Below are 57,671 nucleotides of genomic sequence, written 5' to 3' on the forward strand. Positions count from 1 at the left end.
TAGGCACGCCGCCAGCGTTCGTCCTGAGCCAGGATCAAACTCTCCAATAAAGTTTGAAGATGAATCTGACTTCAAGTAAAACACAAGCTTTTATTCACAGATTAATTCTATTCCGGTTTTCAAGGAGCATTTCATTCCATCTGTGCCTCAAGCAGAGGCGACGTTTTTTAATATAGCATAGACTAAAACCTAATGCAATAGGGAAAACTAAATAAGTTAAAAAATAACGTCAAAACAAAGGAAGTGAACGAGGGTGCGTGTAGTCAGCTACAACATTCATAGCGGCCGTGACCTCTGGTGGCGAAAACGTCTGAACGAAATGACTCTGACTTTAAAGGACTTGCAACCAGACATCATCGGTCTTCAGGAAGTCCATCAAAACGGGAAGTATGGGTATCAAGCAAGCTACATCGCTGATCAATTACAGTATCACTTGGCCTTCTCCCCTTCGATAGCGATAGGAGATGGATATTACGGCAATGCACTGCTATCGAAGTACGCGCTTGAAAATGTCGACGCCATCGTTTTGCCAGCCCGCAAAGAGCAACGAACCCTCCTGTATGCATCCTTCCAAGGATTCGGCCGTACGATTACGCTTTGCGTTACACACTGCAGCTTAAATCAAGAAAGCAGACTGGCCCAACTGCAGCTCATATCCACGTTGATACAGCAACACGCAAAAGCCCCATTACTCCTAATGGGGGATTTCAACGCAAGTAATGTGTCATTTTCACCACACCTGATGGACTGTGCTCTTGTCTCAGGTCAGGAAAAAAGACCAACGCTTCCAGCCTTCCGCCGTCGTCTGGACTATATTTTTGCTTCTCATCACTGGAATATTGAGAACTACGAGCTGCTACCTGTCAATTGGTCGGATCATGTCCCGGTCATTGTGGATTTGAGGCTGACGGAATCCCCAACTCTCGAAGAACAAAATCTTTGACATCTACCAGTCTTGCTGGTAGCGGAAACATCTCCGAAGCACCTGCGATCACTAACGGAATCAGCGAATCTTGCTTATGCAGTGATCCGTGACTACCACCACCTAAATGCGTCGGTGCACTTTCCGATAAAAATTCATAGCTCTTGGCAGCAGTAACTACTACCACGTCAACGGTCTGCGAGAACAGCGACCCGTATAGTCGAGAAAAAGCATCCGGGTATGTATCAAAAGAAAGACACTCTCCATCATATTGCACATCCAGCACGGAAACGTCCCCTTCAACGGACCAAGAAGAACCGTACGCATCTTGATACTCCCCATTACGCCAAAAACACATTTCCTGTTGTGTTCCACCCCGACGCACCTTTACCTTCTCGCCCTCTTTCCAAGCAATCAAATCAATTCTTTCTTCCACACTAACCGCTTCCACAATAGCAAACGGATCCGTTCCATTCACTGGGTACAAAAAAGTCATACGCTCATTATTGCAAATGACCACTTCCACTTCTGGTGTCACGTCAGTACCAAGCGCATGAATCGAAAAATTCGTCAGAAGATGATCCAACGGAATATTGTGGTCTTCACTTTCTCCGATGACAGTCTGTCCATGATCACTAATCAAAATGCATACATTTCTCTCCAGCATTTGCTCCCATGAAGCGAAGCTATCCAGCAAACGGGCCAATTGCTTGTCTACATCTGCCAAGTGCTGTACGGCATCCTCCGGGGAATTGTGGAGCTTATGATCATTCTCTGGCAGATAGACCAGTGTAAAATGTGGCTGCCGACCGCTGCGTATCACCTCAATCATAACATCGATTGCATACGCATCATTAATTCCGTAGCCTTCCAAAGCGGATTGAGAGAAATCCCACGGGACGGTACGAAATAACGCCGGGCGCACGAGCGTCCCCATACTCATGATCGTTGGACCACTCACCTTTTCTCGCAGGGAGAAAGATGTAATTGTATCAAGCAAGGTCGGCATTTTCACCTTATGCTGCTTATGTCCGCGATGGGCGATCACATTGATGGAACCGGATACGAGATTGTTTTCTTCCAGTACCTCATGAATGGTTTTAACATCCTTGCTAAGATGACGTTCATTCAAATCAAAAAGGACATTTTCTGCACAGCTCGAAACCCCTATTTTTCGAACGGGATTGGCGCCATTAATATAATTCACCATCTTTTTCTGCTCTGCATCATACCAAACTAACCCCGGTACTTTGTGCTGGTCGGGGTAAACTCCCGTAATGAGGGAGCAATCTATCGAAGCCGTCATCGTAGGGAAAACGGTCACACAATCTGGTATGTATTGGCTATGCTCCATGAAAAACCGAAGTGCCGGTGCTTTATTGGCAGCAATGCATCGCTCCAGAACATCAGGCATCATGGAGTCGATCAGGAAAAGTATGACCTTTTTCATCCGGCTGCCACCCTTCTTGTCGTAGTAGTCGTAATAGTCATAGTCGCACCTGATAGTGTTCGATTTTCCATTACCGAGTATACGCCTGAAAAAGAAAAATCCCCTGCTCGCCAAAAGCGACAGGGGAACTTGCTTACGAAGTAAATGTGAGGGTGTTGACACCATTTTTCGTTTGCAGTTTTAGTGCAGGGTACTTCTTCAAATACGGAGCAAGTACCACATAATCTTTTTCGCCAATGGACGGATCGCCCAGTAGATGCGAAAGTACAGCAGCCCGGATTTGCAGCCCTTGAGGCGTCTGTTTAAAGAGAGGATCCACTGTTGGGAAAGGAATTCCATTGATGACTGTATCGCCTTCTGCGTCACTCAGTTCCCATGTATTGACGTTCAATGAATGGAGAGCTTCTACTACTTGTGCTCCATAATCCTCCACAACCATATCCGGTTGAAGGCCTACGTGATTCACCACTGTATGCTTAGGTGTAAAATATTCATTCAGCGTAAGCTTGAGTGCGTCACCGTCCGTCAACGGAATAACTTGTTGGGCACTCCCTTTTCCAAATGTTTTGGTACCCACAAGTTTGGCAATGCCATGATCACGCAGCGCACCTGACAACAGCTCAGATGCAGAAGCTGTTCCGCCATTTACCAAAATTCGCACAGGCATGCCGATATCCTGTCCATTTCGTACCCACGTCTCTACCTCTACCCCATTGCGATTCGTGGTGTACATGAGCAAGCCTTCTTCCATGAAAAGGCTCGCGATGTCCCGCGCTGTGGACAAGTATCCCCCGCCATTATCCCGCAGGTCTAACACCAATCCGGACAACGGTTTTTGCACACGAGAAAGTTCTGCAAGCTTATCCCTTACCTGGATAGCTCCTTCTGATCCGAATGTTTCAAGACTGATATAGCCAACCGCGCCTTTCGTAAACATCTGTCCTTCCGCTTCCGGCAAGGTCATGAAAGCACGCTTCAGCTTTACCTGATGCTCCCGTTTGTCGGATGGACGATAAACAGTAAGAACGGCTTCGGTCCCTTCGTTGCCCTTCAAATAAGCATACGCTTCTTCAAAAGTCTTTCCGACCAACGAGGTCTCATTGACTTTGATCAATTGATCGCCTCGTTGCAAAGAAGATGATGCTGCTGGAGAATTCGGAACGATTTCACGGATGATAATATGATCTTTTTGAAGCCGCAGACGAAAGCCAAATCCAACGAATTGATTTTCAACGTCAGATTGGAACAGTCGCAAATCATCTTGGGTGAAAAATACGCTGTGCGGGTCATTGAGCGTGGAGAGCATTCCATCAATCGCCCAAGTGTTCATCGTCAGCGTATCAAACCCGCCTTTCTTCTGCCATTCTGCAAGCCTCAATTCCAACTCGTCCCAAGTATCATCTTCTTCAGAAACGTTGAACTGAAGCTTTTTTTTCTGTTCAGCCTGCTCACTAACCCCCTCTAGAGCCCCTTTTACCAATTGTTTGGCTGCCGGCTTGCTCAAGTGGCTCTCCATGACGTGAAGGAACACTTCTTCTGTTTCTTCGTAAGGATACTCTGCCGCTTGAACAGGAAGAACAGTTGTGAGTAGCAGGACAGTCGCTACTGCCCATTGACTAATTCGCTTCATGGTGCCACCCCTTTTCGAACATCATCAGGTATTGAGAATGCAACATTGCTTGTAAAGTCGTAATTGTCGGTACCCGAATAAGCTACATATTCGTCGCCCTCATAAATCTCTTCATAACGCCACGTATGTTTAACAATTTGGTCGCTAGCCCGATCAATATAATACTTGTTCATGAACAAGGGAACGTCTTTGACTTTTCCTTGTCCGAGCGAAACCTTCTTGGATTTCTCTATCAGCATAGAGCCCGGAATCCACTCCGTAATGACATCGTACTTCCCGTACGATTGCTTGTAGTAGCGAGCATGAAGCTCCTTGGCACGATCGGCTACCTTAACAGCACCAACCCACTCGTGCAAAAAGTCAACTTTGTCCGTTCTATTCTTGTCCCATGTCTGCCGATCCGTATCATACGAGTATTGCGTGTTTGTTTTCCCGTCTGTATAGGAGAGCAGCTTGTCTGATATTAGTTTTTGCGGAGATTGATAAAAGCCGGATATTCTGCTTATTTGTTTTTCCTTGTTAATATCCTGCGTGTATGAGAACGTCAATCCACTCAACACCGCTTCACCCTTCACTTGGTAGGTGTCGGCATTGTCCAACTGGCGCAAAGAATATCCCAAATCAGAAATAATAGCTGGCTGATCTTTTAACGACGCAAACTCTTGACGCAACATTTTGTGCAGCTGATTCATTCTGCTGTCTGATGCTTTCGGTTTCATTGCATTAAGAATTTCTTCTGCTTCCTGCATACGTCCTTCCTGCAAATAATAATAGGAAGTATTCAACAATGCCTCCGGGCTCCTATCGGCAAATCGCTGGTAACGTGTCAACGCCAGGTCTACCTGACCACTCCTGATTTCCAGTGCCCCCACATACATGGCGAGCGATTCCCATTCTTTGGAATCTTGCTTCACTTTTTGTTCATAAGCATTGAGTCGGTCGAGCACTTTTTTGTATTGGCTTTGATCCTTGTTCCCTAGCTGCAAGGCAATATCATACACATTCGCACTCAATAGCCCAAGTGTGTCCGGGAGAATGATTTTGTCTTCGAAGTAAGCGTCGATAGCAAGAAAAGCTTCCTCCAAATTGGTTTCAATCGGTGTCTCAGGATTCCAGCTCAATAAATAGTGCACACCGACTTGATTCGGGAAAGAGGAATCTGCCAGTTTGCGTAACTGTTCAAATGTCTCCTCACTATCATTTCTACTGCGAATAGCGGCAGCCGCATCTACATAAATCTGTTCTTCTGTTGTTTTGGGATCTGTATAGGTTGCGAATAACGGCAATACCTCTTCGACATCCGGGACCATTGGGAACTTTTTCCCATCGTAATCCAACAGAGGCATGATTCCATCCTGAAGGAGATAATTCACCATACGATCAGCTGCGACGGCAGCATCTCCCCGCTTCACCCGATCCGTTTTTTCTCCTTCTAGCCATCCCCAGGAACGCACTTCTTCCCAAGCATTTTTACTATCTGGAGACATCGTGAACATTTGCAATATCTTCGCAGCTTCTTCGTTGGTGATCGGCTGATTCGGCTTCATCATTTCACCAGGAAAAATGTACTGAATCGCATTTGGACCGTACAGTCTTTCCAAGATCGTGGAAATGCGCAGCGTTGGTTTGTACATCCACGTTAGGCGATCGACATCTTTATACGGCAAATACGGTTCCTGAAAACCTTCTGCTCGCGCCCACTCCGAATGCTCGGATAAGAAAGTAAGCGGATAGATCTGATACTGCCCACCGTAATAAAGACGATCGATCATGACGAGAAATTCCGCACGTGTCATGTCACGATTTGGGTAAAACTTCGGAACATTTGGACCAGCTTCAAACAAACCGAGCTGCACACCTTGAATGATTGCGTTTCTCGCCCAGTGCTTGTTGATGTCATTGTATGGCAATAAGCCCCCAGCCGCTGATGCGACGCCGGGGGTGAGTAAGCTTATCGTTAATAATCCACAAGAAATCGTCCGGATTAGTTTTTGCACATAAAATCCTCCTACACTTCATCTGGCAGGCAACATAAAGTTGATCCTGCTACGTCTTATACAAACTGGAACGGATCTGTGTGCATGCGCGAAGGAATAACCTCTGTTTCGTAACCATTTGCCTGCAATTGTTCAAGCAAGATGGTCGCCAGCTTTTCCTTCATGATTTTTTCGATATTGTGACCAGCATCTACGATCGACAAGCCCTCTGCTTGTGCATCGTGTGCGGTGTGATAACCAATGTCTCCGGTTAAATAAACATCCGCGCCTTTAAAAATGGCTTTCGAAACAAAAGAGCTACCGTCTCCACCTACTACGGCTACTTTTTTGACTGTCGCATCCAAGTCCCCAACTACGCGAAGGCCATGGAGGGAAAACCGTTCTTTGACGAGCAAAGCAAACTCACCCAGCGTCAGTGGTGCTGGCAAAGTACCGATTCGCCCAATTCCGTATGTAGTTCCGGACTGCTCCAAAGGAATGATGTCATAGGCGACTTCTTCGTAGGGATGGGCAGCAAGCATTGCTTTGACCACTGCCGATTGCCTGGAGGCGGGAACAATCATCTCGATGCGAACTTCCTCTGCTTTTTCCAGTTGGCCTGTCGAACCGATATGGGGATTCGTTCCTTCCCCTGGTAAAAAGGTTCCAATGCCTTCTGTCTGAAAAGAACAGTGACTATAGTTGCCTACATGCCCTGCACCCGCTTCAGCAAGTGCGGAAAATACTGCTTCTTTATGGGTAGCGGGTACGAATACGACGAGCTTCTTCCAAGCCTCTCGTGAAAGAACATCCAGTACATCTACATCAGTGAGTCCAACCGCTTCTGCAAGCCAATCGTTCATTCCCCCATACGCAACATCCAAATTGGTATGAGCTGTGTATACCGCAATGTCGTGCTTTATCAGCTTTTCGAACACGCGTCCTGCGGCGAGATCCGTCCGGAGGTTCTTGAGTGGTCGATAAATGACCGCATGGTGAGCAACAATCAGGTCTACACCCTCTGCAATTGCTTCATCCACTACAGATTCCAACACGTCTAGTGCGATCATCACTTTTTTCACTTTTTTTTGCAAGGTGCCTACATGAAGGCCAATCTTGTCGCCTTCCATCGCCAACGATTTTGGCGCCAGACGTTCTACATATTGGATTACTGTTTGTCCGTGCGCAAGCATGTGATCACCTCATCGATCCATTTTACTTCTACTTCGATTTCTTTAATTCGTTCTGCTGCTTCTGGCTTGTCCGAACGCTTTAATTGAACGATGACCTTTTGCCATTTTTCTTGCTCATGCAGCCACTTCTCTTGTAAAATCTCTGATTTTACCTCCCAAAGAAATGGACCAATGCGCAGGAGCTCTTGCTGTGTACGATCTTTTCCCTCATAAGGCAAGGTAGGATTGCCTCGTTCTGCGACGAGAATCTCATAAATCACGCCGTCCTCCTGCAAAATGGACTCCGCGATTAACTGCCAACCATTCTCTATCATCCACAGGCGAACCGCTTCTTCTCCTACGTTTGGTTGCAGAATCAGGCGTTGCACACCTTCCAGGTTGTCTTTTCCTGCTTCCAAAATGGAAACGATCAATTGTCCGCCCATCCCAGCAATGCAGATCACATCTGCTTCGCCAGGCTGTAATACCGCGAGTCCGTTTCCTTTACGCACTGAAGCGCGATCTTTTACCTGCAATGTATGTATTTGTTTTTGTGCCGCTTGAAAAGGCCCTTCATTCAATTCGCCTGCGATCACGAAAGAAGCAATTCCTTTTACAAGCAAATAAGAAGCCAACAACGCATGATCCGACCCGATGTCGGCGACGCGGGCTCCTTCTGGACAGTAGCGGGCAATCGTTTGTAGCCGCTTGGATATTGATACTGATTTCATCTGTATATTCACCTTCCGTTGCCTCTATTCTACCCTATTTGGCAGCAATTGCGAAATGCTAATTCCCTAACAGATGCTCAGCAAAGAACGACAAAATCCTCGTTGTTGCACCCAGCAGGGACAAGGCAACTAACGGGGTCCTTGGGTAGTAGTCGGGAAGCTTACGGGTAACCATTACGTTGGATGTAATGTTCGGAATTACAAGCAAAATTTTTAAATATGATATTGTTTTATGGTATTTTATGTAATTTAACTTAATTTTTACTAAACTGTGAACTTTATTTTAATAAATAAATATTTACAAATTTTTTACAAATATGTATATTAACGCCATGCACATCATGAACTACACAAACTAAATATCTTTAAGGAGGAGAATAGTTTGAAGAAAAGAACCGGCAAGTGGTGGGCAATGGGATTACTCTCTTCGGCGCTAGTGATGAGTGTCTTCACAGGTGTGGGGGCAGCCAGTAATGAGTCAACCAATGAATTCAGTGGATTAGGTACAGCAAGGGTATTAATTCAGTCAGATTCGGATGTGAGAACCGGTTATTTTGCTGGACCTTTGGAAGTCCGCCATGATTTTGGAGAAGATGGCTTTTCCCTCGATGTAAATAGCGATCAACTTAACCAATTGAAAAGCGATCCCAACGTAAAAATTACCGTGTTGAAAAAATTAAAGATCGCTGAGTATATAGAAGAAGATCAGGCAAGTGAGCCAGAGTTCTCTCCTGCAGCAGTCGTTCCGTGGGGAATTAAAGCAATCTATAAGAACCAGTCCCTCTCTGCTGCGACTGGCGGTGCAGATGTTCGTGTTGCAGTCCTGGATACTGGCGTGTATACGCAGCACCCAGACCTAACCGCTAACGCAGAGCAGTGCAACGATTTCACGCAAGCTTCTTCTCCTGTTGTTACCGGTGCTTGCAATGATGCGCATGGTCATGGAACACACGTCGCTGGAACTGTTCTCGCTGACGGCGGCGGTGGCGCAGGTATTTATGGTGTAGCACCAGATGCTAAGCTATGGGCATATAAAGTATTGGATGACTCAGGCTCCGGCTATGAGGATGACATTGCCTATGCCATTCGTTACGCTGCTGACCAGTCCGCTCAATTAGGCGTGAAAACGATCGTCTCTATGTCCCTTGGCTCTAGCAGTAAGAGCACCCTTATGGCAAATGCCATCACTTATGCAAACCAAAAAGGTGTATTAGTCGTCGCTGCGGCTGGTAATTCTGGACCGACAGTGAATAGCATTGGCTACCCTGGAGCATTAGTGAATACAGTAGCCGTAGCAGCGTTAGAGAATGTTCAACAAAACGGAACCTACCGTGTGGCTGACTTCTCTTCTCGTGGCAAGAGCGGGCAAGCGGGAGACTACGTGATTCAAGAACGCGATGTGGAAGTATCAGCACCAGGACGCGCTATTCAGTCTACATGGAATAACGGAGGCTATAACTCCATCAGCGGAACTTCCATGGCAACACCACACATTTCAGGTTTGGCTGCAAAAATTTGGGCATCTAATCCATCTTGGAGCTCTCAAGATGTTCGCGTAGAATTGCAAAAACGTGCGACAGGAAATGACATCAAAGGTGGCTCAAACGCTGCTGTAGGTGACGATATCTCTAGTGGATTTGGATTCCCAACTGTACAATCTGGCGATCAATAAAAAATAAGAAACAAAAAAAGAGCCATGGCTGTCAGTTTACGCTGGCAGTCATGCTCTTTCATTTGTCAAACAAGGAAAGGCTAGCACCCGATTTCTCTTGCGATGACATTACGTAAAATCTCTGAAGTCCCCTCGCCGATCTCTAACAGCCGGGCATCGCGGAAAAATCGTTCCACCTGATACTCCCGCATATAACCATAGCCACCGTGAATCTGAATGGCCTGATGAGTAGCGGACATGGCAATCTCCGAGGCATACAATTTTGCCATTGCTGCTTCTTTCGTAAATTTGCGACCATGATCCTTTAGCCACGCTGCTTTATAGACCATTGTTCTCGCCAGCTCAATTTGCATCGCCATATCCGCCAGCTTGTGCTGAATCGCTTGAAAATGACTCAAGGAATTACCAAAAGCCGTTCTTTGTTTGGAGTATTGCAGTGCCTTGTCGTAGGCAGCCTGTGCAATTCCTACAGCCATAGCGCCGATCCCGATTCGTCCACCATCAAGTGTAATGAGGAACTGCTTGAATCCTTCGCCCCTCTTCCCAAGGACGTTTTCCTCTGGCACCCGGACATTTTCGAGAACGAGCTCGGTCGTATTGGAGCTGTGCAAGCCGAGCTTATCATAGTTTGCCAGCACTTGAAAACCAGGTGCATCAGTCGGAACGATAAAAGCAGTAATACCGCGTGAGCCCTGGTCTTTGTCAGTTACAGCTGTCAGGGCGAGAAACGAAGCATAGGAGGCATTGGTAATGAAGCATTTGGAGCCGTTAATCGTCCACTCTCTGTCAGCCAAGACCGCATTCGTCCTCGTACCACCTGCGTCAGACCCTGCATTCGGTTCCGTCAAGCCAAACGCACCAAAGCTTTCGCCGGAACAGATTTTGCTTAAATAGCTCAGCTTCTGCTCTTCCGTTCCAAACAAAGCCAACGGTGCGCCACCTAACGAAATATGCGCCGAGTACGTGATTCCTGTAGAGCCGCATGCACGACTAAGCTCTTCTACAACGATCGCAAAACTCGTGGAATCGGCTCCCGCACCCCCGTATTTCTCAGAGAAAGGAAGACCCATCAAGTTCAGTTCGCTCATCTGCTTGAATATTTCGACAGGAAATTGTTTGGTTTGATCGCGTTCATCTGCTCCTGGTGCCACAACCTCATCAGCAAATTCGCGCATCATTTTTTTCAACATTTGTTGTTCTGAAGTCAAATCGAAGTTCATAATCGCTGCCCCCTTGAAAACGCTTTAGTAAAGAACCATCAAGAAATACACAATTTTGACTGAGCGTTTGTTCAGAATACTCTTACCATTATACACCACGATTTGAAACTCATGTGGTAATTTCACGAAAAAAAACACGCCTATGATCGGCGTGCTCCTAATAAAATCGCTCCCAAAAAAGATACTGCGGCTGCTATGAATCCGAGACTGTTTGTATTTACACCCATAAACTTGGCTACTGTTTCTCCACCCAGAAAAATAGCCGCCAGCAAAATACCGATTAATACTTTCCACTTGTTGTTCATCTATTCACCCCGTTTGCTCTCTTCTGAAATTGTAACAGATAAGCAGGGAGAGGAAAACGAGAAGTCACGCAGAGTCCTACAGTCGCAACCACGCATACCAATATCCACGCGTGAAGAAGAACAAAGTTGACGCGATGAATACCTTAATGAACAGCAGCAATTGAATCATATCCCGCTTCGCTTCTTGAATATACAGAGCCTGTATCTCTGCACCAAAGAAAAAGGCAAGTCCACATACAGCAAATACTCCCGCCCATTTCGCATTGGCCTTATTCATCAAGAAGCCCATACCTGTGAGCAAACACGCAAGCGGTACCCAGTACAACTCCGATGTCCACCATGTATAGTCCATCCCTACCCGATGAATGGTTGTAATACCATACAAGATCGCCAAACCCAGTAACCCTGCATAGAGCAAATAAGCATAGCCGAAAACAATTGCGCTGATGCACAGTAACATACAAACGAAGCCTAAATAGAACAGGACAAACGGCATGCTACCATCCAGTTTTTGGATACAATAAACGCCCCCTGCGATCAAGATCAGAAAAGACAAAGCCAGGAATAAATGCGTCAATGGCGGGGCCGACCTTCGATAAACGAGTCCCAGAATATAGAAAACAAGAGCGAAACAGGCAAAGATGGTAATTTGCATTGGGGTTTGAAAACGGTTAAAATGAAAAGCAAGTAAGATCAAACCAGCAATGACAAAGGCACCAAGGAGCCATGCCACTACCATTTTCCCCGTCACTGGAGAGACAGTTCTAGGTGCATATGTATTTGTGACAGATGATGTTGAATTGACTTTTCCTGACAGCACACCCGGTGCCGTTCCCATTCGCTCATTCCCGCCTGCGGACGCCGGTGTATTTGGCCGATCCCCTTCTGTATACAGATTTAACAAGAAGATGCAGTAATGTTCAGGCAGTAAATGGTTGCGCCGCCAGTTTTCAATTTCGGCGATGATCGTGCGCTTGCGCTGGTCGTCCAACGCGGCCCCTCCTAACTACGACAAAAAGTGTTTACTTTCATGAATAAGAAAAGCCTACGTCGGCTAACGTAGGCCACATACTTCTTATATCGGTTATTCCAAGAAATCTTTTAAGCGTTTACTTCTACTCGGATGACGCAATTTGCGAAGAGCTTTTGCTTCGATCTGACGAATCCGTTCACGGGTTACGCCAAACACTTTCCCTACCTCTTCTAACGTCCGTGTACGACCGTCATCTAATCCAAAACGCAGACGCAGTACATTTTCTTCCCGGTCCGTTAATGTATCCAAAACGTCTTCCAACTGTTCCTTCAAAAGTTCATAGGCAGCTGCATCAGATGGCTCCAATGCATCCTGATCCTCAATGAAATCACCTAAGTGGGAATCGTCTTCTTCCCCAATTGGAGTCTCCAGGGATACTGGTTCTTGAGCAATCTTCATGATTTCCCGAACTTTTTCCGGAGTGAGATCCATTTTTTCAGCGATTTCTTCTGGCATAGGTTCACGACCTAGCTCTTGCAGAAGCTGACGGGAAACGCGGATTAATTTATTGATCGTTTCCACCATATGAACCGGAATCCGGATCGTTCTAGCCTGGTCTGCAATGGCACGGGTAATCGCTTGGCGAATCCACCAGGTCGCATACGTACTGAACTTGTAGCCTTTGCGATAGTCAAACTTTTCCACCGCTTTAATCAGACCCATGTTTCCTTCTTGAATCAAGTCGAGGAATAGCATGCCACGTCCTACATAACGCTTCGCAATCGATACAACCAATCGCAAGTTCGCCTCAGCCAGACGTCTTTTGGCTTCCTCATCACCTTGTTCAATTCGCTGTGCCAGTTTAATCTCCTCTTCTGCGGAGAGCAGAGGAACTCGACCAATTTCCTTCAGATACATCCGTACAGGGTCATTGATCTTAATTCCAGGTGGAACGGAGAGATCGTCATAGTCGAATTCTTCGTTGTCCTCGTCCTTGATGATCATTTGATCGACTTCATCGTCGTCATCTTCATTCTCATTGTTGTTAATCTCAATGCCTTGATCACCAAGATATTCAAAAAACTCATCCATTTGATCAGAATCCTGCTCGAAACCTGCCAGGCGCGCAGTAATCTCCTTATACGACAGTGCGCCGCGTTTCTTGCCTAATTCGACCAACTGTTCCTTCACTTGTTCGATGGACGTTGCTTCCATGTCGGAAGTAATATTTTGCTTGTTCATCTACTTTCCCTCCTTCCCCGGGAATGATCTGAAGCTACCCTTCTTTTAAAGCATTTTCCAATTCAAGAATCTTCATCCCTGTAACGGCTGCTTGAAGTTCAAGTTGTTTGCGCGCATCCTCGCTGTCCGCTGCGGCCGCTTGGAGGTGTAAGCTCCGCTGCTCATCGCGCAATCGTTCCAACTCGGCACGCTTCGGGTAGTTATTCACTTGTTTGATGTAGTCACCGATCTCTAATTCAGATACGTCGTTGTTGCACTCCATCATGGCCAATCCCGAGGCTAATTGCTTTAACAAATCGTCTTGCACATAATGTATAAACTTTCCAGGGTCTTCCGAGTTTCCCTCTGCATAGTAGGCGTACAGGTAGGCAGCCAGCGCATCGTGTTCATCCACTTGAAAGTGGGCGCTGCATTCCTGTTGGACGCGGGCGGCTATTTCTTCGTTCCGCATCATGTAGTAAAGCAGCATGCGCTCAGCCGTGTGATAAGCGGGTGGCAGTGTTTTCGCGAGCGTAACTTTGCCATTATTTATACTATTATTCCATGCTGGCGTCACTTTATCCCTTTGGCGCTCACTTTTTTGCTGATTATAAGCGCGTTTGGACTCCCATTTGAGATCACCGAGAGTAAGGGAGTATTCTTCTGCCAATTGCCGCTGATACATGTCCCGTTCCACCGGGCTGTTGAGCTCATTGATGATCTCGACCGCCTTCGCGATTAAGCGAGCTTTGTCCGTCTCATCTTTTATTACGAACTGACTGCGTAAATGTTTCAGACGGAAAGCCGTAATTGGCATCGCCTGTAACAATACCTGCTGGGAAAATGCTTCAGCCCCATGCTGGCGGATGTAATCATCCGGGTCCACTCCTTGTGGAAGTGGAGCAACTCGAACGATCAAACCGGCTTGCTGCAAAACGTGAATCGCTTTGCTCGTTGCTTCTTGTCCTGCAGCATCTCCGTCATAACAGAGTACGACTGATTCTGTATTACGACGAAGAATTCTGGCCTGCTGCTCCGTCAAGGCTGTTCCCAAAGTGGCAATACCTTGCATAAAACCCGCCTGCCATGCCGATATGACATCGACATATCCTTCAAACAACAGCGCCTCTTTTCTCTTTCTAATAATGGGGCGCGCACGATGAAGATTAAACAGCGTAGCGCTTTTGTTGAACAAAAGGCTTTCCGGGCTATTCAGATACTTGGGTTGAGACTTTTGGTTGGAATTGGGGTTCGATCCTTGCAGTAAGCGCCCACCAAATCCGATGACGTTACCTTGGGAATCCTGGATCGGAAACATGATACGACCTCGAAAGCGATCAAAGATTTTTCCTGCTTCGCTCCTGGCCAAAAGCCCTGCTTCCACCATCAATTCCTGTGAAAATCCCCTCTTTGTCAACTGCTGCGTCACGAAATCCCAAGAATCCGGGGCAAATCCGATTTGATATTCGGCTATTGTCGCCTCAGACATTCCGCGCTTCGCGAGATACTTCATCGCTTCTGCGCCATAAGGGGTTTTCGTAAGCACATAGTGGTAGAGGCGTGAAACGAACGTATGCGCTTCCTGCATCGCATGTTTCATCCGTTTTTCAGGTGATTCCTCTACTTGCTGCGGCTGGGGCACAGCTATCCCGGCACGCTCCGCCAATTTGTGCAGTGCCTCTGGAAAAGTCAATTGCTCCAGTTTCATTAAAAAGGAAAAGATATCCCCACCTGCTCCACAGCCAAAGCAATGAAAAAACTGTCGCTCTGCATTTACGTTGAAGGAAGGGCTCTTTTCAGAGTGAAACGGACATAGACCGAGAAAGGCACGACCGCTTTTTCTCAGTTGAACGTACTCTCCTACAACGTCTACGATGTCGACAGCGGCACGCACTTGATTTACAAATTCATCTGAAGTGGGACCAGTCATGTCTTTCCACCTTTATAAGGAGAATCGCACGTGAGAATATTTAGTTCGTCAAAATTCGTCAATTTCCTTCTTTGCATCAAACTTCTTTTCTTCTTTTCTACTTTTCCACATTTCTAAGTGCAATAAACGCTGAGAAACTCACGTATGATAAGTACCTCAGCTAATTGATTTTCTACAAAAAACGTCAAAATCCTTCTTTCGGCCTATTTCCTTTCATTTCGGAGATTGTTTTTTCTAATCATCTCCAAAATGATGTTTGCCGTTTCTTCCACTGCCTTGTTGGATACATCGATAACGGTACATCCGAGGCGCTCAATAATGCGCTTGGAATAAGCCAGTTCTTCGGCAATCCGTTCGAGATTGGCGTAATTTGCTTGTGCAGTCAATCCCAGTGCCTTCAGACGCTCTGTCCGAATGCCGTTCAGTTGCTCCGGATTGATGGTAAGTCCAATACACCGTTCTATTGGCAGTTGGAACAATTCTTCTGGTGGCTCTACTTCCGGGACAAGCGGAACATTGGCAACCTTAAGTCGCTTGTTAGCCAAGTACATGGAAAGAGGCGTCTTGGAAGTACGCGAAACGCCGATTAAAACGACATCTGCGCGCAACAGGCCGCGTGGGTCCCGTCCATCATCGTACTTGACGGCAAACTCGATGGCGTCTACCTTGCGGAAATACTCTTCATCCAGTCGGCGTACCAAGCCCGGTTTTCCTGTTGGTGGCTCTTTCAACATGCCCTGCAATGTATTCATCAAAGGCCCCATAACATCAAGAGCCGGAATTCCGTGAAGAGCAGCTTGTTGTGTAATATACGCATTCAGCTCCGGAATGACCAGAGTGAACACGATCATTGCCCGCGATTCTTTTGCCGAAGCAATAATTTCGTCAATCGATTCCTTGTCTTCTATATACGGATACTTTTGTACATCAAACAAAAAACGATCAAACTGACTAGCTCCTGCGCGAACGACAAGTTCGGCCGTTTCGCCGATGGAGTCTGAGACTACATAGATGAGCTGTCCTTGCTGTTTACCTTGCATCGCTTCTCCTCCTACACTTTCGGTTCGCTACCCAATTCTACAAATGCTTTCGCGATCGTCGTCTTGGTGACGCGCCCCAACAGCTCCATTTGCTTCGGATCTTCCTCGCCAGGCCTTACGACAGGCAGAGAATCGATCTGAAAATCAATCAACTTTTTGGCGGCTGCGTACAAGGTCTCATCAGGTGCGCATGTAATGATATTCGGCATCCTAGACATGATAATGCTGACCGGCACATCCTCCAGCGTCTTATTGCCTAAAGAAGCCCGCAGGAGGTCTTTTCGTGAGATCACGCCAGCCAAATATCCTTTTTGATTGACGACGAATAACGTGCCAACATCCTCCAAAAAGAGGGTAACGATGGCGTCGTAAGCCGAGGCGGATTCGGAAACCACGATCGGTACCGCCTTGTAGTCATTGACGAGAAGCTTGTGAAGCCGTTCACTTATGACTGAGCTTGCGGGTCTGCCGGCATAAAAATACCCGACCCGAGGTCTGGCTTCTAAATATCCTGACATTGTGAGGATGGATAAATCAGGGCGTAGCGTCGCGCGAGTCAAATTCAGTCGCTCCGCGATATGCTCTCCTGTTATCGGTCCGTCATCCTTCACTATCTGTAAGATGTGCTCTTGTCGTTTGGTAAGCTCGATGACCAATCACCCCGGTTCTGTCTTTACCTCTTCCTAGTATTACTCTATTCGACGGGATATTCCTTCTTTCACGCGGAAAAAAGGTGCCCCCGCCTGATTTTCAGACGAAGGCACCAGTTTTATTTTGTTTACGCAAATACAACTTTGGAAAAGTCTGCGTAGCGATAAAGCACACGAGAAAGCTGCAAGAGAAGTCCCAGTCGATTCGCACGAACAGCCTGATCTTCGGCCATGACCATTACCTTATCAAAGAATGCGTTGATCGGCTGGCGCAAGGTTGACAAGGTAGCGAGCACCTTCTCTTGATCCTTCAGACCCTCTACATCCTTCTGAACAGCTTGGAATGCCTGATACAAGGCACGTTCCACATCTTCTGCGAACAGAGCTTCACTAACTTGGTCTGCTTCCGCTTTTTGTGCCAGATTGTTCACCCGGTTAAACTGCTCCACAATCAGCTTGAATTCTTCTGTTTGTACCGCTCCCATCAATGCTTTTGCTTTTGCCAGCACCTCTGGAACCAGTGTCAGGTCGGCAGCAAGAACGGCGTCGATGACATCGTAGCGAACGCCATGATCCTGCAAGACGTTTTTCAGACGGAGTGCGAAGAAGTCTACGAGGTCTTTTTTCACTTCTTCTGCTGCTCTCTTGTTTACGCCTTGCGCTACAAAGCCTTCCATCGCGGCATTCCACAGATCGGCAAGGGAAATTTGCCAGTCGCGCTCCACCAAAATCGTAACGATCCCCGCTGCCATACGGCGCAGGCCATACGGGTCCTGTGAGCCAGTGGGCACAATGCCAATCGAGAAGCAGCCTACGATCGTGTCCATCTTGTCAGCCAGACTGACGATAGCGCCTTGGGCGGAAGCAGGCATTTTGTCCCCTGCAAAACGCGGGAGGTAATGCTCGAATACGCCACTTGCGACGACGTCGGCCTCACCCGCTTTGCGCGCGTAATCTTCACCCATAATCCCTTGCAGTTCAGGGAATTCACCTACCATGTTGGTAACGAGGTCAAATTTTGCGATTTCTGCAATGCGGTCTACTTGTTTGGTTTCTTCCGTGCTCACACCCAGCTTGCTTGCAATTTGCGCAGCTGTTTTGCGTACACGGCGAACTTTATCACCGATTGTTCCGAGCTCTTCATGGTAAATGATTGTCTCCAAACGTTTCAGGCAGCTCTCAATGGACAGCTTTTGGTCTTCCACGTAGAAGAAACGAGCATCAGACAGGCGTGCGCGGAGAACTTTTTCATTCCCTTTCGCTACGTTTTCCAGAGCGCTGCTGTCTCCGTTACGTACTGTCACAAAATGATTCAGCAATTGACCCTGTGCGTTTTCAACAGGGAAATAACGCTGGTGCTCACGCATGGAGGTAACCAAAACCTCACGTGGAATGGAAAGGAATTCTTGCTCAAACGTACCGTAAAGAGCGGTAGGATATTCTACAAGATGGACTACCTCATCCAGAAGTCCTTCGTCCATTGGAATCGTCCAGCCATTTTCCTTCTCCAAGCGATGAATTTGTTCTACAATTGCTGCTCTGCGCTCATCAGGATTCACCATGACATATTGCTCAGCCAGTTTGCTCACGTATTCGCTTGGGTGATTCAACGTAACCTCTGTTCCCAAGAAGCGGTGTCCACGAGAAACACGTCCGCTTTTTACGCCTGCAATCTCCAAATCGATCAATTCATCGCCGAACAAAGCAACCAGCCAACGAATCGGACGAACGTATTTCAAATCGCGTGCGCCCCAACGCATATTTTTCGGGAAGCTCATGCCGGTGATCACTTCAGCCAGTTGTGGCAAAAGCTCGGTAGTTGGTTTTCCCGCTTCGGATTTGCGAGCATGAACATACTCGATCCCGTTTACTTCTTTATAATACAATTGGTCAGGCTCAACATTGTTGCTTCTTGCAAAGCCGAGTGCTGCCTTGGACCAGTTGCCCGCTTCATCTTGTGCGATTTTGCGTGCAGGGCCTTTCGCTTCATCATTGCGGTCAGGCTGCTTTTCTGCCAATCCATTAATCAACAGGGCAAAACGACGAGGTGACTCCAATGCCGTAATTTGATCAAACGGCACGCGCTCAGCAGTCAGCCACTTTTCTACTTTTTCCATGAATTGTGCAGCTGCTTGTGCGACAAAACGAGCAGGCATTTCTTCCAAACCAACCTCTACGAGTAGATCGCGCTTACTCATTTGTATCCTCTCCCTTCACCTGATTCACTTGATCCGCAGCGTCTGCATTGCCTTTTTGCAAAAGCGGAAAACCGAGGCGCTCACGCTCTTTATAGTAGGTTTGTGCTACTTCACGAGACAGATTGCGTACACGAGCGATGTAGCCTGTGCGCTCCGTCACACTGATAGCTCCACGCGCATCAAGCAAGTTGAAGGTGTGGGAGCATTTCAGTACGTAGTCATAAGCCGGGTAAACCAGTCGCTCCGCCATCAGTCGCTTTGCTTCTGCCTCATACGTATTGTAGAGAGAGAACAGCATGTCGACATCAGACAGCTCGAATGTGTATTTGGAATGCTCGTATTCTGGTTGCAAGAATACATCTCCGTACGTATACCCGTTGCACCATTCCAGATCGAACACATTTTCTTTCTCCTGAATATAGGAAGCCAAACGCTCCAGTCCGTAAGTCAGCTCGACTGCCACTGGTTTACATTCCAGACCGCCCACTTGCTGGAAGTACGTGAACTGCGTGATCTCCATTCCGTCCAACCAAACTTCCCAGCCTAAGCCCCATGCTCCGAGACCAGGGTGCTCCCAGTTGTCCTCTACAAATCGGATATCATGCTCCAGTGGATCGATTCCGAGTTCGCGCAAGCTCTCCAGGTACAACTCCTGAATATTATCCGGCGATGGCTTCATAATTACTTGGAACTGGTGATGCTGATACAAACGGTTCGGGTTTTCCCCATAGCGTCCGTCAGCCGGGCGACGGGAAGGCTCTACATATGCCACATTCCACGGCTCAGGCCCAATGGAACGAAGGAAGGTCATTGGGTTTAGCGTACCTGCCCCTTTTTCAACGTCATACGGCTGGACAATGAGACAGTTTTGCTTTGCCCAAAAGTTTTGCAGCGTCAAAATGATGTCTTGAAATGTCATTTTCATGCTTTTTCCTCCTCTAAACTTATTAGAACTTGACTTTAAGTCGAAACTAAAAAAACCTCCCGCCTCTACACTGCCTGATGCGACAGTGTAGGGACGAGAGGATTCTCGCGGTTCCACCCTACTTGGCGAATGACTTCTTCGCCCACCTTACAATTAAATTGCTCCAGAACGCCCTTCATCAGCATGGTGACCGGGCTCTCACTATCCCCGATTCGCTATTCACAGCCAGTGGCCGACTACTCTTTTCCTTCATGGCAACATTCGGTATACAAGTTTGGTTCTTATCATAACGAAAACAAATTCGTATGTCAATTAGTCCTGATCTGATTGCGTCATTCTTTCCATACGCTCCAGTTGTTCCAGAAATGCTCGACTTTTCAGCCTGAGATCCAGATACTCGTCCATGAAACTCCGTAGCACATGCTTGAGCTGGTTGCGTGTAGCTGGTTTTACTTCAATGTCACCAAGCCGCTCCAAATCAAATACCTGGAACAGCCGTAACAGCTTCCAGGTAGAGGGTGTAACCGCCAGGGCATACGGATCGGAAGGCTGGCAAACTGGGCATAACAGGCCACCCTGTCCCACACTGATTGCATAGGGCTCGCGCTGTTCGCCACAGTTTACACACGCCGTGAGCTGCGGGGAGATCCCCGCTACAATTAGCATCTTGGTCTCAAAAATACGACACAGGATCTCAGCATCTCGTCCTTCATCCAAATAGTGGAACGTATGAAGGAGTAGCTGAAACAAGTAGGGATTCGGCTCCTTTTCCTGCGTCAGTCGATCCAACAGTTCTGCTATGTATGCGGCATAAGCCGTAGCAGTCAGGCTTTGCCGCATATTCCGGAACGAATCCAGCATATCTCCCTGAGAGAGATCGGGCATCCCTGTACCGGGTCCTGCCTTGCATAGATAATAACTATGCGAAAACAATTGGGAGACGGCGGCAAGACGGCTTTTGGTCTTTTTGGCACCACGGGCCATCACGCCTAATTTGCCGTTCTCCCGGGTAAACAATGTCACCACTTTGCTGGACTCACCATAGTCCACACTGCGAATGACAATCCCTTCCCACTTTACAAGCATGCCTGCGTGTCACCCAATTCTTCCTGGGCGAGATCAAACGAGGCTTCCTCGCTGGAAACATCCGTTTGATGGTGATCACGGTAGAGAAGGTAAGCATGGATGTCACCGGTTGAAGCGAAAACTCTCCAAGAAAAGTCACGAAGCATGGAGCATCATCCTTTCCTATATCGGGTCTATCCACTTCCTTCTTAGAATCACCTTTGCCCGTTATTCTATGCCTTGGAAAAATTAACACATCGCGATGGGAATATTATTGCTCGTCGTAGAAACCGAAGTTACGCAGCATCCGCTCTTGGTTGCGCCAATCCTTTTTCACTTTGATCCAGAGCTCCAAAAATACTTGGTCCCCCATCAACCGTTCGATATCCTTGCGCGCACGTTGACCGATTTCTTTGAGCATCTGACCTTTTTGCCCGATCAAAATACCGCGCTGGGAATCCCGCTCTACGTAAATGGCTGCGTAAATGTAAAGCGTTTTACCATTTTCTCCGCGCTTCATTTCTTCAATCACGACAGCGATGGAGTGAGGTACCTCTTCTCTCGTCAAATGCAGAACTTTTTCCCGAATCAACTCAGCTGCTACGAAGCGTTCCGGATGGTCTGTCACCTGATCTGCAGGGTAATACATCGGGCCTTCTTCCATTTCACCCAAAATAGCCTGCTGCAATGAACCTGTATTGTTACCTTCCAATGCAGAGATTGGAACAATTTGCTTGAAATCATACAATTTGCGGTAATCGTCAATAATCGGCAGTAGTGCTTCCGGGTGTACCTTGTCAATTTTGTTGATGACCAAAAATACTGGCGTTTTGACCTGCTTCAAACGCTCGATGATGTAGTCGTCCCCGGCTCCGCGTTTTTCTGTTGCATCGACAACAAACAAAACGAGGTCTACTTCGTTCAATGTATTTTCGGCAACCGAGACCATGTAGTTTCCGAGTTTGGATTGAGGCTTGTGAATCCCCGGTGTATCTAAGAAAATAATTTGACCCTCTTCTGTCGTATGCACCGCCGTAATTTTGTTGCGTGTCGTTTGTGGCTTATTCGACATGATGGCGATTTTATGTCCTACAATATGATTCAACAGTGTTGATTTCCCAACATTTGGACGTCCCACAATGGAGACAAAGCCAGATTTAAACGATAGCTTGGTCTTGCGATTATCCACGTAAATCCTCCTTGGTGAATGCGCCTGGAAGCAGGGCAGATACTGTCGTTTCCCAAATGTCGCCTTTGAGATTCGTCAAAAATACAGGCATGTCCGGCGGGCACAGCTCCGCTATGACTTGTCGGCAAGCCCCGCACGGCGATACAGCTTGCGGCGTATCAGCAGCGACGGCTAACGCTTTGTAAGTCCGATCACCTTCTGAGTACGCTTTAAAAAGAGCTGTACGCTCTGCACAGTTGCACAGCGAGTACGCTGCATTTTCAATATTGCCTCCCAAATAAACCTTGCCACTCTCAGCTAAAAGAGCTGCTCCTACCTGAAACTTGGAGTACGGTACATAAGCGAGCTCTCTGGCTTCGATTGCTTGTGCTAATAATGATTGTTTATCCATTCTCATCATTCCTCATATGATTGATCTTTAACATCATTTCAAAACAGAATGTGTCCAATGAGACACGAAGAAACCAGACTGAAAGGTCAACTACAATGACCCGTCCGGTACCTCATTTTGGCCTATGAAAAAATTTCTTCTTCTCTACTAGTAAAAACTATCCCCATACTTTTTGCAACAGTGGCTGTCCAAATACGAGAACTCCGATGATAAGGGACAGGATCGCTGCCACAAGCACAGCTCCTGCTCCCACATCTTTGGCAATCTTCGCCTTGGCGTGCCATTCCGGGGATGCTAAATCAACGACTGCTTCAATCGCGGTATTTACCAGCTCAAGGGAGAAGACCAGACCGATAGAAAAAAGGACCAGCAAAACATCGCTGCGGGGTATCTGCAGCCACCACGCTGCCGCCAGCACCACAATGGCTGCGGCTACGTGGATTTGCATGTTTCGCTGTGTCCGTACGGTATAGGAAATCCCTTCCAGAGCGTAGGTGAAGCTGCGAGTCAATCGTCGCCATTCCCTCAACGTAATCTCCTACCTCGTCAAGCCGATTTCTTCCAACACCTTTTCTTGACGTGAAAACATTTCCTTCTCTTCTTCTGGTGTCCCATGATCATATCCCAGAAGGTGAAGAAAACCATGAACCGTGAGAAATCCGAGTTCGCGTTCGAATGAATGGCCATAGTCTTCGGCCTGCTCATGTGCTTTTGGCACCGAGATGATAATATCTCCAAGCATATTCGGAAACTCGCTTGCTTCATCCTCATCAATGAAGATTTCCATTTCCCCTTCACCCGGCTCGTTCATCGCAAAGGACAGGACATCCGTAGGACGATCAACGCCACGATAGTCGCGATTCAGCTCGTGGATGCGCTCGTTGTTCACCAGCGTGACAACTACTTCCCCTTGTACCTCTTCCAGCTTTGCCGCTGCTTCCAGGCAACGGACAAGCAGGTTTTGCAAATTCTCATCGATCGGTTCGATTTCTTCATGAAGGATTTCTACAGATAACACAGGTAAACGATCTCCTTTTTGTGACGCCATTTATTAATAGCCGTGTTCTACTTCTTCCTTGGCATAAGCAGCGATGATTTTTTGTACCAGACTGTGACGAACGACGTCTCCCTCTTGGAAATGAATAAAGGCTACATCGGAAATCGGATTTAAGATGCGCTGTGCTTCGCGCAATCCGGATTTCTTGCCTTTTGGCAAATCCACCTGGGTCACATCACCCGTAATGACCATTTTGGAACCAAAGCCAAGCCTGGTCAAAAACATTTTCATTTGCTCGGGAGTCGTGTTCTGGGCTTCATCCAAAATAACGAAGGAATCTTCGAGCGTACGACCACGCATGTACGCCAAAGGTGCAACCTCAATAAGTCCTCGCTCCATCATTTTGGCGACTTGTTCATTGCCCAGCATGTCGTACAAGGCATCATAGAGCGGACGCAGGTAAGGGTCTACTTTTTCCTGCAAATCTCCTGGCAAAAACCCAAGGCTCTCCCCCGCTTCTACGGCCGGTCTGGTAAGAACGATCCGTTTAACACGCCCATTTTTCAACGCATTTACTGCTGTGACAACAGCCAAATACGTTTTTCCGGTACCAGCTGGTCCAATTCCAAACACAATGTCATGCTTCTTGATCGCAGACAAGTAATGACGCTGGCCCAAAGTCTTTGCCCTGATTACTTTGCCACGTTGGGTACGAGCGACTTCTTCATCATACACATCGAGCAGTTGGGCACCTTCTCCCCGTTCAATCAACGACATCGCATAAGAGATGTCTCGTTCGGACAGGGCAATCCCTCTGCGAATCAACTGTAGCAGAATTTCAATCAACTCTGTCAGTTTGTCCACTTCCGGCTTATCCCCGCTAATAACCAGTTCGCCTTCTCGGGTCATAATTTTGGCGGAACTTCTTTGCTCGATCAGTGTTAGGTACGCGTCATGTGGTCCGAACAACAGCAAGGCCTCAGATGCGTCTGAAAACGGGATTCTTACCTCATCTTGTACGTGCAACAGGCTTCCATCTCCTTGCAACGATAATCAGCAATGCGTCATTTGCTTACCATCCCTTACTGCCCAACGAAAGGCTGTTCAACGGCAATATCTTCAATGACGGAAAAATGAATGCTTACGTAAACTTTACCATTCTCTGTTGTGACGTGCAAAACTTTTTCGTCCTGAATGAACGCATCTTTTCCAGCTTTTTTCAAGATATCCTCCCTAGCGAATTTTTTAGCCAGTTCCGTCGCTTCCTCCACGCTCATTTCTGTTTGAACGGGGGCTGTTTGCGCGTACGTTACTGTCTTCCAGCCAAGTGGTGAGGTATATCCCGCATACGAGGGCAAAAACCGTTGTTCTGCCATTTCGGCTTGTGCAAAGGACTGTTTTTCAAATGGCCACACGTATACTGCATAGGGACCGACAAGCAGGTATTGATGCTCCAGCTTTTCTCCCGTCAACCGATACATCGTTTGTTTTAGCGGGACCGATGTGTTGCTCATATACCACACTTCCCCTTGCACCTTGCCTCGCGCTGATACGGCTTGTTGACGGGCGTCATTGCCAATAATCCCGGAAATGAGCACTTGGCCTTTTTCTACCAATTGATTGCTTACAACCTGACTGCGACCAACCTCTGGGAGAATTTTGTGGACGACAGCCCTCTTTTTCGCTACAAGATGACGGGGACCTGTTGCAATCGGCTTTACGGGAGCCTCTTTTTCAACCACTTGAAGCATGACCTTGGTTCCTTGAATCTCGATTCCAACCCAGGACGCTTCAGGCAGCAGACTCAACAGTTCTTTTTGCAAAACCAACGGTTCTTTTAGTTTGACCTTCCATGCCCCTTCTTTAATCCCCACTTGTTCGGCAGCTTGAATCACTCGTCGTGGATCAACCATTTTTGTCCCACTCACTTCGACACTCCAGACAAAAGAGGAGAGCATGTACAATCCGATGAAAAAAAGAGCTGCCCCAATTGCCAATCCAGATCGTCTGCGTAACCGTAGCAGCCAGAAAGGCAGCCCGTCTCTCGCCTCGACGTGACTACGACAGCCTGTCTCTTTTAAAAGCGGCCGTAAACGAAAATAATCACGAATCAAAATATCGCAGCGAGTCACCTCTTCTCCTACTCTGCGAATATTCCAGATTCGAATTCCATCCCGTACGGCCATATTCAGCATCCGCTCAAACCGTTTTCCCCGAACGGTAATGGTTACATGTCCATCCACCCACTCCTTGATTCCATTCCGCATACGCGCCTCCTCCTCCCTCAACCAAAGATTACGAGCTCTGTGGTCCTGTCTCCAAAAATTTCACGCCACCGATTCTGCCTTCTAACAAAACCTCCTCAGGTAAAATCGCTCGGATGACAAGCTGTTCACCTGAAACAATCATTTGACCGTTCGTCAACAGCAGGCGAAGCTCTTTTTCACTAAAATGCAAGACTCCTCGATGATTCTCTATATACATTTGCAAATGACCGATCATCGTGATGCGCGGGACTTCCAGGACTACATCTTGCGGCAGATCCAACACCCCTCCGGCCAACTGGCGCAGACGGCGGCTCCAACGCTTCATGGATTAGCCCCCCTTCTCGTTCTATATATTGGCGAATTTGAACAATCTCATCTGTTTGCAGGTGCAAAACCATTCTTATCTATGCGTATGCACGAGCATAAAGAGGCATTCATCAAAAACAGTCACAAAAAAGAGCCCTCGTCGCTCGCTAATTAGCAAGCACGTGAGAACTCTGTCTTTGGAATACTTCAACAAAACCCATCGATTATTTGCTTTCTTTTGCAGCAGAAACCAGCTCTTTTTCTTTTGTAAGCGCCTTCCATTTTTTTATGACTCGTTTTACTTTCTCAGCCGAACAACCGCACGCGATCGCCGTTTCATATATCGATTTGTTTTCGAAGATGGCAAGCCGAATCACTTTTTGACGAAACCGCCCCATTTGTTCAAAAATTTGTTGATTCATCGCTTGACCTCTACCCCTTCTTCTACTGGGAGAATTTTCTTTACATTCAGGATAGTCAACAAGGATACGAGAAACAAGACAAGTTATTCGATATATTTCGACATAAGTCGTTGCTTATCAATAAAAAACAGGCGAACCGAAGTTCACCTGTTTGACTAGCCACTATTATTAAATTTTTCTTTGCCGAACCTGCTGGGCGTACGGTGCTTTTGAGCGCGGCTCTCCAAAAATGAGCGCCCATTTCATCCCATCACGCGGATTGCCGTGTTTCGATGTGACTGTTCCCACTCGTTCTGAATCAGCGACCTTCATCGGTTCCGCTTGCTTCACTGTGATGGTCGGACCCGTTGAAGCACGAGCTGTACTGGAGAATGCCCATTCCTGCTCGACTCCAATCCCTTCCATCGATTCTCGCTGAAGTGGCTCGTATTTGGAGGATGCCCGCACCGTCTCTCTGCCGTAATCCTCCGTTTCCATAGGGATATCCGACGTTGTGGCCGGGGTAAGCGGAGGCATTTTTTTGCCTTGAGACATTTTCTTCTTTCCGGCTTTGCCAAGAGCTTTATATCCCAAGTAACCAAGGATGACAAACCAGAACTTGCCGATGAGCGGGATGACCCACTCGACTAAATCCAGTAAATCTACGACGAGATCCATGAGATCTTCCATGGCAATCGCCCTTATTCTTTCTCGTCTGGCATAGCAGGATCTTGTTTGTCACCTGCATGCCCGAAGGATTGACGCATTTGTGTATCAGCAGCAATGTTTTGCATGTTGTAATAATCCATTACGCCCATTTTGCCACTTTTCAATGCTTCGGACAAAGCGAGTGGTACTTGTGCTTCGGCTTCTACTACTTTAGCCTTCATTTCTTGTACGCGCGCAATCATTTCCTGCTCTTGGGCTACCGCCATGGCGCGACGCTCTTCCGCTTTCGCTTGGGCAATACGTTTATCTGCTTCGGCTTGGTCGGTTTGTAATTGTGCCCCGATGTTCTTCCCTACATCCACGTCCGCAATATCAATCGAGAGAATTTCAAAAGCAGTTCCGGCATCCAGGCCTTTATTCAATACCGTTTTAGAGATCAGATCCGGATTTTCCAATACGTCCTTATGTCCTTTTGACGAACCAATGGTCGATACGATCCCCTCACCTACACGGGCGATAATCGTTTCTTCACCAGCACCACCGACCAATCGATCGATGTTGGCACGAACCGTTACTTTTGCACGAGTGCGCAGCTCGATACCGTCCTTTGCCATTGCTGCTACCACAGGTGTTTCAATCACTTTCGGGTTAACGCTCATTTGTACCGCTTCCAATACATCACGACCAGCCAGATCAATTGCTGCTGCGCGTTCGAAGCCAAGTGGAATATCTGCGCGTTGTGCTGCTACGAGCGCATCTACTACACGGTCTACGTTACCGCCTGCGAGATAATGGCTCTCCAATTGGTTTGTATCCAGCTGCAAGCCCGCTTTACGCGCTTTAATCAACGGATTCACGATACGAGATGGTACGACGCGACGCAAGCGCATTGCGACGAGGGTAATAATCCCAATATTCACACCGGAAGCCAGTGCAGAAATCCAGAGCATGACTGGTACGAACGAGAAGAAAACTGAAAGTACGACGATGGCTACTGCCACCATAAAAATAAGGGGAATCAAACCGCCTTCAAACATGAAGTGCTCACTCCTTTTGTTCTAGTTCGGCAACGACGATACGCGTGCCTTCTACTTGTACCACGGTGATGGCGGTACCGGCTTCAATGAAACCACCAACCGATACTGCATCCACTCGTTTTCCTCCCACCTTGACGACCCCTGCCGGGCGCAATGGAGTTAGGGCGATGCCTGATTTTCCTTCCAGCTCACGCTGATCGCGCGGAGCTACGTAACCTTCTTCATTGCGCTGCGTGTCACCCAAGACAAACTTGTTGAATAGACCTTTGACCCCGTACTTCTTCACTAACATGAACGTTACAATTGCCGTGATTAGAGCAGCCACACCCAGCGATGCAAGCCCTTGCTGCGTGTCATAGGCTGCCATTACGAGACCTGTCACAATACTCACGAAACCAATCGCACCGACAATGCCGCCCGGAAGAAAAATTTCCAGAAGCATCAGTAAGATTCCGATGACAAACAGTCCGATGTGCAACCAGTTGGCAAATCCCGCTACATAATGTCCAAAGAAGTATAGACTGAACGCGACGAGCGAAATCGTCCCTGCGACACCAAAGCCAGGGGCAAACAGTTCTACTACAATTCCGCCCAACCCAATGATGAGCAAAAGACTCATCACAATCGGACTCGTCACCCATCTAGCGACTAGCTCTCCACCTGTTGGCTCAATCGCCTGAAGGGAATCTGGCTGAAGTCCGAGCTTTTTGAGCAGCTCTTCCTTATTTGAGACCACATCATCTGCATAACCTAATCGCTTCGCTTGTTGGGCATCGAGAGAAAGCACCGTGCCTTTTGGCTTTAATCCCGGGAACTCTGTATCGATTTCCACCATCGCGCGAGCAACGTCAGGATTGCGATTGTTCAATTCAGCTGCCGCCCTCATTTTATTGCTCCAACCGGAAATGAACTTGATATCTGCTGCATTCCCTGCCAAGTCAATCGGTGTGGCTGCCCCCATGCTACTGCCTGGAGTCATAATAATTTCATTTGCATTCAAGGCGATGTACGTTCCCGCTGAAAAAGCCTGGTTATCAATATAGGCTATCACATGCATGGGAGCCTGACGGATCAACTGCCCAATCTGGTCGGCAGCGTTCACTTCTCCACCTGGCGTATTGATATGCAAGATAACAAGGTCTGCTTGCTGCTCCTGTGCGTCAGCAAATGCTCTGTGCAAAAAGCTCTCCAATCCTCGCTCGATCGTGCTATCTACTGGAATCCAAACAGCTTTTTGATAGGTCTGGGCTGTTGTGGATGCGGGAGCAAGAAGCATCGTCATTCCCATAATCAGGCAAAGAAGTGAAAAAAGCAATCGCACGCGGCTTTTTACTAGCCTTGCTGCACTCATTGCATGTACCTCCTTTCCTTCTATCAGCTTCAACGTATGTGCAATAAGGTATACGAAAGAGGGAGGCAATTGTTTCATATTTATTTCACATTCTGGAAAAAAGAAAAACCCAACCTTTACAGGTTGAGTTTTTCTGTTCGTATCTATATGAGGTGTTACTCTCGTCTACGATGGTAGTTCCTCAGATACAATCTTTTGCACGAGGTTTCCGTCTGCTCTGCCTTTCACTTTCGGCATGATCGCACCCATCACTTTGCCCATCTCCTTTTTGGAGGAGGCATTGGTAGCTGCGATACCTTCCCGAACGATATCACGAATTTCGTCTTCGCTAAGCTGAGCGGGTAAGTAAGCGGAGAGCACGTCGATCTCTTCGCGCGTTTTCGAGGCAAGTTCCACGCGGCCTGCCTTCTCAAATTCGTGGAGGGATTCACGGCGTTGTTTTAACTCACGAGTCAAGATGGTCAGCACTTCGTCTTCAGACAAAAGTCTGCCCTTGTTAATCTCTTCGTTCTTTAATGCGGCTTTCACCATGCGAATAACAGAGAGTTTTAGAGCAGCTCTGTCCTTCATTGCTTGCTTCATATCTTGATCGAGTCGCTCCATTACACTCATGATGAGCCCTCCGTCAATTAAAACTTGCGTTTGCGAGCTGCTTCGGATTTCTTCTTGCGCTTAATGCTAGGCTTCTCAAAGTGGCGACGTTTACGCAGTTCCGCCATCACCCCGGATTTTGCGCTTTCACGCTTGAAGCGGCGAAGTGCGCTATCCAAAGACTCGTTTTTCTTGACTCGAATTTCTGCCATTTGTCTTCCCTCCCTCCGCTAAAACCGTGGGACGCCTGAGTCGAACGTACGAACAGACTGTCACACTTCATTATAGGATAGATGACTAAAGAAGGTCAACCTTTAGTTCAATTTTATTCGTAAAAACCGGACAAAAAGTGATAATGGATGTGGAAAACCTCTTGTCCACCCTCTTTACCACAGTTGTTAATCAGGCGAAAACCTGGCAGTTCCAGCTTTTTCGCCAAGAGTTGTGCTACATGGTGAATATGCCCAATCAGCGGCAGGTCCTCGGCGCTTACATCCATTAGCGTGGGAATTGGCTTACGCGGGATAATCAACAAGTGAACGCGTGCTTTTGGTGCAATATCGTGGATGACAATGACGTGCTCGTCCTCATACTCGATACGAGCAGGAATTTCACCGTCCATGATTTTGGTAAAAATACTTTTTTCCATGGGAGACTCCTTTCTTCCCCAGTATGTGGATAGTTATGTATGTAAGAAATGATCGTATCACATTCCCTCACTTTTGTCTTGCGGCGCTACCTAGCGCATGGTAGCATGACTTCGAGGTTGAAACAGGATAACAAGAAAAAGGAGTTCGTGCAGATGAAACCAATTGCACTGGATCAAGCAGCAATCAACGCAGAAGGGATTTTGCTCGCTGGTTCCCCAGGGCTTGCCTTGTCATCCGTTCACTTTGATACCCGCGAGCTGACTGCGGGATCTTTGTTTGTAGCGCTGACAGGCGGCGCACGGGATGGGCATGATTTTTTGTTACAAGCAGCTGAACAAGGAGCTGTAGCTGCACTCGTTTCGAATCAGGAGAAGATTCCTGTGAACTTGCCGAATGATTTTGGGTTAATTCTCGTAAATGATACACTGCGTGGCTTTCAAAAGCTGGCTGCCGCTTATCGGAAAAGTTTTTCGTTCCCTCGCATCGCCATTACCGGAAGTATCGGGAAAACAACCGTGAAGGACATCGTGGCCCATGTACTAGGGAGCCGTTCGCCCGTATACAAGACGTATAAAAACTTCAACAACCACATCGGTGTACCTTTGTCGTTATTGCAGATGGAAGAAAAGCATCAAGCTGCTGTACTAGAGCTCGGGATGAACCACGCCGGGGAAATCGATCTGCTCGCTTCGTTGGTCCAACCAGATATTAGCGTGATTACCTTTATCGGAGAATCCCATATTGAGTATTTTGGCACGCGTGAAAAAATTGCTCTCGCAAAGGCAGAGCTGCTTCCTCATACCGCTCTTGACGGGCTCGTGCTGCTCAACAAGGATTCGGAGTATCTACGGCTGATAGCCCATCTGTATCCGGGTGAAATCATGTACTACTCTGTTAATGAGAAGGCGGATATTTGGGCCGAGCAAATCGAAACGGTTGAAGGTGGGACTCGTTTCAAAGTATGCTTTGCCTCCGGGGGGCATTTCGAGGCATTCCTGCCGTTGCATGGCCGCCACAGTGTCCTGAATGCACTGCCTGCTGTCGCGATTGCCAAGAGGCTCGGAATGGATACGGAGCAAATCACACACGCCTTGTCTACCGTTCAGCTCTCCGCCATGCGGTTTGAGCAAATGAACTCCAAGCACGGTGCTGTGTATATCAGTGATGCGTACAATGCAAGCCCCGTCTCCATGGAGGCTGCCGTACGGACGTTTGCTGAGCTGTACCCTGAGCGCGCAAGAGTCGTCGTGCTAGGTGACATGTATGAGCTCGGTCCAGAAAGTGCATCTATGCACGCGGGTGTCGGAGCCTCGATTCAAGACATCGCTGAGCGCTTCGAGCTACTTGTGACAGTCGGTGAGGATTCACGCCATCTCCATGATGCTTACACGGGGAACAAGCTGCATTTCGCCACAAAAGCAGAGGCGCTGCATGCTTTACTGCCGCTGCGTGATGACAAACACGCTTTCCTGTTTAAAGCCTCCAAAGGTATGTCATTATGGACGCTTATCACTGATCTGGAAGTTCACGAATAAGAGAAAAAGAACAGCCGCCTCTCGTATGAAACGGGAGACGGCTTCTTTTTTACTACGAAAGCGAACTCACGGAGAAATCATCGCAGTTCAATGACATTATTGGAAGGACCCAACTTTTCAGGCGGAAAATCGCTATAGTGGATCGATGCGAGATCAGCTACATAGTACGACTTCCCATCCTTTGCCCAGCCGATGATGCGATGATTGTCACTTAAATTATAATAGCTTGGCATTCCCTTGTCAGGAGAACCAAATGGATAGCCGCATTTCGTGACTTGTTTGCATGATTGAATGTACATATACGAATCTTGAGAATTGGAAGTACGAGAGTGCTGTTCTACTGCCATCTGATGTCCTGATGGCGACCAAACAATCTTGTCCAGGTAACTCTCAGTGAACACGGGATCTTTCAAATTGACCTTTTTCCCCGTCTGCAAATCCAGCATGTATTCTTCTGTCATTGTTCGGATGTAACGGTACTTCATATCGTTGGAGTAAGAAGGAAATGTGGTCATATTGTGATCGTATTTCAGGCCAGTCGGTAAGTCTAACTCCTTGTATGCTGTTTGTGTTCTGTAAAACAGCTTTTTCGAATTCGGCACCCAGTAATACATTTCTTCGTCTGCTCCACTCCGCCATTCATACTGGTCATTCTTTTTCATTTTAAGCGTAGGCAGATGCTGCAAGTACAAGTGACCGCTTACTTTGGTATTGGAAGAGAGCATGTCCATCCGGGTAAACGCCATGTACTGCTCATCCGGTGAAACGGAAAAATCAAGGACGGGATACTGGGCTGCTGTCGGGACGAGTACCGTTTTTTTGCCGTCTGGCAGACTGAGCTTCACGATACCGCCATTTTCACGAACGTAGAGCGCGTCCTGCTTCGGCGACCATTTGCCAAAGCCGGATAGCTGCGTCATCTTTTTTGTTTGCATATCGTACAAGTAAGGTGTGGTTCGGTCTGCCTTTCCGTATCCGATTCGCTCCCCGTATACAAATCTGCTCGATGGCGACATGCTTGCCCGGTGCATCAAGGGCATGTTTGTAACAGTTTTGGTGGTTTTTCCATCTAGGGCTACTTTGTAGATGATGACTGGTTCTGGCTTGCGTGGGTCTACCTTTGCTGGAGCAGAGGCATTGATTTGTCCAGGGACAAGGATGCCCAGCAAGGAAATCAGCAAGCATGAGAGCAATAAGCGTTTTTTCATCAAGTGTCCTCCCGAATAAGTGATCAATACGTAGACGCTCGCTGGAAGCACTTGGTTTCTTGTTGCACGAAAAAAAGATCGGAAGCACCCCTGCGCCTCCGACCATTTTCACTTACGCACTAACCATCATTGCCTTCCGCAACCACTCTACCTCTTCAGCCAAAACACACTGCGGACTCTGACCAAACCATTCAATAGATGCGAAATAATCTGTATCTGCAATTTTTTCTAAAATAGGTCCATAATCTACAACACCCTCACCGAGCAGTACCATTCCCTCACGATCGCCGTTCGGGGCATATACATTATGCGGAGCGAATACCGGCAGATAATTCGATGAAGAAATATTTTTCAAATGATAATGAGCTACCCACGGTCTCAATTGCTCGTACGCATCGATCGGATCAGCACCTGATTCCCAGACATGAAGAAAATCAAGATTCACTTTTAGTACAGGATGATTGACTTCCTGCAACAAAGCAAGTGTAGAACTCATAGAATCTGTGAGCGTGTTCGGATGTGTTTCGACCAAGAGCTGAATCCCGTGCTCATGACACATCTTACACAAGATTTGCAGATGATGCACATAGCGTGCCCGCTCTTCTGGCCCAACTTCATTACTCGCCTTCTGTCCAGCGAACGTCCTGATTTGCTTTACATGTAGCCATTTCGCCAGTGAAATGAGTCTTTTTGCCTTTTCCAGTGTACGCTGAAATCCAGATGAAGTAGCAATATCCAGATAATCGCTAAGCATGGAGATACTCATGCCTTGATCCCTGATCAACCTTACCTGCTCCTCCATCTCTAATCGATCATGATCGTACAAATGTTGAGCGTGGGTTCCCCATAACTCGATTCCATCAAAATGATGACGATGAGCAAACCGAACAATCTGTGCAAACGAAATTAACTGGTGGCGAAAAGTGATTGTGCACAATGAGAGTTTCATTTGACCTTTACCTCCACCCTTTTTCGTCTACAGTGACAAGACTTTTATCCATTTGGGTCCACAGAACAAACTGACGTTCCAACTCTTTTTTCACTTCAAGTTCAATCAGATCAATCTCTTCTAACGCCTCGATAATCGGCGGTAACAACGCCATATTCTTGGTCATCGCCATTTTGACAGACAAGTACTGAGCTGTCGTATACCCTTGGTAGATGTCCTCCACTTTATATGCGATGCGCAAAAACTCATCACGATGGTATTGCAAGTAATCTTGCAGATATAGGAATGCATACTCGTAGCTGTATTTACGGATCGCAATCACCTTCACCTGAGTCACTGCCGTAAGCAACATGTCCAAGTTGTATCCATTGCGCCCTTCTGCCATGTCTGTAATCAATTGCTTCAACTCAAGCGTAAAGGGATTATGATCACGTTTGAGTGCGCCGTAGAAATAGTCGTGGATCATTTCATAGGTTGGTTCCTTAATTTCACTCGCATCTACCATAAAGCCGCCACCAAACGGATTTTCTAAGAAGGCTTTGATCACCGTCTCCTTCTTCACATTGCCCTCCCAACGAAAATCCGGGTCAAACATAAACCACTCATCTTCGTTCTCCGTCTTTGAAATCATCAAAAAATGCGGGAATGGCTTCAACGCAAATTTATTATCTCGCTCTGGAACCAGCGACATGTCAATCTGAACAAGGACAAACTGATCCTCAGTACGCTTATCAATTAACTCTAAGAACGTGTCCAAATTGGAGGCTTTATCTTGGGAATGATCATACCATTCTGTTACTTTTGCTCGGAAAAGTCGTTCATAACCCTTGATAATCTCCTCATGGTTATCAATATAATACGTGACTGCACCTTGATCCGTAATGGAATACTCGGCATCCCATATACCAAAATAATAGGGACGATAATCAATCTTTGTGCGGCGCTTAATCACTTCGCATAGGCATGAAATAATGCAATGAACCTTAACCATTCTGTATCCCCCACTCGATGTTTGGATAGACGCTAATTCGATACATGCTGCGGTTCCAGCTGTTCAACAAAAGTAAGGAGTGATCCAACAGTTTGGAAGATTCGTGGATCTAACTCATGAGCAGGAACTACCAAGTGCAAATCTTCCTCGATATAAACAATCAGTTGTAATAGCATAATCGAATCAATATGTAGATCCTCATTTAATCGCATGGACTCCTCTAGCGTGAGGATATGCGATAATTTTAATTTTTCGGTCATGATCGTATGGATTTGCTCGATTCTTTCTGTTCGTGTCATTTGCTGATCGTCTCCATTTCTAATAATCGACGGCTGATTTTTCCTGTGGCTGTCTTAGGAATGCTCGTCACACATTGGATTTCAAATGGGACTTTATAGCCTGGCAAACGATCTTGGCACCATTCCCTGATTTGTTCAGGAGTAGTTCCTCCCTCAGTAATAACCTGCGCCTTCACAACCTCTCCCATGACCGGATGACGTCCACGATACACGACCACTTCTTTTGTCCCACTCATTTTCAAAATGACGTCCTCGACCTCTAAAGGAAATACTTTTAAGCCAGAGACGTTTATCACATCATCCATCCTTGATACAAATTGAATATGTCCTTCTCCTGTCCAGAAACCTAAATCCTGCGTCGCTATTTCGTTCTGGCCATTCCAAATCTTTATTTCACCGGGTTGTTCTTCATTATCACCTGTTGTCATTGTTACATGGGAAAGGGGAACCCCCAGATCTGTATGTGTCCGCATCTGTTTACTCATACTGACGCACCCCGCCTCGGAGCATCCATATTGTTGCATCAAGATGTCGCTCATGCCTTGTAGCTTTAGAAACAAGCCTTCTGGCATAGGAGCTCCTGATGTCATTAACCGGTGAAAGCGTACCTGCTCTCGCGTAAAGCTAGATAAGATGTGATAAAAGACTGGCAGACCATAAACAATGTGCTGGGGAGTACCTTGAATCACTTGCAAAGCAAACTTGGGATTTTTGTGCGTCACAATCGAAGGACTACTACCTCGTTCCAGCGCTGCCAAAACTCCACATATCAATCCATACGAATGTGTCACCGATGCCAGCACGATCGGGGTTAACGCTTCCTCTCCCTGAAACAACTGGTTGTAGGCATGAATTTCTGTTTGGATATCCTCCCAGCTTCTCCCGATTAGCTTCGCGTCTCCTGTAGTACCTGAGCTATATTGGTAGAGCGATGGTTTCTCGCTCTGTTGTTTATCCGTGATGGACATGAAATGCTTCGTCTCCTGATAAACAAGCCCATAACACCTTGCCTTCACTGCCATCTGATAGGCTGTTTCCATTGGCGTTTCCCCATGAATTAACAGCACCGAGGCATTATGCTCACGCAAATATTGAACAAGACTGATCACGTTAAGTGGGTCAGCTATGCAGACTGCGTACCTCTTTCCTTCCGGCTGTCGAAAATGATCCATGCTTTCGAATCCTTGCTTATGTCTCTCCATTTCATGCACAGAAATCTCATTTTGATTCACTATGAACATGCTAGTAACCTCCCACAGCCATGGAATGAAGCCTTTTCCTTGCCTCGAACAAAGGATTGGGAACTTCATGTAAATGATAGTTCTCGTTCGTCGTATATAGCTTTTTCTTGGTCAATTTCTCTACCTGCACGCTTGGAACAAACAGATCAAATCGCGTAAATCGCTCCGCCAATTCCGGGAAACGTTGTTGGTGACCCTCCAATACCTTAACGGCCATCTCCCAGAATTGCTCTTCGGCATATCCGTAGTGCTCCTCTAACAGCCGTGCGAGTTGCCCCAGATTGATCAGAAATAAAGTCTCCAATGTCAGATCTCTGACTGTTGATGTTTCATTCATGTGAAACATCACATCATCGGGCTTCGTTTCGTAATATTCATGCACTTCCGCGAAGTTCGGGCATTTGTCTGGTTCACTCAAGAACGGTTGGCAAAAAATCAAATCTTCATGGAAATCCTTCAATGCTACACGAGAAGGGACACCATCCCGATGCACCAGGATCATATTCTGCGCGTGGGTTTCCATTGCAATTCCGTGTTTCACAAGAATATGAACGACTGGCAATACACTGCTTTCCAATAATCGCGCAAGCCAATTCTCCAGCCCTTGCTCACGAATCCAACGATCAATGAATGGCACCCCATCCACTTCTACTGCCGCTAATACGTTATAAGGAACGGCATCTTCTCCCGCTTCGAGATGAGAGATGAGACTTTCTCTCCACATGCACCCAATTACCCCGAATGTAACCATTTCCACCAGTTCAGAAGCAGGCGGAGGATCGTATGCCACTGCCGCAAACTCTTGAAGCATGATCACCTTTTGCACGTCTCGTAAATACGAATCTGCGTCCGTAATCCCCTTGAGCCACCTCGAAACAATGGGGGCACTTGCCAGTGAGTGCGGCGTGAGATGACGTGGCGCTGAAGTATTCACTACGTTGATCGAGAGTTTAAGATACGGTTTATGCGGATTACTTTTGTTAGCAAAGGTGCGGATGGATTGTTGCGGACGATGACCATCAGTGCCTACTCCTAGCACAATGATCTCTTTGCGATGGATATCGTCCAAGAATCCAGGCACGATATGATTACGCCACTGCCAAGGATGGACAGGCACGAAGGCATACTGATCGGGATCGCATCCATGATTGATGATGATTTGCTGAAAGACTTCTTTTTGTTCCTTGCCTATTTCAGCCAAAAGAAGGTCATCGAAATTTCTGCCTTGATCAATGGACACTTGAGAATGTTGTTTTTTTACCGCTAACCAAAGAAAATGAACTTCCTCCTTAAATTCAGGACCATAGGCAAAATGATCTACGTAGGTAAATCCAACACGTGATTTATAGCTAGGATGGTAAGGGTGACCGTCCATCAGATCACCTTCCAGCTCATCGTACGATTTGCCCTGCATCCGAATATCATTTTGTACCCGATAGTATTGGGACAATGTATCCTTTAACAACGTTTGTTCCAAATCATTGGCAAATAGCTTCAGTCTTTGTTCATCTACCGTATTCATTCGGAAGATTTCCACTAAAAAACGAGTGAGGGAAACCGCTTCAGACTCTTGCTGTGCGACTCCGCTTTGATCGTAAACAACACGAGTAACGGGGGCCTTCCCTAAACGAACCAGCCCAAAACTCGCACTCCTCCGCCCTCGGCAATGATAGCGAACAGGCAGATCCCCCTCATCAAGCCCATGTAGCGTGTAAATCGTTTCTTCACCCTCTTGTAGGGTCTCAGGAATCAAAATTCCCTCATATAACAAAGACTCGATGCATTGTCGAAACACCCTTCTTCTCACCTGCACGTACTGTGTCGAGTGAAGTGCCTCTTCAACCGAGAAATCTTGTATTGTTAACTCCATACCTTATATCCTCCAAATCTCTTCAAGCTAGATGCTAGCAAGCTATCCAAAAGCATGCAGCCCAGCCTTTTCGGTCTGCTTTACTTTTGATAAAGGATTATCTATGTAAACAAAAACAGATGATCTCTCTTCCGGTTGGGTTAATTCATCCAGATCATAGAAGCGCGTGAGCAGATTCGCCTTACACGGAAGCTGTTCGCGAGTAAGTAGATTCTCTAAAAACTTCGACGCCTCTCGATTCATCGGTAAAAACTCCGTCAAAACCTCATGCATCTCTGCCAATAAGTTTTGTTCATCAATTAATCCTTCCGTTCCAAATCCATTAATGAGTCCAAACATATGGTTAAAAATCATATAATAGGTGATACGCTCGTCAACAAGATGGTCTTTGTAAATGTTCCTACTCGCCTTGCCAACCCCAGGCAATTCTGTCTCTAATACTTCTTGCATCGATTCTGAGAAATAGTAGCCTTGATTATCACGATAAAAGAACTGATCGGGGTATCCGTCTTTAAGAGTGACAACACTGTTCTGTTGATGGGCTTCCAAGCCGATTCCGTACTTTAGATAGAGCCATACCATTGGCTTCAATGAAATATCTACATACCGCTTAAACCATTCCAAACTAACTACTTCCAGTGCCTTACCTTCCTTTTGTGCCAGATGGTGAATGATCGTTGCCAACCTACTCTTGTAACCAGGAAGTGGATCTTGCACAAGCGCAGCGATTTGCGTGACTTGCTCTACATTACTCCCCATAAAGGGATTATCACGCAGGATTACTTCAAATCCCGTTTCTTCCTCCTGCTCCAACATGATTGTGATGTAAGCCGGATCAGAGATAAAGCCAAAGCCCGGATACTTGCGACTCACCTCACCGATCCCTGTTTCAAAAAGGTGCTTCGCCTCTAAACCAATCTCCATCTCACTTAACTTATTGATCCGTAAAGAATTCGTAACTTTGATTGGGACGGATAGCTTGAGCATATATTTCTTTTCAGGATGATAAACCGTTCGGAGAGAGGATGTTGCTATATACTCCTCACCCGCTGGTCCCAAGTAAAGAAGCAACCCTTTCTCGATCAAGGATTGTATGGCTACCTGTTCAAGCAACCATTCTGCTTGAAGTGGATGAATCGGGACGATTGAAAATGATGGATCGACATCAGATATCGAAGGAAACTCACCCTTCAGTAATTGCGTAGCGGATTCTGTTAACCCAGATTTTTCGTGAACAATCGACGGATGGGCAGCAAACAAGTGGAGTTGAAACTTCCCGCAACACTCCGGTGCATACAACGCTTGCTTGGCCTCAGGAATTCCTTGCTGACTCTTCGGTGTTGGATGGAACAAGTGACCGAACAAAAGTGCCTGCTCTGCTTCGATGAAGCTTTGTTCCACTCCATATAAACTCTCCGCATTACTTTGGCGAGTCCTAACAAATTTCTCAATGCTTTGGCAGCTTTGAATCATACGCAAGACTAATTCATCTGGAACTGCATTTTCCCCATGCTGAAGCGTTAGTTCTTTAATCAAAAGAACCGCTAATGTCAAATAGTCCGCCTGAACGAAACGAGTACAGTCACCACTTCGGTAGCAAGCTGGATAATGAAACAAATGCCTGCCTGTCACCGAATGATATTTGACACCGACATAGAGGGAAATCCCCTGATGCGGGAGTTCGCAATGAAGGTACGTACCTGTTGAACTCGGTTGTATGATTTTCGTTAGCTGCTTCGTAATCTCGTCTTTCCGATTGATCCACTCGCCCCTACCTGTTTCTCGGAGATAACAATTGAGAAAGCTCTGCATCGTTGCATGCTCTGCGATATGCTTGACTACGAACATGTTACCTCTCCTCTTGCTTGATCCATTTTTTTATTCAAGCATTGTGACTTACATAACTGGTAAAACGTCCCATAAATAATGTAAACGATTATCATTCTCATTTCAAGTGATAATATTCAGCATGTACAGTTAGGAGAGATAGTCTGACAGAAATTAGTTCCATCATCCTACACAAAAAGAAAAAAGATGCCGATTCATCAGCATCTTTTTTCTCATGATTAATCCAACTCTTCCGCATCGACGACGTTGCGACCTTTATCCGCATGTCGCTCGATAGCGAGTTGCACCAGACGATCGATCAGCTCGCTGTAGCTTACACCCGCTGCTTGGAAAAGCATTGGATACATACTAAACGGCGTAAAGCCTGGCATTGTATTCACTTCATTGATATAGAGCTTGTCGTTTTTCTCATCCCAGAAAAAGTCAACGCGGGAAAGGCCAGAGCCATCGAGTGCTTGGAATGCCTTCTTGGCAATTTCCGCGATTTGTTCGGATACATGCGCGGGAACGATGGCAGGAATGGAGAGCTCTGTTCCCGCCCCCTTGTACTTGGCTTCGTAATCGTAAAATTCTTTAGCGGCAATGACTTCCCCAACGACAGATGTCATCAGCTCTTCATTCCCCAAAACGCCAATCTCCAATTCACGTGCTTGAACGAACTCTTCCACGATCAATCTGCGGTCAAATTTGGCAGCTACCTCTAATGCGTGCTTGAGCTCTTCACGATTTTTCGCTTTGTTAATCCCTACGCTGGAACCCATATTCGCTGGTTTGACGAAACACGGATAGCCGAGTTCACGCTCGATCCGATCCATGACATCGTCCTGGCCTTTTTCCCATTGCGAGCGCAGTAAGCCTACATATTTCACTTGCGGAAGTCCAGCCTGTGCAAAGACGGTCTTCATCATCCATTTATCCATTCCGACAGCGGAAGCCATTACTCCGGTTCCTACGTACGGGATATTCGCCAATTCCAGCAGTCCCTGGATCGTCCCATCTTCGCCAAATGGTCCGTGAACCACAGGGAAAACAACATCCATTTGCTCATTCATGGCAAACAGCGATCCTTGCTTGCTTGCGATTGCCAGCTCTTGCCCTGTCTCTGTTGTCTCGGTAATGGCTGGTGTTTTTGCCGATAAGCGCAATGCTTCGATCTTATCCGGCAGTTGTCCTGCCAGTGTTTCACCAGTCACCCAAGAGCCATCCAATTGAACGTACACAGGTGTTACCTCATATTTATTTGCATCCACGGCCTGCATAATGGACATGGCCGTACGCAATGAAACTTCATGCTCTGAGGATTTTCCTCCATAAATAATGCCCAGTCGGATCTTTTGATTTCCCATCTGTGTCATGCTCCTTTCCCCTCCGTATGAAACCGGAGAGTCTACCCAGTTTCTACTCTCTCCTATGCTATGCAAAAGCCCAACATCTGCTCTATTTACCGGGCCGAGCCCGTCATTTAGCATACACAAACCAAACGCCAAAAACAAGAGAAGCAAGTATCACCTGCTCACGTTTTTTCTCATACCATATAAATAAAATTCCTGTCATGGAGCTATTTTTTGGAGGGATTTCCATGAGAGATTATTTGTTGTACTGCACATATTGCTCTTCTTACACTTTATTGCACAGCTATGATAAGGAAAGCGGGTCTTTCTTTGGGGAATACTCCCTGCTGCATAACAACTACACCCGAGATCCAATCGTCTTGAACAAATTTCTCCTCGCCCATCTCGGCCACACCATCCGTACCATTCCCTCTAAGACGGATGACTACCGCCATATCATCTGCAATGCCTCCCATTTTTTGGAGGATGATATTGACAAGTACGTGGAGGAAAGTCAGCAGCGGGCTAAATTCAAGGAGCGTGATCGGAAAAGCGAACGGGAAATTGGTCAGGTACAGCTATATCTGCTCGAGCATCTCTTGTCCCACGAGCTTCAGAACTTAAGCCAGGCCCGCGCTTCTACCCCCGCCGAAGGACAAGTCTTTTTAGGCAAGGAACTGGGGTTCAAGCAGGCTCTCGATCTCGTCAGGCGTGTAAAAAATGACAAGCAATTGTCATGAGCACTTATTTCTTTATTCGAAATGATTCACATTCTTTTGCAACTCTTTCCGCTCGTCGCGCGTATAAAAAGAGAGACGATACAAGCGGGGGGAAAGAACATGTTTGAATACAAATTCGTCCGAGTTGAGCTGTCCTCTTTTCGACGCCAACCAAAAGAAGATTATCAGACCGTTGTCCACGAGCACGCCAAGGAAGGCTGGCGTTTGGTGCAAATCTTTGCTCCAAGCATCGGGGGCGACGGTATGGCCAAATACTTCGAATTGATTTTTGAAAAACCAAAGTCTTAAGTCAGACTGAAGCCAAAAGAAAAACAGCGCCCTATTAAAACGGACGCTGTTTTTCTTTTTCTCTATCGACGATCTCTTACTTCAAAGATGGCAAATTTCAAGTAATGAGCCTCATCAGCCCCACTGATTTGTGGATGATCCTTGCCCGCGCCTCGCCATTCAATCAGGCGTAGAATTTTTTTCGCATCGACCGCTGCCTCTTGAATCGTTTGCAGGAACAGCTCAGGTGACATATGGTACGAGCAAGACGCTGTAACGAGAAATCCGCCTGGACGAACGAGCTTCATCCCGTTTAAGTTAATGTCTTTGTAACCGCGGCAAGCGCCTTTCACTGCCCCACGCGATTTCGCAAACGCTGGTGGGTCAAGAATGACCACATCCCAGCTCTTGCCTGCCTCGACATTTTCACGCAAGTAATCAAACGCATTGGCCACCACAAAATCAACACGATGCAAGAAGCCATTGAGTGTAATGTTTCGCTTCGCTGTTTCGATAGCGTGGTCGGAAATATCGAGGGCTGTCACTTTTTTCGCACCGTGCTTGCAAGCATTCAGGGTAAAGGAACCAGTGTGTGTAAAGCATTCCAATACCTCAGCGCCATCCCAAAACGGATTTTTAACCGCTTTACCACGCTTGTCTACTGGCACCTGCTTTGTCTCACCGTCTACTTCCATGCTCGACAGGGAAATGCCGTGCTTTTCACCCCAGCCTTTCATCAATGGCGCGATGGAAGCACGATTTTCCCGCTGATCATAGAAAAAGCCGGTCTTTTGCCCCTCTACGATATCCACATAGTATTTCAATCCGTTTTCTTCGATCAATACTTCACGCGGACACTCTCCGTACAGGACTTCTTTTCCCTGTGTCAGACCTTCCAGTTCACGGACATGTACATCATTGCGCAAATAAATACCAGTCGGTGCAAATACCTCTACCAGTGCATCTCGAATCCAATCGATTCGCTTCTCCATCCCCAATGAGAGGACTTGGACAACCAATGTGTCTTCGTAGCGGTCGACGATGAGTCCTGGCAAAAAATCGGCTTCCCCGTAAATGACACGGCAAGCCCGTGGGTTGTCCACAAATCTCGTCCGGAATTCTGCCGCCTGCTTGATTTTGCGCAAGAAGAAGTCATAGTCGATCTCTTCCTTTTGGTCGTAGCTCAAAATGCGCACGATCATTTGTGAAGCAGGGTTGATGTAGCCCTTTGCCAAAAAATGTCCTTTGTGATTGGTGACCTCGACGATTTCACCTGGTTCTACATCCCCTTGAATTTCTAATACCTCTGATTGAAAAATCCACGGATGGCCTACTTCTAACCGCTTTTTCCGATGTTGATTCAATAGCACACGTGCCATGCAGCTATTCCTCCTCTTGTCATGCTTGCCCTTGTACAGGCATAGCGTTATAGTAACTTGCTAAAAATGGACAGGGAGGAACGTATCTTGTGATAGTCTCCATCCTCGCCCCTTTTACCTTTGGGCTCACTTTTTTTCTTTTCGGTATGTACGCCATGCGCTCCGGCTTTCAAAACCTCGCCGGCAAAAAAATGGAAGAATGGATGGGGCGCTTTACTCGTACCCCGCTCCATAGCTTCTGGATTGGTCTCTTCGCTACTTTTATCTTGCAAAGCTCCAGTGCGGTAACCGTCCTGACGATCGGGCTGACGAACGCAGGCATCATCCAGTTCACACAAACCGTCGGCATCATTTTGGGAACCAATCTGGGCACGACAGTGACAACGGAGCTGGTTGCGCTAAAGCTCGAGTCCTTTGCCATCCCCATGCTTCTCATTGGAGTCGCACTATGGCTGATGCCGCGCCGAAACATTCGTTGCATTGGTCTTATCGTCGCCGGCTTCGGACTGATCTTCCTAGGAATCGATACATTGAAAGTCATGGCGAAGCCTTTGGAGCAGTCTGAGACGTTTCGTTCGCTTTTTCTGGAGAGCAGCCATTCGATCTGGATCGGTTTGATTACCGGGATCATTTTCACCGCTCTCATCCATAGCGGTTCCGCTACGACCGTGATCACGATGGGCCTGCTCAGTCATCAAATTCTTTCGATGGAAACGGCACTCGCCATCGTATTGGGAGCGAACGTCGGGACTTGCTTTACCGCTGTCATCGCTGCTATTGGCACGAATACGGCATCCAAGCAGGTCGCATGGTGCCATACGCTCTTTAACGTCGCAGGCGCGATTGTTTTTTTACCGTTTCTTTCCCAGCTTGCCCTCGTCAGTGCATTTTTAACGGATAGTCCTTCTATGCAAATCGCCCATTCACAGACTATCTTCAATCTCGTCTGCTCGTTGGTCGCACTGCCATTCGTTCCGCAGATTGCTCGGTTTATTCAATGGCTAATCCCTGATAAGCGTCGTCCTACTGACCTCACCTTTAGAAAGAAAATGGTATCAAGTAGATTGAAGTAATGACTCCTGCCACGATCATTGCGACGCTGGACGCTGCCGTTTGAACAGGAGAAACGCGGTTCAAGCTAGCCGTACCAATGGCGTGTGCACTCGTACCGATAGCGATCCCGATTGCCCAATCATCTGTGATCCTACCCCATTTGAGAACAGGACGGGCAATCATGACACCAACCATCCCTGTCAATGCGGTAAAAAAGGCTGCAAGTGCAGGTTCCCCACCTATGGAACGGCTCAGCTCTAACGCAATCGGGGTGGTCACGGATTTGCTAAGCATGCTTTTGTATACGAGCTCATCTGAACCCAGAAACCAATGAACCCCGATAACGACGAAAATCGCAACTGCACAGCCTGCACATACACCAAGCAACACACCGCGCCAAATATGAGCAAATTCCTTGATCTGTTTAGCTAGTGGAATAGCGAGTGCAACCGTTGCTGGCCCGAGCCAAAAGGAAATCCACTGGCCTCCGGCAGCAAATGCCTCCCAATCGCCGCTAAACGCCCACCACATGGTCCAGACCAAGATCACAGCCACCAAAAGAGGCTGCAACCGTTGGAATCGAGCGTTGATCATTGTTGCACCTTTGTACCCTGCTATCGATACCAAAATGGCGAAAAATTGACTAAGCATCCAGAGTCCTCCCTTCTTGCTGCAAGGACGATTCTGATTTTTGTTTATGATGCTTCAAATACCATTGCACAACCACACCAGTCACAAGCATGACTAGCAATGGACCGAGAACCATCGATAGTATGATTGGCAATGGATTTTGCGTGAATACGTTTAAATAGGAAGCAACTCCGACAATGATCGGTACGAAAAAGAGCAACATGTGTCGGATCAGAAAAGTACCCGCTTGTTCCACCCAATCCATTCGTATCCATCCCATACACAGTCCCAGTGTTAACAGCAGCATTCCCACCAGGTTACCAGGCAGGGGAATATGCAGCCATTTGCTCGCAGCTACGCCTACCCCATAAAAAGCCAGCAGGATGACGATTCCTTTAACAAATTTCATTTTGCTAATCTCCTCCCCGCTCCCTATCCTCTCTCTATAGGAACATCAGCATGCAGGACGGAAAAAGCCCGGCCTTTCCTCGGCCAGGCTTTTCTTTCGTATTAGTATCCGCTGCCTGTTGTTTTTGCACCAGTTACAATGGAAACACCGGAGCTCGTACCGACACGGCTCGCGCCTGCTTCGATCATCGCAACCGCTGTTTCGCCGTCACGAACGCCACCGGACGCTTTTACGCCTACATTTGGTCCTACGGTTTTACGCATCAGGGCGATATCTTCAACCGTTGCTCCACCTGTTGAAAATCCTGTGGAGGTTTTTACGTAATCAGCACCAGCCTCTACGGAGAGCTTGCACGCGACTACTTTTTCTTCTTCGGTCAAAAGGCAAGTTTCCAGAATCACCTTCAAGAGAATATCGCCAGCAGCTTGCTTCACAGCAGCGATGTCTTTTTTGACTGTTTCCAGATCGCCGGATTTCAGGGCACCTACGTTCAGTACCATATCTACCTCAGTCGCTCCGTTTGCAATCGCATCGCGGGTTTCGGCTGCTTTGGACTCGATAGTGCTCGCTCCCAGAGGGAATCCGATAACCGTGCACACTTTCACATCAGAGCCTGCCAAGAGTTCAGCAGAGCGTTTTACCCAATAAGGGTTTACGCATACAGACATGAAATCGTGCTCTCTTGCTTCTTGGCACAGCTTGTCAATCATCTCTTGTGTAGCATCAGGCTTCAACAGTGTGTGGTCGATATATTTGTTCATGTTCATAGAACTACACCTCTATCCCTAATTGTTCGAATGCAAGGCGAAAAATGCTGTCATTGTTACGGTAGCCTCGTTGCAGTTGCAAATCCCAAGCTTCCTTTGCTGGATGCCAATGAACATCATTGATTTCTTCTAGCTGTACGGTGATCTCTGTGTTGTAAGCTTCCACCAAATAATAATGGACTTCTTTGTCGATGGATTCACCCGACACCGGATGCGTATACACGTAGGTGATCATGTCGAGCTTGGACCCCAATCGTCCTGCTACGCCTGTTTCTTCCAAAACTTCGCGCAGAGCCGTTTCTTCGATGGTCTCGCCCATCTCCTGCTTCCCTTTTGCGAGAGTTACTTTGCCATAGCGGTCTTCAATCAATAGGAGCATGTACTCTGTGTCTTGCTTCTGGTATACAACGCCTCCTGCCGATATCTCCCTCATATAGCTCGCTCCCTCAGGTAAGGTAGCGCCTCTGTTTCCACTACGCGAACAAAAGTCCCTTTGCAGTATTCCGAGCCTGGTTCATCCAGTCTGACCTTGCAAATCTTGCCGATCATGCTCTCATCGCCAGGGAAGACGACGTTCAGGTAGTTGTCCGAATAGCCCATCAGAAGTCCGCTATCAGGTGCTTCTTTATATGGACGCTCCGGAATGACTTCCAGTACATCCCCTACGAATTTCTTGGAGTATGCCAAGGTCAATTCCTGATTGAGCTCCAGAAGCTTCGCTACGCGCTCGTTCTTTTCCTCATCAGGAATTTGATCCGTCATACGCGCTGCTGGCGTACCTGTACGCATGGAGTACGGGAATACGTGCATCTCGGCAAAACCGATTTTCTTCATAAACTCGTATCCGTTCCAGAATTGCTCTTCGGTCTCACCCGGGAAGCCTACGATGACGTCTGTTGTAATCGCTGCTCCTGGCAATGCTTCGCGTACTTTGACCATTCTTTCGTAAAACTCAGCAGTCGTATACTTGCGGCGCATGCGTTTCAACACTTCGTCATCTCCCGCTTGCAGCGGTACATGCAGATGGCGCACGACACGATCGGAGTTATTGATGACCTCGATCACTTCATCGGTGATTTGGCTCGCTTCGATCGAACTGATGCGGATGCGCTTGAGGCCTTCCACTTGATGAAGGTCAATTAACAGCTTGGCCAAATTGTATTCTTCCAGATCCTCGCCGTATCCACCCGTATGAATCCCAGTCAAAACGATTTCCAGATAGCCTGCTTCCACCAGCTTTTGAGCCTGTTCAACAACGCTTTCCGGTTTGCGGGAACGCATCAGACCGCGCGCCCAAGGAATAATACAAAACGTACAAAAGTTGTTGCAGCCCTCTTGAATCTTGAGGGAAGCACGTGTGCGATCCGTAAAGTTAGGAACATCCAGCTCTTCGAATTCGCGAGCTTTCATAATGTTGCCTACTGCGTTGATCGGTGTGCGTTCTGCACGAATTTGATCCACGTACTCGATCAGCTTCTCGCGCCCTTGTGTACCAACTACGATATCTACACCGGGAATTTGCGCAATCTCACTTGGAGAGGTTTGCGCATAGCAGCCAGTTACGGCTACGATCGCCTCTGGATTGCGGCGAATCGCACGACGAATCACTTGGCGGCTCTTCTTATCTCCCGTGTTCGTAACCGTACAAGTATTAATGACGTAAACATCTGCTTCATCTTGTTCAAAGTCAACTCTCTCGTAGCCGTCTGCCTTGAACAATTGCCAGATGGCCTCTGTTTCATAGCTGTTTACTTTACAGCCCAATGTATGAAAAGCAACGGTAGACATTGCCATTCCTCCTTTTCCGTGAAAAACGTCTCGACGTTTTTCATAAAAGTGGATGTGACCGCTTGCGGTCAACGAAACGGTCATGACCGTTTCGTTCCTGCTCATCCTTTGCGAAGTGATGAAGCCTTTCGTTCAAACTGATAGGAAGCACAGGCCAAAACATACTGGCTTGCCGTTTCCGTGCGCAAAATGCGCGGGCCGAGGGAAACCGTCAGGAACCCTTTGCTCTCTGCTTGGGCCACTTCCTCAGGAGAGAAGCCTCCCTCCGGTCCAACAAGGACGAGAAGTGAATCGCCCGCAGTCATCTCTTCTAACACTGGATGAATCGTCGTACTGCCTTCTTTTTCATAGGCAATTGCGCAATACGTATACGACTGGCCAGCTTGAAGTATCTCACGAAATGAAACAGGAGATAAAAGCTCTGGCAAAACAGCACGATGAGACTGTTCAGCAGCCTCCTTGACAATTTTGCGCCAACGCTCCAGTTTTTTCGCTTCTTTTTTGGCGTCTAGCTTTACAATGGTTCGCTCAGAAGAAAACGGGAAAAAAGAGTACGCCCCAAGTTCCGTCCCCTTTTGCAAAATCCACTCCAGCTTCTCGCCTTTTGGAAGCCCCTGACCAATTGTGACTCGAATCGGCAGCTCTCGTTCTTCTTGAAGCATTTCCATTACTTCTGCCCGTACTTCCTTGGCAGAAAGATAGACAAGCTTGGCCCGTGCCGACTTGCCCGCTCCATCAGAAACGATGATTTCTTCGCCTTCCCGAGCACGCATTACATTTACGATATGGTGTACATCGTCTCCGACAATCGTTAGCTCATTCTCAGTAAAGGAATGTGGCTCGACAAAATATCGTTGCATCTCGCCAACCCCACTATTCTATCGTTTTTTTGCTACAATTGCTACCCAGTCATCGATGAAAATGGTTTCCACGACCTCAAGACCTGAAGCCGCCAACGCCGCTTTCACATCCGCTTCACGTGCAGCAATAATACCTGATGAGATAAAGGTGCCACCTGGCTTCAACACGCGGAATACATCGTCGGTGAAACGTACGATGACTTCTGCCAAAATGTTAGCCACGACCACTTCCACCTGCTCCTCGATGCCGTCTAGTAAGTTGTTTTGTCTTACGTTGATATGCTCATGCACACCATTCAATTCGGTATTGGCCTGTGCAGAGCGTACGGCTACTTCATCCAAGTCCATCGCTAGCACATCTTTTGCTCCGAGCTTGATAGCAGCAATACTCAAAATAGCTGTGCCTGTCCCAACATCATACACTTGATCGCCTTTTGCCATATACTTCTCGAGTGCACGCAGACAAAGGATGGTTGTCGGATGTGTACCTGTTCCAAACGCCATGCCTGGGTCCATCTCGATAATGATCTCATCTGGATGCTTCGGCTCGTACTCTTCCCATACTGGCTTAATCGTCATGCGATCAGACACATGAACCGGTTTGTAATATTTTTTCCAGGCGTGGGCCCATTCATCTTCGTGGACATCGTTTACAGCAATCGATGCCTTGCCGATATCCAGACCGTACTCGATCAACTGCGCCAATTGCTCTTTCAGTTCTTCTACAACGTCAAGCAGCTCGCTGCTGTCAACCGGCAGGTATGCTTTAACGAATACGCCCTCGGCCGGAAAATCATCAGGAGAAAGCTGGTAGATTTCGCCAAAGGGGGTATCCCACTCACGATATAGCACCTCCGGGTCTTCAATTACGACACCATTGGCACCCAACTCATACAAGAGGCTTGACACCGCCTCCGTAGCCTCCGCTGTAGTATGGATACTGATTTCTGACCATTTCACGAATCTACCACTCCCCACATAAGCTCCCAATCGGGCTTTTCATTTAATCGACTTCGCTACATGAAACTTTAGGCAAAAAGCGGACAAAACCGCGACGGATTACTCGCCGCGGAATGCCCGTTTCATTTTTTCGAAAAAGCTTTCGTCTTCTCCCCCATGCTGTCCTGGCTTTTCTCCAGACAGCTCGGCGAGCTCACGCAACAATTCCTTTTGTTTATCGCTCAGCTTGGTCGGCGTAATGACGCGCACTTTCACATGCTGATCGCCACGGCCGTTTCCACGCAAATGCGGAACACCTTTTCCACGCAAACGGAAGAATGTTTCTGTTTGGGTACCCGCCGGGATCTTCAACTTCACGCGACCATCGACAGTCGGCACTTCGATCTCATCTCCAAGTGCTGCCTGTGCGTAAGTAAGCGGAACCTCACAGTAAATATCATTTCCTTCACGCTCGAAAAACTCATGACTCTTCACACGCAATACGACGTACAAATCTCCAGAAGGTCCACCGTTTGCGCCCGGTTCTCCCTCGCCTGTTACGCGCAATTGTGCTCCATCGTCCACACCCGCTGGGATGTTGAGATGAATTTTGCGGCGTATTTTGACACGTCCACTGCCTCGGCAAGTTGAACATTTTTCTTTGACAACTTTCCCTTTGCCTTCGCAAGTCGAGCAGACACGGCGATTGACGATTCGACCGAATGGTGTGTTCGCCACCACTTCTTGTTGTCCTGTACCACTACAAGTCTTACATGTATCTACACCGGAACCAGGCTTCGCACCAGAACCAAGGCACGTATCGCATTCTGCTTCTTTTGGAATTTCCACGTCGGTTTCTTTTCCAAAAATCGCGTCGATAAAGTCAATGCTGAGGCCAAATTGCAGGTCAGATCCTTTGCGCGGTGCATTTGGATTCGAACGTCTGCCGCCACCACCGAAGAACATATCAAAAATATCTCCGAAGCCGCCCATGCCTGATCCATCAAAACCTCCGCCACCGAAGCCCTGATTCGGGTCTTGGTGACCGAAACGGTCATATTGCGCACGCTTTTGTGGCTCGGACAGGATGTCGTACGCATCCTTTACTTCTTTGAACTTTTCTTCCGCGTCAGCCTCTTTATTTACATCGGGATGGTACTGACGTGCCAGCTTGCGATACGCTTTTTTGATTTCATCAGCGTCCGCTTCCTTTGCTACGCCAAGAACCTCGTATAAATCACGTTTCATCTCCTATATCACTCCCATGACAGTCAACTGTTATCATAGCATGTGACAGACTTGAAAAAAAGTCAAAGTCAGCATTCCGTGACTTTGACTTTCATGGGTCACATCGTGGGAAGTGAGGGAAGAAATCTCTCCCCTCACAGTTCCAGCGTGTTACTTTTTATCGTCTACCACTTCGTAGTCAGCATCAACAACATTGTCTTTCTTCGGCTCTTGGCCTTCAGCGCCGCCGCCTTGAGCTGCTTGCGCTTGAGCAGCCTGCTCATAGAGCTTCACCGAAATTTGTTGGATGATCTCGGACAGTTCATCTTTCGCTGTCTTGATCTCTTCGATGTTGCCGCCTTCCAGAGCAGCTTTCACTTTATCTTTCGCAGCGTTAGCGCGGTCGATTTCAGCTTGGTCGACCTTGCCTTCTACTTCTTTCAGTGTTTTCTCAGTCGTGAATACGAGTTGGTCAGCTTCGTTGCGAACTTCTACTTGCTCTTTGCGTTGTTTGTCCGCTTCTGCATTCAACTCAGCATCTTTTACCATGCGATCAATATCATCGTCGGACAGACCCGAGTTGGAAGTGATCGTGATGCGTTGTTCTTTTCCGGTACCCAAGTCTTTTGCACGTACGTTTACGATACCGTTCGCGTCAATATCGAAGGAAACTTCGATTTGCGGGATGCCGCGTGGCGCTGGCGGGATATCTGACAGGTTGAAGCGACCGAGAGATTTATTGTCGTTTGCCATTTGACGCTCACCTTGGAGAACGTGGATTTCTACAGATGTTTGGTTGTCAGCAGCTGTAGAGAACACTTGGGATTTGCTTGTTGGGATCGTCGTGTTGCGATCGATCAACTTGGTGAATACGCCACCCAATGTTTCGATACCGAGGGAGAGTGGAGTTACGTCAAGAAGTACGACGTCTTTCACATCACCAGTCAGTACGCCTGCTTGCACAGCAGCCCCGAGTGCTACTACTTCGTCTGGGTTTACACCTTTATGTGGTTCTTTACCTGTAAATTTCTTAATTGCTTCTTGTACCGCTGGGATACGAGTAGAACCACCGACCAGAATCACGCGATCCAGTTCGCTAGGAGTCAGTCCAGCATCTTTCAGAGCTTGACGAGTTGGTCCCATTGTACGCTCTACCAAATCAGCGGAGATCTCTTCGAATTTTGCGCGAGTCAGATTCATCTCCATGTGCTTTGGACCGGTTGCATCAGCTGTAATGAACGGCAGAGAAATGGTCGTAGTCAATACACCGGACAGGTCTTTCTTCGCTTTTTCAGCAGCGTCTTTCAAACGTTGTTGTGCCATACGATCCTTGGACAGGTCGATGCCATGCTCTTTTTTGAATTCGCTCACCAGGTAGTTCATGACAACATCATCGAAGTCGTCTCCACCCAGTTTGTTGTCACCGGAAGTCGCTTTTACTTCGAAGAAGCCATCGGACAATTCGAGAATGGATACGTCAAAGGTACCGCCGCCCAAGTCGAATACGAGAACAGTTTGATCTTCTGTTTTCTCCATACCGTATGCAAGTGCAGCTGCGGTTGGTTCGTTCACGATACGCAGTACTTCCAAACCAGCAATTTTACCAGCATCTTTTGTTGCTTGGCGTTGGCTGTCATTGAAGTAAGCTGGAACCGTAATCACTGCCTGCGTCACAGGTTGACCAAGGTAGCTTTCCGCGTCTGCTTTCAACTTTTGCAGAATCATAGCAGAAATCTGCTCAGGCGAGTATGCATTGCCTTCAAGCGTTTCTTTATGAGCAGTACCCATGTGGCGCTTGATGGAGATTACGGTATTGTCTGGATTCGTGATGGCTTGGCGTTTTGCCGCTTCCCCAACGATGCGCTCTCCGTTTTTAAATGCTACTACGGATGGTGTGGTACGGTTTCCTTCCGCATTGGCAATAACGACAGGCTCTCCGCCTTCCATTACTGCTACACAAGAGTTGGTTGTTCCCAAGTCAATTCCGATTACGCGACTCATACAAAATGTCCTCCTAACACTATACTTCTAGTGATTTTAAGTACTTTGGGTTTACTCGTTTACTTGAACCATCGCCGGACGAACGACGCGGTCTTTGAACATGTATCCTTTTTGCAGCTCGTTTACAACGACACCTGAATCAAACTCAGGGTCTTGTGTCTGCATTACCGCCTGATGAATGTGCGGATCAAATGGTTTTCCTTTTGCCTCAATCGTGGTCAAGCCTTCTTTATCGAAAACTTGGACCATCTGACGATATACCATGTTTACACCCTCCAAAAGAGAGTCTACTGTCATGGATTCCTTGTCAGCGGCAAGTGCTCGCTCGAAGTTATCGAGAACTGGCAGAAGCTCTTCCACGATTTTCAGAGAAGCGTATTTAGCCAGATCTTCCTGCTCTTTGCGAACACGGCGGCGGAGGTTATCCATATCAGCCATGGCACGCAGCATGCGGTTTTGATGTTCTTCGGCCTGAGCCTTCCAGTGAGCAGCTTCCTGCTCCCCGTTCATTTCGGTTGCAGTCGTTTGGTCTGCATCCTGTGCTACTTGTTCTTCTTCGAGAGTTGGGTCTTGCGTTACTTTTTCCTCGCTCAACGTCACTACCTCCTGACGGCTTTCCCCAGTCAAAAGACTGTTTAGCCATTCACTCCATTTATTTCTCAAACTGCGAAGTCAGCATGCGCGATAGACCTTCCGCCAAATGGTTGAGCACAGTAATGACCTTGCCGTATTCCATTCGTGTCGGACCAAGTATCCCCACCATTCCTACTGGCTTGCCTCCAAGCGAATAAGAAGTGGTAATAATACTGCATTGCTTAATCGCGTCTAGCTGGTTTTCCTGTCCGATGCGTACCGTGAGACCATCACCCTGCATGCCGATCACATTCATCAATTGATCGTGCTGTTCTAATAGCTCGAGAATATCCTTGACTTTATCTACGTCTCGGAATTCCGGCTGATTCATGATCTTGGTCGCACCGCGTAAGTATACTCGTTCTTCTTCTTGTGTCAGCGAGTTGTTGAGGAGCTGAAGAATTTCTTCATACTGCTCCGTATGACGCTGCATTTCACCGGAAATCTCGTGATAAAGACGTTGCCGAAGCTGCCATAATGGCACGTCGGACAGCTTTGCATTCAACAGATTGACGAGTCTCTCGATTTCCCCGGCACCAATGCCTTCTGGAAGATCGATCAGCTTGTTCTCCACTCGTCCGGTATGCGTCACCACAATCGCGACAGCCTGTGCTGCATTGAGAGGAACGATTTGAATATGTTTTAACCGATGCTCAAAAATCTCTGGACCCAAGACAATCGCCGTGTAGTTTGTCAGCTGAGAGAGAATTTGGGCAGTGTACTCTACCACTTGTTCTGCGTGGAGAATACGCTCGGCAAACAACTGTTTTAGTTTACCCAACTCAGTATCCTCCAAAAGATGAGGCTGAATCAAGTTATCAACGTAGAAGCGATATCCTTTTGTAGAAGGAACACGTCCCGCCGATGTGTGTGGCTGTTCTAAGTACCCTAGCTCTTCCAAGTCAGACATCTCGTTGCGTATCGTTGCCGAAGAAAATCCGATGTCCTCCCGTTTGGAAATGGTTCGGGAGCCAACAGGTTCGGCAGAATGAATGTAATTATCGACAATCGCGTTTAAAATCATTTGTTGACGGTCTGATAACATGGATGTCGCTCGCCTCCTGTTGGATTGTTAGCACTCATGCTTATCGAGTGCTAAATCTATATACTAAGGTATCAATAGTAGAAGGATTTGTCAACGAACTTGAGCTAGTTCTCCAGACAAAAAATCTCATTTTTCGCGAGTTTTGCTTTATCCTTAACGGAGAAAGCGCGCAAATACCTCATTTCCGAGCGGAAGCCCTTGTTTCGACAGCTTCAAAAACCCGTCCTGTTCTTCCAGCATTCCTTTGGCTACCTCTTCTTCTATTATTGTCCCAAAAACATCATGAACAGTTGCGCCAAAACGGGATGCAAACGCCGAAAGGTCAACTCCTTCTCTCAACCTCAGCCCCAAAATCATCTGTTCCTCCATAGCATCCGCGCGCGGTACCTCGAATTGTTCTACACGCGGTAGCCCTTCCTTGCACTTCTGCATGTAAATCGCAAGCGGGCCAGCATTTACGTGTCGGTGGCCACACACATAGCCATGGGCACCTGCACCCAATCCATAGTATTCACGATTGAGCCAATAGGTTTTATTATGTTTGCTCTCGAAGTCCGGTTTTGCAAAATTGCTGATTTCATACTGCTTGTACCCGTGACGCTCCATCTCTTCTATTAATACCATGTACATCTCAAGCTCTGTCTCTTCAGATGGCAGTGGCAACTGATCCTTCTGGTAGAGCGTGTGGAACAACGTATTTTCCTCCACCTTGAGACTGTACGCGGAGAAATGGGTGGTGCCTAGCCCAAAGGCCTTGTCCAACGTCTGGCGGAAAATGTCCAGTGTCTGATCCGGCAATCCAAACATCAGGTCGATGCTGAAGTTGTCGAAGCCTACTTTTTTCGCATTATCGATACTGCGGTACACGGCTTCCTGGTCGTGGATGCGTCCAAGTCGTTTTAAGAGCGCGTCATCAAAGGACTGCACACCAAAGCTCAGACGATTGACACCCATCTCACGCATGATCCGCAGCTTTTCCACGTCTGTCGTTCCCGGATTGGCTTCCATCGAGAACTCAATATCATCCGCCCAGTACTTGCCCAATTGCTTTTGTACTATTTCCAAAAACGCGCGCATTTGGGCATGATCGAGAAACGTAGGCGTCCCTCCGCCGACAAAAATTGTTTTCACCTGCTCGATCGGCTGCTGGCTGAAGGTGATCTCTATTTCGTTTTTCAATGCGTCTAAGTAATCCCAAATGAGCTGCGGATTGTTCGTCACAAATGAGTTGAAGTCACAGTAGTAACATTTATTCGTACAAAAGGGAATGTGAATGTAAACCGATTGTGGCATCATGTCCCTTTCCCTCCTTATAAAATTGGGTTGTTCTAAAGAAGACTTTTTGACAACCTCTTTAATAGAAAAGACCTGACAGAAGGTCAGGCCTACTTCTTATCATCCATGCGTAAAACAGCCATATACGCCTTTGATCGACCTCGTTATTTTATTGTAACACAGTAAATGAGAGAATCGACTGCAAACATTGATACAGCAAGCATTTGTAACAGCTTGATTATCATAGTGTATTTTTCTATATCGAGTCAAACATGATAGGGAAGCGCAGGAATAAAACAAAATCTATCGTTTTAAGCAGTTTGTTCAAATTCGTGAATGAAACTTTTCATTTCGAATAGACATGTTAGAGTTGTTACTTGTTTTTGAGGAGGATTCTTAAATGACTGATCTCTATTCCCGTATTTCTAAAAATGATGCTGCTGTTCTTCTGATTGAT

General features: G+C 47.2%; 58 protein-coding genes (1 of these 58 running past the window's edge). 7 read left to right on the top strand and 51 right to left on the bottom strand.

Annotated elements, in window-relative coordinates; genetic code table 11:
• Positions 1 to 253 precede the first annotated feature (253 nt).
• Positions 254 to 943: an endonuclease/exonuclease/phosphatase family protein gene (locus tag PMI05_RS24170; protein ID WP_007727565.1), complete on the top strand. Its 690-nt coding sequence runs from the start codon at positions 254 to 256 to the stop codon at positions 941 to 943.
• Here the strand turns inward: PMI05_RS24170 and PMI05_RS24175 are convergent.
• From PMI05_RS24175 to PMI05_RS24195, 5 genes are all read right to left on the bottom strand, one after another.
• Complete coding sequence (locus tag PMI05_RS24175; RefSeq protein WP_007727567.1) at positions 888 to 2,372, bottom strand: alkaline phosphatase family protein; 1,485 nt, start codon at positions 2,370 to 2,372, stop codon at positions 888 to 890. The two genes, PMI05_RS24170 and PMI05_RS24175, sit on opposite strands and share 56 nt — an antisense overlap.
• A 133-nt stretch (positions 2,373 to 2,505) precedes the next feature.
• Positions 2,506 to 4,002 carry a S41 family peptidase gene (locus tag PMI05_RS24180; RefSeq protein WP_007727570.1) on the bottom strand — a complete coding sequence of 499 codons (1,497 nt, stop codon included), beginning with the start codon at positions 4,000 to 4,002 and terminating at the stop codon, positions 2,506 to 2,508.
• Positions 3,999 to 5,999, bottom strand: coding sequence for an S-layer homology domain-containing protein (locus PMI05_RS24185; protein WP_007727573.1), 2,001 nt, complete (start codon positions 5,997 to 5,999; stop codon positions 3,999 to 4,001). The genes PMI05_RS24180 and PMI05_RS24185 overlap by 4 nt, the downstream gene beginning before the upstream one ends.
• A gap of 56 nt (positions 6,000 to 6,055) precedes the next feature.
• Entirely contained in the window at positions 6,056 to 7,171 is a 1,116-nt protein-coding gene (locus PMI05_RS24190) for a Nif3-like dinuclear metal center hexameric protein (RefSeq protein WP_007727576.1), read from the bottom strand.
• Complete coding sequence (locus PMI05_RS24195; protein WP_039961295.1) at positions 7,147 to 7,881, bottom strand: tRNA (adenine(22)-N(1))-methyltransferase TrmK; 735 nt, start codon at positions 7,879 to 7,881, stop codon at positions 7,147 to 7,149. The genes PMI05_RS24190 and PMI05_RS24195 overlap by 25 nt, the downstream gene beginning before the upstream one ends.
• Before the next feature lie 382 nt (positions 7,882 to 8,263).
• Here PMI05_RS24195 and PMI05_RS24200 point away from each other — a divergent pair, with 382 nt between their 5' ends.
• Positions 8,264 to 9,553, top strand: coding sequence for a S8 family serine peptidase (locus tag PMI05_RS24200; protein WP_007727579.1), 1,290 nt, complete (start codon positions 8,264 to 8,266; stop codon positions 9,551 to 9,553).
• Between the two features lie 80 nt (positions 9,554 to 9,633).
• Here the strand turns inward: PMI05_RS24200 and PMI05_RS24205 are convergent, their stop codons facing one another.
• The 25 genes from PMI05_RS24205 to PMI05_RS24315 all read right to left on the bottom strand — a co-directional run bounded on the left by PMI05_RS24205 (position 9,634) and on the right by PMI05_RS24315 (position 30,928).
• Positions 9,634 to 10,773, bottom strand: coding sequence for an acyl-CoA dehydrogenase (locus tag PMI05_RS24205; RefSeq protein ID WP_007727580.1), 1,140 nt, complete (start codon positions 10,771 to 10,773; stop codon positions 9,634 to 9,636).
• 140 nt (positions 10,774 to 10,913) lie between these two features.
• Positions 10,914 to 11,078, bottom strand: a complete 165-nt coding sequence (locus tag PMI05_RS31170) for a hypothetical protein (RefSeq protein WP_193375278.1) — start codon at positions 11,076 to 11,078, stop codon at positions 10,914 to 10,916.
• Positions 11,079 to 11,154: 76 nt separating this feature from the next.
• A complete protein-coding gene (locus tag PMI05_RS24210) occupies positions 11,155 to 12,069 on the bottom strand; it encodes a hypothetical protein (protein ID WP_007727581.1) in 915 nt (304 codons plus the stop codon).
• A 93-nt stretch (positions 12,070 to 12,162) separates the two neighbouring features.
• Positions 12,163 to 13,293, bottom strand: a complete 1,131-nt coding sequence (gene rpoD, locus PMI05_RS24215; RefSeq protein ID WP_007727582.1) for an RNA polymerase sigma factor RpoD — start codon at positions 13,291 to 13,293, stop codon at positions 12,163 to 12,165.
• 34 nt (positions 13,294 to 13,327) lie between these two features.
• A complete protein-coding gene (gene dnaG / locus PMI05_RS24220; RefSeq protein ID WP_007727583.1) occupies positions 13,328 to 15,202 on the bottom strand; it encodes a DNA primase in 1,875 nt (624 codons plus the stop codon).
• Positions 15,203 to 15,405: 203 nt separating this feature from the next.
• Positions 15,406 to 16,242: a pyruvate, water dikinase regulatory protein gene (locus PMI05_RS24225; RefSeq protein ID WP_007727584.1), complete on the bottom strand. Its 837-nt coding sequence runs from the start codon at positions 16,240 to 16,242 to the stop codon at positions 15,406 to 15,408.
• Between the two features lie 11 nt (positions 16,243 to 16,253).
• Complete coding sequence (locus tag PMI05_RS24230; RefSeq protein WP_007727587.1) at positions 16,254 to 16,898, bottom strand: helix-turn-helix transcriptional regulator; 645 nt, start codon at positions 16,896 to 16,898, stop codon at positions 16,254 to 16,256.
• 122 nt (positions 16,899 to 17,020) lie between these two features.
• A complete protein-coding gene (glyS, locus tag PMI05_RS24235) occupies positions 17,021 to 19,090 on the bottom strand; it encodes a glycine--tRNA ligase subunit beta (RefSeq protein ID WP_007727591.1) in 2,070 nt (689 codons plus the stop codon).
• The gene (gene glyQ / locus PMI05_RS24240; RefSeq protein WP_039961314.1) at positions 19,083 to 20,009 is read right to left on the bottom strand and encodes a glycine--tRNA ligase subunit alpha; all 927 of its coding nucleotides are present in this window, start codon (positions 20,007 to 20,009) and stop codon (positions 19,083 to 19,085) included. The genes glyS and glyQ overlap by 8 nt, the downstream gene beginning before the upstream one ends.
• A 318-nt stretch (positions 20,010 to 20,327) precedes the next feature.
• Complete coding sequence (gene recO / locus PMI05_RS24245; protein ID WP_007727599.1) at positions 20,328 to 21,101, bottom strand: DNA repair protein RecO; 774 nt, start codon at positions 21,099 to 21,101, stop codon at positions 20,328 to 20,330.
• Positions 21,092 to 21,247: a YqzL family protein gene (locus PMI05_RS30285; RefSeq protein ID WP_007727602.1), complete on the bottom strand. Its 156-nt coding sequence runs from the start codon at positions 21,245 to 21,247 to the stop codon at positions 21,092 to 21,094. Before PMI05_RS30285 ends, recO begins: the two co-directional genes overlap by 10 nt.
• 104 nt (positions 21,248 to 21,351) lie before the next feature.
• Entirely contained in the window at positions 21,352 to 22,269 is a 918-nt protein-coding gene (era, locus tag PMI05_RS24250) for a GTPase Era (RefSeq protein WP_007727605.1), read from the bottom strand.
• Complete coding sequence (locus tag PMI05_RS24255; protein WP_007727606.1) at positions 22,262 to 22,660, bottom strand: cytidine deaminase; 399 nt, start codon at positions 22,658 to 22,660, stop codon at positions 22,262 to 22,264. The genes era and PMI05_RS24255 overlap by 8 nt, the downstream gene beginning before the upstream one ends.
• Positions 22,661 to 22,817: 157 nt before the next feature.
• Complete coding sequence (locus PMI05_RS24260; RefSeq protein WP_007727607.1) at positions 22,818 to 23,189, bottom strand: diacylglycerol kinase family protein; 372 nt, start codon at positions 23,187 to 23,189, stop codon at positions 22,818 to 22,820.
• 9 nt (positions 23,190 to 23,198) lie between these two features.
• On the bottom strand, positions 23,199 to 23,678 hold the full coding sequence (gene ybeY / locus PMI05_RS24265) for an rRNA maturation RNase YbeY (protein WP_007727608.1): 480 nt from the start codon (positions 23,676 to 23,678) through the stop codon (positions 23,199 to 23,201).
• Positions 23,679 to 23,711: 33 nt separating this feature from the next.
• On the bottom strand, positions 23,712 to 24,683 hold the full coding sequence (locus tag PMI05_RS24270) for a PhoH family protein (RefSeq protein ID WP_007727612.1): 972 nt from the start codon (positions 24,681 to 24,683) through the stop codon (positions 23,712 to 23,714).
• A 56-nt stretch (positions 24,684 to 24,739) separates the two neighbouring features.
• The gene (yqfD, locus tag PMI05_RS24275; RefSeq protein ID WP_007727614.1) at positions 24,740 to 25,924 is read right to left on the bottom strand and encodes a sporulation protein YqfD; all 1,185 of its coding nucleotides are present in this window, start codon (positions 25,922 to 25,924) and stop codon (positions 24,740 to 24,742) included.
• Between the two features lie 28 nt (positions 25,925 to 25,952).
• Positions 25,953 to 26,249 (bottom strand): sporulation protein YqfC, encoded by a 297-nt coding sequence (gene yqfC / locus PMI05_RS24280; RefSeq protein ID WP_007727617.1) that lies wholly within the window; start codon positions 26,247 to 26,249, stop codon positions 25,953 to 25,955.
• A gap of 205 nt (positions 26,250 to 26,454) precedes the next feature.
• Positions 26,455 to 26,652: a hypothetical protein gene (locus PMI05_RS24285; RefSeq protein WP_007727620.1), complete on the bottom strand. Its 198-nt coding sequence runs from the start codon at positions 26,650 to 26,652 to the stop codon at positions 26,455 to 26,457.
• A gap of 168 nt (positions 26,653 to 26,820) precedes the next feature.
• Complete coding sequence (locus tag PMI05_RS24290; protein WP_007727624.1) at positions 26,821 to 27,321, bottom strand: hypothetical protein; 501 nt, start codon at positions 27,319 to 27,321, stop codon at positions 26,821 to 26,823.
• Positions 27,322 to 27,332: 11 nt separating this feature from the next.
• Positions 27,333 to 28,337, bottom strand: coding sequence for a flotillin-like protein FloA (gene floA, locus PMI05_RS24295; protein WP_007727625.1), 1,005 nt, complete (start codon positions 28,335 to 28,337; stop codon positions 27,333 to 27,335).
• A 7-nt stretch (positions 28,338 to 28,344) separates the two neighbouring features.
• Positions 28,345 to 29,688 carry a nodulation protein NfeD gene (locus PMI05_RS24300; RefSeq protein ID WP_007727627.1) on the bottom strand — a complete coding sequence of 448 codons (1,344 nt, stop codon included), beginning with the start codon at positions 29,686 to 29,688 and terminating at the stop codon, positions 28,345 to 28,347.
• A 165-nt stretch (positions 29,689 to 29,853) separates the two neighbouring features.
• Positions 29,854 to 30,300 (bottom strand): GatB/YqeY domain-containing protein, encoded by a 447-nt coding sequence (locus PMI05_RS24305; protein ID WP_007727628.1) that lies wholly within the window; start codon positions 30,298 to 30,300, stop codon positions 29,854 to 29,856.
• 17 nt (positions 30,301 to 30,317) lie between these two features.
• Complete coding sequence (rpsU, locus tag PMI05_RS24310; protein ID WP_007727630.1) at positions 30,318 to 30,491, bottom strand: 30S ribosomal protein S21; 174 nt, start codon at positions 30,489 to 30,491, stop codon at positions 30,318 to 30,320.
• 113 nt (positions 30,492 to 30,604) lie between these two features.
• Entirely contained in the window at positions 30,605 to 30,928 is a 324-nt protein-coding gene (locus PMI05_RS24315; RefSeq protein WP_007727632.1) for a histidine triad nucleotide-binding protein, read from the bottom strand.
• A gap of 153 nt (positions 30,929 to 31,081) precedes the next feature.
• On the opposite strand from PMI05_RS24315, the gene murF reads away from it, so the two are divergent.
• Positions 31,082 to 32,464, top strand: a complete 1,383-nt coding sequence (murF, locus tag PMI05_RS24320) for a UDP-N-acetylmuramoyl-tripeptide--D-alanyl-D-alanine ligase (RefSeq protein WP_007727634.1) — start codon at positions 31,082 to 31,084, stop codon at positions 32,462 to 32,464.
• Between the two features lie 77 nt (positions 32,465 to 32,541).
• Here the strand turns inward: murF and PMI05_RS24325 are convergent, their stop codons facing one another.
• From PMI05_RS24325 to PMI05_RS24360, 8 genes are all read right to left on the bottom strand, one after another.
• Entirely contained in the window at positions 32,542 to 33,672 is a 1,131-nt protein-coding gene (locus PMI05_RS24325) for a hypothetical protein (RefSeq protein ID WP_007727635.1), read from the bottom strand.
• A 112-nt stretch (positions 33,673 to 33,784) separates the two neighbouring features.
• Positions 33,785 to 34,621, bottom strand: coding sequence for a sugar phosphate isomerase/epimerase (locus PMI05_RS24330; protein WP_007727636.1), 837 nt, complete (start codon positions 34,619 to 34,621; stop codon positions 33,785 to 33,787).
• Between the two features lie 7 nt (positions 34,622 to 34,628).
• Positions 34,629 to 35,612 (bottom strand): DUF6005 family protein, encoded by a 984-nt coding sequence (locus PMI05_RS24335; protein WP_007727638.1) that lies wholly within the window; start codon positions 35,610 to 35,612, stop codon positions 34,629 to 34,631.
• Positions 35,613 to 35,644: 32 nt separating this feature from the next.
• Entirely contained in the window at positions 35,645 to 35,911 is a 267-nt protein-coding gene (asbD, locus tag PMI05_RS24340; RefSeq protein WP_007727640.1) for a petrobactin biosynthesis protein AsbD, read from the bottom strand.
• Positions 35,908 to 37,152 carry an AMP-binding protein gene (locus PMI05_RS24345; protein ID WP_007727642.1) on the bottom strand — a complete coding sequence of 415 codons (1,245 nt, stop codon included), beginning with the start codon at positions 37,150 to 37,152 and terminating at the stop codon, positions 35,908 to 35,910. Before PMI05_RS24345 ends, asbD begins: the two co-directional genes overlap by 4 nt.
• 1 nt (position 37,153) lies before the next feature.
• Entirely contained in the window at positions 37,154 to 39,022 is a 1,869-nt protein-coding gene (locus tag PMI05_RS24350) for an IucA/IucC family siderophore biosynthesis protein (RefSeq protein ID WP_007727646.1), read from the bottom strand.
• Positions 39,023 to 39,064: 42 nt separating this feature from the next.
• The gene (locus PMI05_RS24355) at positions 39,065 to 40,870 is read right to left on the bottom strand and encodes an IucA/IucC family siderophore biosynthesis protein (RefSeq protein WP_007727648.1); all 1,806 of its coding nucleotides are present in this window, start codon (positions 40,868 to 40,870) and stop codon (positions 39,065 to 39,067) included.
• A gap of 218 nt (positions 40,871 to 41,088) precedes the next feature.
• Positions 41,089 to 42,216, bottom strand: coding sequence for a D-alanine--D-alanine ligase (locus PMI05_RS24360; RefSeq protein WP_039961316.1), 1,128 nt, complete (start codon positions 42,214 to 42,216; stop codon positions 41,089 to 41,091).
• 233 nt (positions 42,217 to 42,449) lie between these two features.
• On the opposite strand from PMI05_RS24360, the gene PMI05_RS24365 reads away from it, so the two are divergent.
• Together PMI05_RS24365 and PMI05_RS24370 are read left to right on the top strand one after the other, a co-directional pair.
• Entirely contained in the window at positions 42,450 to 42,941 is a 492-nt protein-coding gene (locus PMI05_RS24365) for a hypothetical protein (RefSeq protein ID WP_007727652.1), read from the top strand.
• 99 nt (positions 42,942 to 43,040) lie between these two features.
• Entirely contained in the window at positions 43,041 to 43,229 is a 189-nt protein-coding gene (locus PMI05_RS24370) for a DUF4177 domain-containing protein (RefSeq protein ID WP_007727654.1), read from the top strand.
• A 62-nt stretch (positions 43,230 to 43,291) separates the two neighbouring features.
• Here PMI05_RS24370 and PMI05_RS24375 read toward each other — a convergent pair whose 3' ends face one another.
• Entirely contained in the window at positions 43,292 to 44,587 is a 1,296-nt protein-coding gene (locus tag PMI05_RS24375) for a class I SAM-dependent rRNA methyltransferase (RefSeq protein WP_007727656.1), read from the bottom strand.
• 89 nt (positions 44,588 to 44,676) lie between these two features.
• On the opposite strand from PMI05_RS24375, the gene PMI05_RS24380 reads away from it, so the two are divergent.
• Complete coding sequence (locus PMI05_RS24380; RefSeq protein WP_007727658.1) at positions 44,677 to 45,660, top strand: Na/Pi cotransporter family protein; 984 nt, start codon at positions 44,677 to 44,679, stop codon at positions 45,658 to 45,660.
• Here the strand turns inward: PMI05_RS24380 and PMI05_RS24385 are convergent.
• From PMI05_RS24385 to hemW, 12 genes are all read right to left on the bottom strand, one after another.
• The gene (locus PMI05_RS24385; RefSeq protein ID WP_007727660.1) at positions 45,626 to 46,291 is read right to left on the bottom strand and encodes an LrgB family protein; all 666 of its coding nucleotides are present in this window, start codon (positions 46,289 to 46,291) and stop codon (positions 45,626 to 45,628) included. The two genes, PMI05_RS24380 and PMI05_RS24385, sit on opposite strands and share 35 nt — an antisense overlap.
• Positions 46,284 to 46,679, bottom strand: coding sequence for a CidA/LrgA family protein (locus PMI05_RS24390; protein WP_007727662.1), 396 nt, complete (start codon positions 46,677 to 46,679; stop codon positions 46,284 to 46,286). The genes PMI05_RS24385 and PMI05_RS24390 overlap by 8 nt, the downstream gene beginning before the upstream one ends.
• A 101-nt stretch (positions 46,680 to 46,780) precedes the next feature.
• The gene (deoC, locus tag PMI05_RS24395) at positions 46,781 to 47,446 is read right to left on the bottom strand and encodes a deoxyribose-phosphate aldolase (RefSeq protein ID WP_007727663.1); all 666 of its coding nucleotides are present in this window, start codon (positions 47,444 to 47,446) and stop codon (positions 46,781 to 46,783) included.
• A 4-nt stretch (positions 47,447 to 47,450) separates the two neighbouring features.
• Positions 47,451 to 47,879 carry an NUDIX hydrolase gene (locus PMI05_RS24400; protein ID WP_007727666.1) on the bottom strand — a complete coding sequence of 143 codons (429 nt, stop codon included), beginning with the start codon at positions 47,877 to 47,879 and terminating at the stop codon, positions 47,451 to 47,453.
• Positions 47,876 to 49,234, bottom strand: coding sequence for a tRNA (N(6)-L-threonylcarbamoyladenosine(37)-C(2))-methylthiotransferase MtaB (mtaB, locus tag PMI05_RS24405; protein WP_007727667.1), 1,359 nt, complete (start codon positions 49,232 to 49,234; stop codon positions 47,876 to 47,878). The genes PMI05_RS24400 and mtaB overlap by 4 nt, the downstream gene beginning before the upstream one ends.
• Positions 49,235 to 49,335: 101 nt before the next feature.
• Positions 49,336 to 50,094 (bottom strand): 16S rRNA (uracil(1498)-N(3))-methyltransferase, encoded by a 759-nt coding sequence (locus tag PMI05_RS24410; RefSeq protein ID WP_007727668.1) that lies wholly within the window; start codon positions 50,092 to 50,094, stop codon positions 49,336 to 49,338.
• 18 nt (positions 50,095 to 50,112) lie between these two features.
• Positions 50,113 to 51,054: a 50S ribosomal protein L11 methyltransferase gene (gene prmA, locus PMI05_RS24415; RefSeq protein ID WP_007727669.1), complete on the bottom strand. Its 942-nt coding sequence runs from the start codon at positions 51,052 to 51,054 to the stop codon at positions 50,113 to 50,115.
• 99 nt (positions 51,055 to 51,153) lie between these two features.
• Positions 51,154 to 52,281 (bottom strand): molecular chaperone DnaJ, encoded by a 1,128-nt coding sequence (gene dnaJ / locus PMI05_RS24420; protein ID WP_007727671.1) that lies wholly within the window; start codon positions 52,279 to 52,281, stop codon positions 51,154 to 51,156.
• A 150-nt stretch (positions 52,282 to 52,431) separates the two neighbouring features.
• The gene (dnaK, locus tag PMI05_RS24425) at positions 52,432 to 54,261 is read right to left on the bottom strand and encodes a molecular chaperone DnaK (protein WP_007727674.1); all 1,830 of its coding nucleotides are present in this window, start codon (positions 54,259 to 54,261) and stop codon (positions 52,432 to 52,434) included.
• Between the two features lie 51 nt (positions 54,262 to 54,312).
• Positions 54,313 to 54,855 (bottom strand): nucleotide exchange factor GrpE, encoded by a 543-nt coding sequence (grpE, locus tag PMI05_RS24430; RefSeq protein WP_007727676.1) that lies wholly within the window; start codon positions 54,853 to 54,855, stop codon positions 54,313 to 54,315.
• A 58-nt stretch (positions 54,856 to 54,913) separates the two neighbouring features.
• Entirely contained in the window at positions 54,914 to 55,939 is a 1,026-nt protein-coding gene (gene hrcA, locus PMI05_RS24435; RefSeq protein ID WP_007727679.1) for a heat-inducible transcriptional repressor HrcA, read from the bottom strand.
• 153 nt (positions 55,940 to 56,092) lie between these two features.
• On the bottom strand, positions 56,093 to 57,235 hold the full coding sequence (gene hemW / locus PMI05_RS24440; protein WP_007727680.1) for a radical SAM family heme chaperone HemW: 1,143 nt from the start codon (positions 57,233 to 57,235) through the stop codon (positions 56,093 to 56,095).
• Between the two features lie 379 nt (positions 57,236 to 57,614).
• Here hemW and ycaC point away from each other — a divergent pair, with 379 nt between their 5' ends.
• Positions 57,615 to 57,671: the 5' end (the start) of an isochorismate family cysteine hydrolase YcaC gene (ycaC, locus tag PMI05_RS24445; RefSeq protein WP_007727682.1), read on the top strand. 576 nt of this gene lie beyond the right edge of the window; the window shows 57 of its 633 coding nt (coding positions 1-57); its start codon is at positions 57,615 to 57,617; the stop codon falls past the right edge of the window.

Source organism: Brevibacillus sp. BC25, from assembly GCF_000282075.1.
In the GTDB taxonomy this organism is placed as follows: domain Bacteria; phylum Bacillota; class Bacilli; order Brevibacillales; family Brevibacillaceae; genus Brevibacillus.

Bases quoted from the DNA above. Each gene is read 5' to 3' on its own strand.
- PMI05_RS24175 (WP_007727567.1), bottom strand. From the start codon at position 2,372: ATGAAAAAGGTCATACTTTTCCTGATCGACTCCATGATGCCTGATGTT.
- PMI05_RS24180 (WP_007727570.1), bottom strand. From the start codon at position 4,002: ATGAAGCGAATTAGTCAATGGGCAGTAGCGACTGTCCTGCTACTCACA.
- PMI05_RS24190 (WP_007727576.1), bottom strand. From the start codon at position 7,171: ATGCTTGCGCACGGACAAACAGTAATCCAATATGTAGAACGTCTGGCG.
- PMI05_RS24195 (WP_039961295.1), bottom strand. From the start codon at position 7,881: ATGAAATCAGTATCAATATCCAAGCGGCTACAAACGATTGCCCGCTAC.
- PMI05_RS24205 (WP_007727580.1), bottom strand. From the start codon at position 10,773: ATGAACTTCGATTTGACTTCAGAACAACAAATGTTGAAAAAAATGATG.
- PMI05_RS31170 (WP_193375278.1), bottom strand. From the start codon at position 11,078: ATGAACAACAAGTGGAAAGTATTAATCGGTATTTTGCTGGCGGCTATT.
- rpoD (WP_007727582.1), bottom strand. From the start codon at position 13,293: ATGAACAAGCAAAATATTACTTCCGACATGGAAGCAACGTCCATCGAA.
- dnaG (WP_007727583.1), bottom strand. From the start codon at position 15,202: ATGACTGGTCCCACTTCAGATGAATTTGTAAATCAAGTGCGTGCCGCT.
- PMI05_RS24225 (WP_007727584.1), bottom strand. From the start codon at position 16,242: ATGCAAGGTAAACAGCAAGGACAGCTCATCTATGTAGTCTCAGACTCC.
- glyS (WP_007727591.1), bottom strand. From the start codon at position 19,090: ATGAGTAAGCGCGATCTACTCGTAGAGGTTGGTTTGGAAGAAATGCCT.
- glyQ (WP_039961314.1), bottom strand. From the start codon at position 20,009: ATGACATTTCAAGACATCATTTTGACGCTGCAAAACTTTTGGGCAAAG.
- recO (WP_007727599.1), bottom strand. From the start codon at position 21,101: ATGCTTGTAAAGTGGGAAGGGATTGTCATTCGCAGTGTGGACTATGGT.
- PMI05_RS30285 (WP_007727602.1), bottom strand. From the start codon at position 21,247: ATGCTTCGTGACTTTTCTTGGAGAGTTTTCGCTTCAACCGGTGACATC.
- PMI05_RS24255 (WP_007727606.1), bottom strand. From the start codon at position 22,660: ATGGATAAACAATCATTATTAGCACAAGCAATCGAAGCCAGAGAGCTC.
- yqfD (WP_007727614.1), bottom strand. From the start codon at position 25,924: ATGCGGAATGGAATCAAGGAGTGGGTGGATGGACATGTAACCATTACC.
- yqfC (WP_007727617.1), bottom strand. From the start codon at position 26,249: ATGAAGCGTTGGAGCCGCCGTCTGCGCCAGTTGGCCGGAGGGGTGTTG.
- PMI05_RS24285 (WP_007727620.1), bottom strand. From the start codon at position 26,652: ATGAATCAACAAATTTTTGAACAAATGGGGCGGTTTCGTCAAAAAGTG.
- PMI05_RS24290 (WP_007727624.1), bottom strand. From the start codon at position 27,321: ATGGAAGATCTCATGGATCTCGTCGTAGATTTACTGGATTTAGTCGAG.
- floA (WP_007727625.1), bottom strand. From the start codon at position 28,337: ATGTTTGAAGGCGGTTTGATTCCCCTTATTTTTATGGTGGCAGTAGCC.
- PMI05_RS24300 (WP_007727627.1), bottom strand. From the start codon at position 29,688: ATGAGTGCAGCAAGGCTAGTAAAAAGCCGCGTGCGATTGCTTTTTTCA.
- PMI05_RS24305 (WP_007727628.1), bottom strand. From the start codon at position 30,300: ATGAGTGTAATGGAGCGACTCGATCAAGATATGAAGCAAGCAATGAAG.
- rpsU (WP_007727630.1), bottom strand. From the start codon at position 30,491: ATGGCAGAAATTCGAGTCAAGAAAAACGAGTCTTTGGATAGCGCACTT.
- PMI05_RS24315 (WP_007727632.1), bottom strand. From the start codon at position 30,928: ATGGAAAAAAGTATTTTTACCAAAATCATGGACGGTGAAATTCCTGCT.
- murF (WP_007727634.1), top strand. From the start codon at position 31,082: ATGAAACCAATTGCACTGGATCAAGCAGCAATCAACGCAGAAGGGATT.
- PMI05_RS24325 (WP_007727635.1), bottom strand. From the start codon at position 33,672: ATGAAAAAACGCTTATTGCTCTCATGCTTGCTGATTTCCTTGCTGGGC.
- PMI05_RS24330 (WP_007727636.1), bottom strand. From the start codon at position 34,621: ATGAAACTCTCATTGTGCACAATCACTTTTCGCCACCAGTTAATTTCG.
- PMI05_RS24335 (WP_007727638.1), bottom strand. From the start codon at position 35,612: ATGGTTAAGGTTCATTGCATTATTTCATGCCTATGCGAAGTGATTAAG.
- asbD (WP_007727640.1), bottom strand. From the start codon at position 35,911: ATGACACGAACAGAAAGAATCGAGCAAATCCATACGATCATGACCGAA.
- PMI05_RS24345 (WP_007727642.1), bottom strand. From the start codon at position 37,152: ATGTTCATAGTGAATCAAAATGAGATTTCTGTGCATGAAATGGAGAGA.
- PMI05_RS24350 (WP_007727646.1), bottom strand. From the start codon at position 39,022: ATGGAGTTAACAATACAAGATTTCTCGGTTGAAGAGGCACTTCACTCG.
- PMI05_RS24355 (WP_007727648.1), bottom strand. From the start codon at position 40,870: ATGTTCGTAGTCAAGCATATCGCAGAGCATGCAACGATGCAGAGCTTT.
- PMI05_RS24360 (WP_039961316.1), bottom strand. From the start codon at position 42,216: ATGGGAAATCAAAAGATCCGACTGGGCATTATTTATGGAGGAAAATCC.
- PMI05_RS24365 (WP_007727652.1), top strand. From the start codon at position 42,450: ATGAGAGATTATTTGTTGTACTGCACATATTGCTCTTCTTACACTTTA.
- PMI05_RS24370 (WP_007727654.1), top strand. From the start codon at position 43,041: ATGTTTGAATACAAATTCGTCCGAGTTGAGCTGTCCTCTTTTCGACGC.
- PMI05_RS24375 (WP_007727656.1), bottom strand. From the start codon at position 44,587: ATGGCACGTGTGCTATTGAATCAACATCGGAAAAAGCGGTTAGAAGTA.
- PMI05_RS24385 (WP_007727660.1), bottom strand. From the start codon at position 46,291: ATGCTTAGTCAATTTTTCGCCATTTTGGTATCGATAGCAGGGTACAAA.
- PMI05_RS24390 (WP_007727662.1), bottom strand. From the start codon at position 46,679: ATGAAATTTGTTAAAGGAATCGTCATCCTGCTGGCTTTTTATGGGGTA.
- deoC (WP_007727663.1), bottom strand. From the start codon at position 47,446: ATGAACATGAACAAATATATCGACCACACACTGTTGAAGCCTGATGCT.
- PMI05_RS24400 (WP_007727666.1), bottom strand. From the start codon at position 47,879: ATGAGGGAGATATCGGCAGGAGGCGTTGTATACCAGAAGCAAGACACA.
- mtaB (WP_007727667.1), bottom strand. From the start codon at position 49,234: ATGTCTACCGTTGCTTTTCATACATTGGGCTGTAAAGTAAACAGCTAT.
- PMI05_RS24410 (WP_007727668.1), bottom strand. From the start codon at position 50,094: ATGCAACGATATTTTGTCGAGCCACATTCCTTTACTGAGAATGAGCTA.
- dnaJ (WP_007727671.1), bottom strand. From the start codon at position 52,281: ATGAAACGTGATTTATACGAGGTTCTTGGCGTAGCAAAGGAAGCGGAC.
- dnaK (WP_007727674.1), bottom strand. From the start codon at position 54,261: ATGAGTCGCGTAATCGGAATTGACTTGGGAACAACCAACTCTTGTGTA.
- hrcA (WP_007727679.1), bottom strand. From the start codon at position 55,939: ATGTTATCAGACCGTCAACAAATGATTTTAAACGCGATTGTCGATAAT.
- hemW (WP_007727680.1), bottom strand. From the start codon at position 57,235: ATGATGCCACAATCGGTTTACATTCACATTCCCTTTTGTACGAATAAA.